Raw genomic sequence first — 55,319 nt, forward strand, 5'->3', positions numbered from 1 at the left:
CCAATCATTAAGCATAATAAAATTGCTATGACATAAGCAGGATAAATTCGACGAATTCTTTTTCGTGCAAAATCAAGTTTTGTAGTGCTATTTAGATAACTTTGTGTAACTAAAAAACCACTAATGGAAAAAAATCCTTTTACTGCAAAATCTGAGTTAAACAACAATAAAAAGCGACTAAATTCTGGAGCTTGTGTTAGGGAAGCAAGGTGAGCGAAAACAACAATGAATGCCAGGACGATTCTTACGCCGTCAAAGTTATTTTTGTCCATTTGAAGCGTAACTCTAATTCTTCTGTAGCGCTGGTTTTGCCCTGATCAAGGCAAGAATGATATGGCTTTATGAAAAGGGATGCTCTTAGTCTTGCCATGCACTCATATATTGCGATGTTTCACTAACCCAATAGCATGCTTAAAGCTATAGCTGTTAAAGCAACTTCATGACCCATGCGCTTATAGTCTCGATTTTCCCGCATGGTTTACCTCAGCCCAATGATCCTTAACCTGAGTTAATAATGGGTGAAAGGTACATCATGCGCTTCACAATAATCAGTTTTGGATTGCAGAAAAAAGCCTGCAACCTGAAGCAGCTGGCTATAGAGTTGAATTTCTGGGCCGTTCTAATGGTCGAGGCTTCGCTTGAAAGTTTCTGGCAATAAAATCAGACCAAGAATGGCTGTCAGTCCTGCAATTAGGACCGGATACCAAAGGCCATAATAAATGTCCCCCGTTGCTGCCACCATTGCAAAAGCTGTGGTTGGCAAAAATCCACCAAACCAGCCATTACCAATGTGATAGGGCAGGGACATCGACGTGTAGCGGATATGGCTGGGGAAAATCTCAACCAACAGTGCCGCGATTGGACCATAAACTGCGGTAACCAAGATCACCAGATAGAAAAGGATCGCTATGACCATGGGTTTATTGATGGTTGCTGGATCAGCTTTAGCAGGATAGCCAGCCTTGGTTAAAGCGGCTTTGAGGCTGTCTTGATACTTGGTGATCGCGGCTTTTTTATCGGCCCCTGTGACCACATTAGGATCTGGGGCCACATAGATTTCGGTCCCAATTTTAACTGAAGCGATCGTGCCAATTGGTGCGTCAACACGCTGATAACTCACCCCACTTTTGGCTAAAAAGAATTTGGCAATGTCGCAGCTTTTGGTATCAAATTTGTTTTTCCCAACCGGGTCAAATTGAACCGAACAATCGGCTTTATTGACTGTTACACTTACAGGGGCCGATTGTTGGGCCTGAGCCAATGCGGGGTTAGCGGCTTGGGTAAGTGCATGAAACACCGGGAAATAGGTGAGAGCTGCCAAGGCGCATCCGGCCAAGATAATCGGCTTACGACCGATTTTATCTGAAAGCCAACCAAAGAATACAAAGCCTGGTGTACCTAAAACCAAAGCAACCGCGATAAGAATATTGGTGGTTGCCCCATCGACCTTGAGCATTTTTTCTAGGAAGAACAAAGCGTAAAATTGACCTGTGTACCAGACAACGGCTTGGCCTGCGACTGCACCGATCAAGACAATGATCACCCATTTTAAGTTTGACCAGGTGCCAAAGGCTTCTGTTAGTGGGGCTTTAGATGTTTTTCCTTGGTCCTTCATTTTTTGGAACACAGGGCTTTCATTCAACTGCATGCGGATCCAGATCGAGACCGCCAATAAGACGATGGAGATCAAGAATGGTATGCGCCAGCCCCAGACTTTAAAGGTTTCTTCGCCTAAGTTGCTGCGAACCCCTATGACAGTGATCAGGGCGGCAAACAGGCCAAGTGTGGCCGTGGTTTGGATCCAGCTGGTATAAAGACCGCGTTTGTTTTGGGGAGCATGCTCTGCGACATAGGTTGCTGCCCCACCATATTCGCCTCCCATGGCTAAACCTTGTAACAGTCGCAACCCAATTAAGATGATTGGTGCTGCGACGCCAATACTTGCATACGATGGTAAGAGACCCACGGCAAACGTCGCAAGCCCCATCAGACCCATCGTTACCAAAAACGTGTTCTTACGTCCAACCAAGTCACCGATGCGGCCAAACACCAAGGCCCCAAATGGACGAACAGCAAACCCCGCTGCAAAGGCACCCAGTGCAAGTATAAAGCCCGTGGTCTCATTCACACCAGAAAAAAATTGGGCAGAAATATAGGTCGCCAGAAGACCGTACAGGTAAAAGTCGTACCACTCAAAGACGGTACCTAGCGAAGATGCACCGATGACTAAGCGATGGCTTTGGCTTTTCGCTAAATCCTCTATTGTGGATATATTAGCCATGATTGCCTCCCAGTTTAAAGTTTAAGTTGGCTTAGAAGACGTATTTGCCAACAAATTCGAGGCGATCGAGATCGCCGTTGGCCCCATTGACCAATTCTCGCTGCCCATGTCGGTATTCGACACCTAGGTCGAAGCCTTTGACGGGAGACCAAAACACATTGCCCGCGATGCTGCTGGCCGATTTATTGAAAGTGGCAAGAGAGACGGCACTTAGCGCGCTATCATAATCAGCCTCTTGATAGCTCGCCATCAAAGTTGAGCGTACGGTCGGCGTAAAATTGATGCGAAGTGCTGCAAAGCCTGCAAAGTTTTTCACTTCCTTGAGGTCGTTGGTGGCTGCGACATAAATTGTATCAGGGGCAAAGTTCAGGCCCAGATAGCGCCCGATACCCGTGCCGTAGCTTCCCATGAAGCGGAAGTCATAGCGATTGGACGGCCCAAAATTAAACCGGCCCGCCACACTGGCACCATAAGCCGAACGCGCGTCACCAATGGTGCCATTATCCACTGACAAGCGTCGCGCGATACCCGCAACTGACATTTCACCTTTAGCGAGTTTGAAATTGAGGCGCCCGACCAAATCAGGAACGGTATCATCATCATTTTCAAGCAGTGCTGGAGCACCAGAATTGGCACTCGCCGTCTCGGGATTTTCGACTGCGAGCTGCAACGTCGTCATCGCGTTTAAGGGCGTCGTATAGCGGATCAAAGGCTGACGGGCGAAGACGCTGCCCTCGGTTGGGCCAATAAAGTCGGTACTTTCAGGCAAAGCGCCGACATTTTGAAAGGTGGACCATTCTTCGCCAATCGTTAGCTTGTCGAATTGGACGTAAGCGCGACGTAGTGCGAAGTCATAGCCGTTGGTTGTGCGCTCTGACCCTTGGGTGCCGGCTGCGGTTTGAAAATCGGCTTCGACAAGGCCTTTGAGTGTATGTCCCGCGATTGGTGTTTCGGTTGCTAGGAAAATGCGGGTTTGTTTGGTTGAAAAATCATTGTCGATATTCTCACGAACCCCGCCAACTGGAATGGTTTGGGGCAGATAAAAATCGCGCCCCAGATCGGCGGCCGCAACATCACCACTGCTATAGCGGCTGAAGGCCATAACGGTTTTAACAAAACCACCAAGCTTGAAGTTAGTTGCCCCGACGGGAAGCCATCAGCGGCAGGAGCGGGCCCGACAGCGGGTGCTGGGGTTGATACCAATTGTACCGGCACGGTGGCCATTTGGGCGCGCAGCTTTTCGTTTTCTGCTTGGGTTTGGGTTAATTGGGTTTGCACCGTTCCAAACAGCTTTTCCAGCGCGGCAACGCGCGCTTCAAGTTCTTGCTCTTTAGCGGTTTGGGCTTGAACCGGCGATCCCAAAATGGCGATGCTTGCAACACTTAGAACCAAGAATTTGCTCAAACTTCCAATGTCGTGCAGTTTCAATCTTTCCATGGCTGTTTCCCCGTTGTCGATGCCACCATTTTGATGTGCATCTGTGTTTGATTGGGGTCATTTTCACCTGTTCGTGAGAAGTCGCATAGATAGACTTTGGTCTAGGGTGTGCAGTGTCGCACAATGGGCTAAGACGTCCTTAAATCACGCCACAGCCAAGCTGGCGCAAAAGTGGGAGGCCATCAGATGACAGCGATTTATCCAATCCCCGAGGAATGGGCAAAAAAAGCCGTGATTTCACAGGCTGGGTATCAAGCAGCTTACGCGCAGTCGATCCAAGATCCAGATCGTTTTTGGACAAAAGAGGCGTCTCGTATCGATTGGATGGTGCCATTTTCCAAAGTACAAACCACGAGTTTTGAGGAGGCTGACTTTGGTATCTCATGGTTTGAAGATGGTGTGTTGAATGTCTCTGCCAATTGTATGGATCGCCACTTGGTCGAGCGTGGGGATCAGGTAGCGATTCTTTGGGAAGGCGATGACCCCAGTCAAACCCGTAAAATCACCTATCAAGAATTGCACGCCGACGTGTGTCGTTTAGCCAATGTGCTTAAAAAACTAGGTGTGAAAAAAGGCCACCGCGTTACGCTTTATCTGCCGATGATCCCTGAAGCCGCGATTGCCATGTTGGCCTGCACGCGCATCGGCGCGATCCATTCGGTGGTATTTGGTGGCTTCTCGCCTGAAGCCTTGGCGGGGCGCATTCAAGATTGCGATTCAAGCCTTGTGATTACCGCCGACGCCGGCCGACGTGGCGGGAAAGTAGTATCGCTCAAAGCCAATGTAGATATAGCTTTGAACTCCTGCCCATCCGTAAAAGACGTGATTGTGGTTGCCCATGCGGGCCAGGATACGGCGATGACGGCAGGGCGAGATCATTGGTATAGTGAGCTTGTTGGCGCCGCTAGCGCGCAGTGCGCGCCTGAGCCGATGAATGCAGAAGACCCGCTCTTTATTCTTTATACCTCCGGCAGTACGGGTAAGCCCAAAGGCGTGCTTCATTCCACCGGCGGTTATTTGGTTTGGGTCGCCATGACCTTTTCCTATATTTTCAATTATAGAAATGGCGACGTGTTTTGGTGCGCGGCCGATATCGGCTGGGTCACGGGTCATTCCTATGTTGTCTACGGCCCCCTTGCTAATGGCGCAACGACTTTAATGTTTGAAGGTGTCCCCAATTATCCAGACCACAGTCGCTTTTGGCAGATTTGTGACCGTTATCAAGTAAATATCTTCTATGCCGCACCAACCGCTTTGCGCGCTTTGATGCGTGAGGGTAATGAGTATGTAACCAAGACATCGCGTAAGTCATTGCGTTTGTTGGGCAGTGTGGGTGAGCCCATTAATCCTGAAGCTTGGGAATGGTATTATCATGTTGTCGGCGAAGGGCGCTGTCCGATTGTCGATACGTGGTGGCAAACCGAAACAGGTGGCGCGATGATCGCGCCTTTACCAGGCGCCATGGCCCTAAAGCCGGGCTCTGCGACTTTGCCAATGTTTGGCGTTGTCACCGAACTCGTGGACGCAGAAGGGCGCGTTTTAGATGGACCAGGTGAGGGTAATTTGTGTTTAACCCGCAGTTGGCCCGGCCAGATGCGCACCATTTGGGGCGATCATGACCGCTTTTTCCAGACCTATTTTTCGACTTATCCAGGCAAATATTTTACAGGCGATGGCTGTCGGCGCGATGAAGATGGCTATCACTGGATAACCGGGCGTGTGGACGATGTGATCAATGTGTCGGGCCACCGAATGGGAACTGCAGAAGTGGAAAGTGCTTTAGTGGCCCACGCCAAAGTCGCCGAAGCGGCTGTGGTCGGATATCCCCATGACATTAAAGGGCAGGGCATTTATGCTTATGTGACGTTGAATTCAGATGCAACCGCCAGTTCAGAAGTGAAAGATGATTTGATAAAATGGGTGCGCAAAGAAATTGGCCCTATCGCCACGCCTGATGTGATCCATTTTGCCCCTAGCCTGCCCAAAACCCGTAGCGGCAAAATCATGCGCCGGATTTTGCGCAAAATTGCTGAAGGTGATGTCTCAAACCTTGGTGACATCACGACCTTGGCGGATCCTTCGGTAATTGAGAGTTTGATCGCCACACGGTGATAATCCGATGTCTGCTACCATTCTGATCGCGGATGATCATCCACTTTATCGTCAAGCGCTTGCCATGGCCGCACGCCAGATGCGACCTGACGCACGTTTGGTTGAATGCGCGAATCTATCTTCTGCGTTGCGCGAAGCCAATGCGGCAGACGATCTAATCTTAATCCTGCTTGACCTCAAAATGCCGGGCGCTGAGGGCTATTCGGGGGTTGCGCTTCTGCATGCTGAGAAACCTGGTGTGCCGATCTTGGTCGTATCTAGCGAAGAAGCCATAGATGCCGCCAAAAATGCCCTGCGCTTCGGTGCGGTAGGATTTATTGCCAAATCTGCTGACTTAAGCGTCATTGAAGGCGCGATTGGTGACGCCTTGGCCGGGCGTCGTCTTGCCCCGCCGATAGACAGCGATCTTGACCCAATCGCGGCTGAAATCACCAGCCTGACGCCAACCCAACTGCGGGTTTTGCTTGGGGTCATGCAAGGGCTTTTGAATAAGCAAATCGCCTTTGACCTTAAAATCAGTGAGGCCACGGTCAAAGCTCATATGACGGCGATTTTAAAGAAACTCGATGTCCAAAACCGCACCCAAGCGGTGTTGGCAGCACGTGCGCTTGGGCTTGCACTTCGCTAAACGCGATGAAAGGGCCAATTTAGGTGTGAAGCCAGCGTTCCAGAACATATGGATCAACAGGCTTGGCGAGCACCGGCACATGCTGCGCGGCTGCGCGCGCCCCAATCGAAGGGTCTAAAGAAGCAGTGATCAAAGCAAAGCGCGCACCGGGCTTTTGTTTGGCTAATTCATCAATTATTTCAAGGCCATACATATTTGCCGTGGGTTCAGGCGAGCTTAATCCATCGGCTAGTGCTAAGTTGAAATCAACCAGTGCAACGTCAAATTCAGACCCGAAACCAAGCGCTTCCTGGGATGTTCGCATAAGGAACGCTTTATGACCAAAGCCACTCAGGAAGCTATGCATGGCTTGTTGAATAACTAGATCATCCTCGATCACTAAAACGCGCAATGGCTTTTGGATGATTGATGTAGGGCCCGCGGCCACACGCTGTACAAGCTTATCTGGTAAACTATCTTGCTGCGACGCAATCGGTAGGGTCACACTAAAACGACTACCATGACCGACACGCGATTGCATGGAGATGGTGTGCCCAAGCAGGCGCGCTATACGCTCCACAATTGCTAAACCAAGACGAATACCGCCTTCACCCGAAGTTGAAAGGCGCTCACACTCACGGAAAATGCTCTGTTACTGATGGCTCGGAATGCCGGAGCCGGTATCAAACACGTCAATCCGCACATGGGTGCCGAGCCGACGCACACCCACGACGATACCGCCGCTGTCAGTATAGCGTATGGCGTTGGACAGGAAGTTTTGCACAATCGACTTGAGCAATGCAGGGTCGGTATGAACCCAGATATTGCGGCTCACTAGCCGCAATTCTATCCCCTTTTCTTCGGCCAGAGGGGTTATGGTTTCTTTGAGTTCTCCAAGAAACGGGGGCAAATGGAAAATCCTAGGGACGGGCACAACCCCACCCGCATCCAACTTGGCGGCTAAGGCATCTTGATTGGTTCGATAAGTGGCTAACACTAAAATAGGCGCAAATTGTGCCATTGCTGCAAAGGCCACCAAACCAATTGCGGCGAGGGGTTGTTGGTCAGATATACGCAAAGCCCAAATGAGCTACACCCATAATGGTGCCAATCACGAACCGGCGCGCCAAAAACAAGGTGTCGCCAAAATCCGCAGTCGCCGCATCAGCACGTTTGCGCAATAAGGCAGGTGCGACCAAATCATTTGAAACCATGGTGGCAAGTGCAATGGTCTCGACCAGCACCATCGAGGTGGCAGCAGACAGGCCCCCTAAAAATACGAATACCGCAATAAAAGTATGGCCTCGCGATAGGGGCAGTCCCAAGACGAATAGATCCGGGCTGGCGGACGACGGGAGGAAAGCGATACCCGCTGCGGCAATCGGCACCACCACCAATAAAGTCGCCAGCATATAAACAACAAACGGCCAGCGTGCTTGTTCGACATCACGGCTAGATGTTGCGCCAATCACCATGATGTAAAATTGCCTGGGCAGAGCGATAATCGCCGCCATCGACATAAAGGTGAAAACAAAAAAATCGGCATTAATCTTGCCGGGATCGAAAATCGTGGCCACGCTTTGAGAAGTGGCCGTTAGGACGCTTGGTGTTTCTTGACCAAACAGCATGATCGCGAGCGATGCGACCACTAAAAGTGCAATCAGCTTCACAACTGATTCAAATCCCACCGCAAATAAAACAGCATCATTGCGCGAGGAGGCTTCATAGCGGCGCGTGCCATAAAGCATGGCCCATAGCGCCAAGAGGCCCGCCGAAACACAGGCGATAACAGGGATGTTCTGGACGCCTGAAACCAAGGCAAAGGTCGTGCTTAGGGACCGTAATTGTAGGGCAATATAAGGAATTGAGCCCAACAACGCCAATATTGTAACCAAGGCTGCCACCACCCGGCTGCTACCAAATCGGCCACCAATGAATTCAGAGATGGAGTTTGCCCCATCGCTTTTCACCGCATCGATCATGCGGATCAAAAAGGCCCGGCCGAATAAAAGCAGAATGGGTCCAAGATAAATCGGCAGATAGGACCACCCGTCCGCAACCGCACTGCCAACGGCCCCATAATAAGTCCAAGTGGTGCAATAGACGCCTATCGCAAACGCATAGGCAGGGCCACGCAGCGCGGACTTCAGCTTCTCGCTACTTTTGCCCTCCGCCCAGGACGCAAAAGCAAATAATAACCCTGCGTAAAGCAAGGCCAAAATAAATGGCAAGGCACCTTGCATGCGTATTCCACCCTTTTCACCCAGCGTGACAATGGAGGGGCCCGATGTCTAGGCTTATTTCTGAGGATCGGACCCAGCTAGAATTTGTTTGAGAACAGCGGTGCGAATTGCCTGACAGGCCAGCACAGACTATGGCAGTCCTGAAAGAGAAGGTGATCGCTATGCGCATGTCGCGCTATTTTCTGCCCGTAACAAAAGAAACCCCTGCCCATGCAGAAATCATCTCCCATCAATTGATGCTGCGCACCGGCATGATCAAGCAGCATTCTGCTGGCATTTATTCGTGGTTGCCGCTTGGCCTTAAGGTCTTGCAAAAAATTGAAGCCATCGTGCGCCAAGAGCAAAACCGTTCCGGCGCGCTGGAAGTTTTGATGCCAACCATGCAGGGGGCAGATCTTTGGCGTGAGAGTGGGCGTTATGATGCTTATGGTGCTGAGATGTTGCGCATCACCGACCGGCACGAGCGCGACCTATTGTTTGGGCCTACTGCCGAAGAAGTGGTCACTGATATTTTCCGCAATCATGTGCGCTCCTACAAGGAGTTACCGCTTAATCTCTATAACATCCAATGGAAGTTCCGTGATGAAGTACGCCCACGGTTTGGCGTGATGCGCGGGCGTGAGTTCTTGATGAAGGATGCTTATAGCTTTGATTTAGACGAAACTGGTGCCCGCGATGCCTATCGCAAAATGTTTCTTGCCTATCTTAAAACCTTTCAGCGCTTGGGCTTGAAAGCTGTACCCATGCGGGCTGATACAGGCCCGATTGGTGGCGATTTAAGCCATGAATTTTTGGTCTTAGCCCCCACGGGCGAAAGCGGTGTTTATTATGACGCGATTTATGATGAAACCGATTGGGCGAGCTTGGATATCAGCTTTGACAATACACCCAAAGCACGTGCAGCGCGCGCAGAGACCGTTGATCGCATCGTTAAAGCCTATGCTGCGACCGATGAAATTCACGATGAAGTAAGGTTTAATGCCGAAGTAACCCCGGATCGGCGCCGTACCGGGCGCGGCATTGAAGTGGGCCATATCTTCTTTTTTGGTACCAAATATTCTGCACCCATGCATGCCAAAGTGGTAGGCCCAGACGGCAAGGATTGCTTGGTACAAATGGGTTCTTACGGGATTGGCGTGTCGCGTTTGGTTGGTGCCATCATTGAAGCCAGCCATGATGAGCATGGCATCATTTGGCCTGATGCAGTTGCCCCTTATGATGTTGGCATTATCAGCTTGCGGGCAGGTGATAGCTTAGTGGATGGGACGTGTGAGCAGGCCTATCAAACCCTGCTTAATGCGGGCCTTGACCCCCTTTACGATGATCGCGATGATCGGCCTGGTGCAAAATTTGCCACCATGGACCTCATCGGTGTGCCTAACCAATTGATCGTGGGGCCTAAGGGGCTTGTAGCTGGCTTGGTTGAGGTCAAAGACCGTAAATCCGGGGCTAAAGTGGAAATGCCGCTAGAAAGTGCTTTGGCTTGCCTATCCACAAAGGCCCCTGCATGAGCCATGGTCGCGCCCGCCCGTTTGGCGTATGGGAACGCACTCTTGCCGCGCGTTATCTGCGTGCGCGCAAGCAGGACGGTGGCGTCGCGCTGATTTCCCTAATTAGCTTTATCGGCATTTTTCTAGCCGTCGCTGTTTTGATCATCGTGATGAGCGTGATGAATGGCTTTCGCGCCGAGCTTTTGGGCCGCATTCTAGGCGTCAATGGTCATGTCTTTGTCGATGTTCGCAATATGCCTATTCCCCAAGCGCAGGCAATCCTTGTTAAAGCCCAAGCGCTGCCCGGTGTTGTCGATGTCATGGCCAAGGTGGAAGGCCAAGTGATGGCGGTGGGCCAGGGTGGTGCAGTTGCCCGCGGCGCGATGGTGACTGGGCTTTCGCGAGCAGATTTTATCAAGCTCAAGTTGGTCTCATCCAATATAGTCGGGGGGAATTTGAGCACTTGGGGCAAGGGTGAGTATGGTGGTGATGAGATTGCCATGGGCTCAAGACTGGCTGAAGCTTTAGGCATATTGCCTGGCGATTATGTTCAACTGATCTCACCCCAAGGTGCCTCCACCCCTTTTGGCACTACCCCGCGCATAAAAGATTATCGGGTGTCGGCGATTTTTGACATCGGTATGAGTGAATATGATGCCACCTTTATTTATATGCCAATAAAACAGGCCCAGTTGTTCTTCTCAAAAGAAGCCAGTTGGGATAGCCTTGAAGTGCGGATGAAAGATCCCGATGATGCTGATCAATTGGCGCAATCGGTTGTAAAGCTTGCCGATAATCGCTTTGTTACCACATGGCGGCAACAATCAGAAAGCCTGGTTTCGGCTTTGCAGGTAGAGCGTAATGTGATGCGCTTGATCTTGATGCTGATCGTGGCCATTGCCGCCATGAACATTATTTCTGGCTTGGTGATGCTCGTCAAAAACAAAGGTCGCGACATTGCGATTTTGCGTACCATGGGAGCCACGCGAGGCTCCATCATGCGCGTCTTTATGATGGCGGGGGCAAGCGTTGGGGTTCTAGCGACCTTGGCGGGCGCTGTTGGGGGCACTTTGTTTTGCCTCAACATAGGGGCGATCCAAAAGGGCGTTGAGTTTATTTTTGGTCCGGTCTTTAACGCCGACATCTATTTTCTAAGCCAAATCCCGGCCAAGGTAGAGTGGCATGAGGTAATAACTACCGCACTATTTGCCGCCATCGCCAGCGTCGTGGCGACGCTGCCACCTTCTTGGCGGGCTTCCAAGCTCGATCCGGTTGAGGCTTTGCGTTATGAATAGTCCAGTTTTGCGTTTAACCGATTTGCGCCGGATTTATGCGACCAAAGCCGGCCCGCTTGAAGTTCTCAAGGGCGTGAACCTCACCATCATGCCCGGCGAAATCGTAGCTTTGATTGGCCCGTCGGGATCTGGCAAGTCATCCTTGCTCCATGCCGCTGGCCTATTGGAGATCTTTCAAGGTGGGCGGGTTGAGCTTGCTGGCATTGATGCGACGGCACTACCCGACGCCGCCCGCACGGCCTTACGCCGTACCGCACTGGGCTTTGTATACCAGTTTCACCACTTGTTGCCGGAGTTTACAGCCCGCGACAATGTGGCGCTGCCCCAATGGATCGCTGGCGTCAGCCAGAACGAGGCTAAAGCCCGCGCACAAGCGCTATTGGAACTTATGGGGCTGAAAGATCGCGCAGAACACCAGCCCGGCGAATTATCAGGGGGCGAGCAGCAGCGAGTGGCGATTGCGCGCGCTTTAGCTAATCAGCCGGCCTTGTTGATCGCCGACGAGCCCACCGGCAATCTTGATCCGACCACTTCGGCCTTTGTGTTTGAAACCTTTCGTAAGGCCACGCGGGAGGAGGGGACTTCTGCTCTCGTCGCTACCCATAATGTGGATTTGGCGCGCCAGATGGACCGCGTGTTCCGTCTCGACAATGGCCGTCTCGTTGAAGGCTAAGTTTCTTTTCAAACTATGCCATCGGCTGCAATTGTCATGCACAGAGGGCTTGTTTTGAGAACAAAACATGAATAGAACATAATAAGAACACACGGAGATTTAAGATGGCCCAACTTCAAGATGCAGCAGCCTTCGCTGCAATTCTGGCTTTTACGCTTATGGCCTGGGGCTGGGGTGCTGTTATCGGCTGAGGATGGTTTAAGTTCTGATGTCGGCTGGGGCTGACATTTTCCTGCAAGTCCTGTCACACTAGCACCATGGTTTTTGGGTCGTAGTGGGGTCTTTGATGGTAGAGTTTAAGGGTGTTGGGCATGGAAACACAGGTTTTATAAATGAGACGCCCAAGCCACGTCCTGCAATGGGGCCAAAGTTCGTGCATCTGCGTGTGCGATCGGCCTATTCTCTTTTAGATGGGGCGATGACCGTTAAAAACCTTGCAGACATTGCGGCCAAATCTGGCTGCGCTGCTGTTGGCATTTCTGACCCTAATCTTTTTGGTGCTTTGGAATATTCAGAAGCCATGGTGGAGAAGTGCATACAGCCAATCATGGGATTGTGTCTGCCCGTTTGCTTTTTAGCAAAAAAGCCAGCAAGCCAGCCCGGTCCAGATGGAAACATTGCTCTAATTGCCCAAAATAGTGCCGGATGGGCCAATTTAATGGCTTTATCGAGCCAATCATTCCTGGATATCCCTGCTGGCTCCTTACCCCATGTGACACTGGCGCAAGTTCTAGCCCACCATGAGGGGGTGATCTGTCTCAGCGGTGGTCGCGAAGGCATTGTCTCGCGCGCATTAATGGCCAATTTAGAGGCTGAAGCGGCATTTTTGGTTGAGCAATTACGCACAGCATTTAAGGACCGATTTTATATTGAGCTACAGCGCCACGCTATGGCGGATGAGGCGATTACAGAGCCTCAATTGATTGATTTAGCCTATCATTTGTCCTTACCCTTGGTGGCCAGTAATGACGTCCGCTTTGAAAGCCCAAATCGACATGGCGCGCAGGACGTATTAATGTGCATTGGCCAAGCCACCCGCGTGGCCGATGAAAAGCGCGATCGCGTGTCGCCGCATCATTGCTTCAAAAGCGAAGCCGAAATGATCGAATTATTTTCCGATTTACCAGAAGCCCTCGACAACAGCGTGGATATCGCGCGCCGTTGTGCGGTACGTCCCTTGGTACGGTCTCCAATCCTGCCCCGGTTTCCCTCCACGGAAGGCCGCGATGAGCCTGAAGAACTTGCCACCCAGGCACGTGCCGGTTTGGAAGCCCGGCTCGCCAAGAGGCCACCGGTTATGGCGCGGGAAATCTATCAACAGCGCTTGGAGCATGAAATCAATGTGATCAATCGGATGGGCTTTGCAGGCTATTTCCTCATCGTGGCTGATTTTATCAAATGGTCAAAGGAAAATCATATTCCGGTGGGGCCGGGGCGGGGCTCCGGGGCGGGATCTCTGGTCGCTTATTCTTTGACCATTACAGATCTTGATCCTTTGGCCTTTGGCTTGTTGTTTGAACGCTTTTTGAACCCAGAGCGCATTTCCATGCCCGACTTTGACATTGATTTTTGTCAAGAAAAGCGTGATCTTGTCATTGATTATGTACAAAAGAAATATGGTGCAGACCGGGTAGCGCAAATCATCACCTTTGGCACCTTACAAGCGCGTGCGGCGCTGCGCGATGTCGGCCGGGTGCTCGACATGTCCTATGGCCAAGTCGATCGACTAGCCAAGCTTGTGCCCAATAATCCAGCGGCTCCGATCAGTTTAGCCCAAGCCATTAAGGAAGAGCCGCGTCTTAGAGAAGAAAGCGGGCGGGACAGCGATGTCCGCATGCTTCTAGAAACAGCTATTGAACTAGAGGGTCTTTATCGCAACGCTTCCACCCACGCCGCAGGTGTGGTAATCGGCGACCGCCCGTTGCACCAATTGGTACCCCTTTACAAGGATCCAAGATCAAGCCTTCCTGCCACCCAGTTCAACATGAAATGGGTAGAGCCTGCGGGCCTTGTCAAATTCGATTTTCTAGGTCTTAAAACTCTAACTGTCATCCAACGCGCACTTGATTTTTTGAAGCTTCGCGGCGTTGAGGTAGATCTCGACACTTTGCCCTTTGATGATCCTAAGACCTATGAATTATTAGCTTCGGGTAAAACCATGGGTGTGTTTCAGCTTGAAAGTCAGGGCATGCGCGATACGTTGCGCAAAATGCGGGCCGATACGCTCGATGACATTATTGCTTTGATTTCTCTCTATCGTCCTGGCCCTATGAAGAATATTGAGACCTATTGTGATGTGAAATTCGGTCGCAAGCAGGCGGATTATCTTCACCCTAGCCTTGAACCCATTTTGAGAGAAACCCAAGGCGTCATCATTTATCAAGAACAGGTGATGCAGATTGCCCAAATTCTTTCGGGCTATTCACTGGGGGAAGCGGATTTATTACGCCGTGCTATGGGGAAGAAAAAGCCCGAAGAAATGGCAATGCAAAAGGATCGTTTTGTTTCAGGTGCCACAGAGCGCGGCGTCGAAGCGGAATTGGCCGACCACATCTTTGAGCTGGTCAGTGAGTTTGCGGGTTATGGATTTAACAAATCCCATGCCGCCGCTTATGCTGTTATCGCGTACCAAACGGCATGGCTCAAGGCGAATTACCCAGTAGAATTTATGGCCGCCTCCATGTCCTTAGACGTGGATGACACCGATAAATTGGCCGCTTTTGTCCAAGAAGCCAAAAGCATGAAGATTAAGATTTTATCACCTGATTTAAACTCATCCGATGCAGATTTTAGTGTGCAAGGTGATGCGATCCGCTATGCGCTTGGCGCAATTAAAGCGGTCGGAGTTGCTGCCATGAGGCAAGTCGTGGCAAATCGAAATGCCCAAGGCGTATTTAAATCCTTGCACGATCTTGCCGAACGCGTCGATCCAAGGCTATTAAGTCGGCGCACGTTTGAGACTTTAGCTAAGGCTGGCGCTTTTGATAGCATTGAGCCTAATCGGGCATTAGTGTTTGCGGCCACAGATCAATTGGTGGCCCATGCCAATGCCGCAGCTAGTGATCGACAAAGTGCACAGACGAGCTTGTTCGGCGATAGCGCCCTACCCCCAAGGGCTCCCCTTCCTAGTGTCAAACCTTGGACTTCGCAAGAACGCTTGGATTATGAATTTCAAGCCCTTGGTCTGTTTTTATCGGGTCATCCACTGGAGGATCTCACAGATGCTCTGCGGCGACGCCAAACCGTATTTTATTCAGAAATCTCCTCCAAAATGCAAGGTGTCGACGCCATATTTAGGATGGTAGGGGTTGTACGTGGGCGTAAAGAGCGCCCAGCCCGGGATGGGGGAAAATTTGCTTGGGTGACTTTAAGCGATCCAACCGGTGAATTTGAGGTAATGATCATGCCCGAAGTGCTAGATGATGCTCGCGCTTTATTGGACCCTGGCACTTCCATCAGCTTTCGCGCCAAGGCTCGGCTGCGCGATGGTGACTTAAAGCTAACCGCAGAACATATTGAATGGCTCGACCAAGCCGATCTTACAGGGTGCAAGGGCGTGAAGGTCTTTTTGGAACGGGGGGCAGCTTTGAGCGACCTTGCTAAAGTCACACAAGCCCTTCGTAATAGCCCATCCTCGAATTGTGGTGAGTTGCGCATCGTCGTTGAATTATCCGATGGCAGCGAAGTCGAGCTGCAAGCTCCGGGCCGTTTTCCCATTGATGTCTCTGCCCGCCGAGCCCTTAAAAGTGCAGCGGGTGTTCAATCCGTCGCTGAGTTTTGAGGGATGTGTGAGTGGTTGTGCTTGACACTCCCCTTTTCTTTTCGCGCGTGGGGGCATTATCTTTAATTCTCAGATATTCTAAACAGGAGAGCCCTACCCAAACACCCGCGCAAAAATCGTATCGACTTGGGCAAAATGGTGGCTGTCATCGAATAGGCTGGTTAGATGGTCGGACCGTAAAAGCGCTGTGACTTTTGGGTCAGCGCGCAAGCGTGTTAGAAAAGCGTCACTCGGACGAGGGCTGGGCATGGACCACACCGCCATCGCATTGGCCTGCACCAAACTATAGGCCTCTTCGCGGCTGGCACCGGCTTGGGTGAGGGCTAAGAGAACGCGTTGGGAATTATGCAAGCCGCCCAATAAATCGAGATTGGCTTTCATCCGATCTGGATAGATCAAGAGCTTTTCGACCACCCCCGCTAACCGATGCAAGGCAAAATCAAGATGGATAGTGGCGTCAGGCCCAATCCCGCGCTCCACACTTGAGTGGGAGATATCGCGTTCATGCCACAAGGCGACATTTTCAAGCGCGGGTACAGCGGCAGAGCGCACCAGACGCGCCAAGCCTGTCAAATTCTCCGTCAAAACTGGATTGCGCTTATGGGGCATTGCTGAGGAGCCTTTTTGACCTTCTGAGAAGAATTCTTCGGCCTCGAGTACTTCGGTACGCTGCATATGGCGGATTTCGGTGGCGAGACGCTCAATTGATGAAGCAACTACCGCCAAAGCACAAAAGAAGGCGGCATGGCGATCACGCGGGATCACCTGGGTGGAAACAGGCTCAATGGTAAGGCCCATTTGAGCTGCAACATGGGCTTCCACGCGCGGGTCGATTTGCGCGAACGTACCAACAGCACCAGAGATAGCACAAGTGGCAATCTCGGCCTTGGCGGCAACCAAACGGTCCTTGGCGCGGGAAAATTCGGCATAAAAGCCCGCCAAAGTGATACCAAAAGTGGTGGGCTCGGCATGGATGCCATGGCTTCTCCCAATGCGCACACTGTACATATGCTCTAAGGCGCGGGTTTTAAGGGCCGCCAACACCCGCTCTACCCCGCAAACCAAGAGATCACTCGCACGCGCTAATTGCACCGATAAGCAAGTATCCAGCACGTCAGAGCTCGTCATGCCCTGATGCACAAAGCGTGCTTCAGGCCCCACGATTTCGGCCAGATGGGTCAAAAAGGCGATCACATCATGCTTGGTCTGCGCTTCAATCTCATCAATGCGCGCGACATCGAACGTGGCGTTCCCGGCCTTTTCCCAAATCTTTGCCGCTGCTTGCTTAGGGATGACGCCCAATTCAGCTAGTGCATCTGCGGCATGGGCCTCAATCTCAAACCAGATTTTAAAGCGGGTTTGAGCATCCCAGATGGCGATCATTTCAGGGCGGGCATAGCGGGGGATCATGGTTGAAGCTTTCGCAAATTGGATTAGGCATCAAGAATAGATTGCCAACACGTTTGCGCTGGCAATCCTAGGGAAGCGGATGTGTGCCAAGAAGGACCAGTCGCGCTTCAGGTCAAGTCGCATTTGCTTCAGCTTCGGTGGCTTGCAAATCCTCAACGATGGTTTTTCGGGCCAGAATGAAGAAGATAATCGCTAAAATGCCCACCGATGAGGTCGTCAAAAGGGACCATCTAATCCCCTCAGCCTGCGCGATTTTACACATCTGGTCAGCTGCCGTCTGCGCACCACCCTTGCAGAAACTGGAATAATCAAAGCCAGAGCCTAAAGTTAAGAAGTGATGTTGGGCAAAATAGTCTGAGAAAAAACCGATGGCGGTGGGCCCAGCACCCAGACCGATCATATTGACAACAAACAACATGATAGCCACCGCCGTCGCGCGCGTGCGTGGCTGCACCAAGCTTTGGACCGCAGCATAGACAGGCCCGTACCACAAGGAATTCAACAAGGTTGGTATCGCAAGCAATAAAATGGCAATAGAAGCTGATTGGGCGAACATGGCCAACCAGAAAAACGGGATACCGAGCATAAAAGCAACCAAAGGCACACTCATATAAGCGCGCTGATCTTTCCTTGCCGCCTTATCGGCCAAAATCCCGCCGATTAAGGTGCCCACAACCCCTGACACTAAGGTCATACCCGCCATAGCACCACCACGTTCAGCCAATCCCATTTCATGCACACGGGTTAAAAAAGAGGGTAAAAAATAGGCATGACCATAGCCTAAAAAGGAAACCGTGGTGGCCGCCAGCACAGCGTACCAATAGGATTTTTTGGAGCGAAGCTCCACCAAAGCGTCTTTGAAACTTGGGGCAGTACTGGAATGGGCTTTGGTAATTAAGCCCAAACTCCGGGGCTCTTTAAGGGTGATCCAAGCAAGGATGCCGATCACAATACCCGGTAAACCAACAGCAAAAAAAGCAGTTCGCCAGCCAAAATGCTGGGCGATCAAAGCCCCAATGATAAAGCCCAACGCCGAACCAATAGGAACCCCTAAAGAGTAAAAGGCCAGCGCCGATGCACGCTTATCTGGGCTTACATAATCAGATATTAAGGAGTGGGCAGGGGGGGTACACCCCGCTTCGCCAACCCCAACTCCGATGCGTGACAACAACAAGTGAGTAAAGTTCTGAGCCGCACCTGATACAGCGGTAAACCCACTCCAGACCACCACAGCTATTGAGATTATTCTAACCCGGTTTCCCCGTTCTGCAATGCGCGCTATAGGTATTCCAAGCAAGGTATAGAAAAAGGCAAATGCCAAGCCGCCCAACAGGCCCAATTGTTTGTCACTAAGGCCCAGAGATTGTTTAATCGGCTCTGCCAATATCGCGACAATCTGGCGATCCACAAAGTTTAGGGTGTAAATTACCAACAACACCCACAATGCGTAGCGGACGTAAGCCGGGCTAAAAGGTCCTTCATGTGTGGGCAGAGGCATTTTATTGTTTGTATCGACCGATTTGGCCCCGTCTGTGGTCTCGCGCATCTGGCTGTTTCCCCTCTGCACAGGTCTAAGGCCTGCCTTTGCTGATCGGCCTAGCATCTAGATGTTGGTGGAAAAAGCAAGGGCAGGTCACTTCAAGCTTAAGTGAGGCTTCAACGGTCCCTTAGGTATAAAAAACCATGATACACAGATTCGTGATAAAAAAATGCCGATTAATAAGACTTGACCAATCCTGTGCGCATGTTTATGCCTCTTAACTAAGTTTGGGGAGACACCATCATGCGCAACGTCGCATACGCACTTGTGATCAGGCCGCGCGGGGGTGGGGGATAATTCCCTCGCTTCCATGCGGCGTTGCACCAATGGGGCTCAACAGGCCCCTTTTTTTATACCTCAAATCCAGCCATAAGACTTTTTTGGAACACTGCCATGTATGACACCCACACCAAGGCCGCCGCCAAAATCGCCAACAAGCCCATCGAAATGACAGGGGCTGAAATTCTGGTGCGCGCTATGCAAGAAGTGGGTGTGGATACGATATTTGGCTATCCTGGTGGGGCGGTTCTGCCGATTTATGATGCTTTGTTTCAGCAAGAAACCATCCAACACATATTGGTGCGCCATGAACAAGGCGCTGGCCATGCGGCAGAAGGTTATGCACGCTCAACAGGCAAATGCGGGGTATTATTGGTGACCTCGGGTCCTGGTGCCACCAATGCGGTAACGGCACTGGTTGATGCCTTGATGGATTCCATCCCCTTGGTATGTATCACTGGGCAAGTCCCATCGCATTTGATTGGGTCAGATGCGTTTCAGGAGTGCGACACCACCGGGATCACGCGTTCGGCGACCAAGCATAATTATCTGGTAAAAGACGTCGATGACCTTGAACGGGTGATCCATGAGGCTTTCCATGTTGCGACAACGGGGCGCCCCGGCCCAGTTTTGATCGATATTCCCAAGGATGTTCAGTTCAAAAAGACGCTTTATCGCGGTAGGCCTCACGATTTATCGCGCAAATATAACCCGCCAACACAACCAGATCCATTAGCCATTGAAAAGGGAGTTGCCCTAATGTCTTTGGCCAGAAAGCCGATCTTTTATACGGGCGGGGGTGTCGTTAATGCAGGGCCAGAAGCCTCAGTTCTATTGCGCCAATTGGTGGCGGCAACTGGCTTTCCTGTCACGTCTACCTTGATGGGGCTTGGGGCGTTTCCGGCAAGTAACGAAAAGTGGCTGGGCATGTTGGGTATGCACGGCGCCTATGAAGCCAACATGGCCATGCATGATTGTGATGTTATGATCTGCTTGGGTGCGCGCTTTGATGACCGGGTGACAGGGCGGTTGGACGCATTCTCCCCCAATTCCAAGAAAATTCATGTTGATATTGACCCTTCGAGCATCAATAAGAACGTGCGTGTTGATATTGGGATAGTCGCCGATGTCGGCAAAGCGATGGCCGCTATGCTGGAGCGTTGGAACGCCATTGTCGGTAAGCCTGCCCAATTGTCCGCTTGGAACGCACAAATCGCGCACTGGCGGGCGCGCAAGGGCTTTGCCTACAGGCAGTCAGGTGAGGTGATTAAGCCCCAATATGCGGTTGAACGCCTCTATGAGATGACCAAGCACCATGAGACCTACATCACCACCGAAGTGGGTCAGCATCAAATGTGGGCCGCCCAATTTTACCGTTTTGAAGAACCTAATCGCTGGATGACTTCAGGTGGGCTTGGCACCATGGGTTATGGATTGCCTGCGGCCATCGGTGTGCAATTGGCGCATAAGGACGCCTTGGTGATTGATATTGCCGGGGAAGCCAGCATCCAAATGTGCATCCAAGAAATGAGCTGCGCTGTACAATATGGCCTGCCGGTTAAAATCTTCATCCTCAATAATGAATGGATGGGCATGGTGCGCCAATGGCAACAATTGCTGCATGGGGAGCGTTATTCGCAAAGCTATTCGCACTCCTTACCCGATTTTGTGAAACTGGCCGAAGCCTTTGGCGCCAAAGGGATACGGTGTAAGGATCCTGCTTTATTGGACGATGCGATCCAAGCGATGGTCGATCACGATGGCCCCGTGATCTTTGATTGCCGCGTCATCAAAGACGAAAATTGTTTCCCGATGATCCCATCGGGTGCCGCCCATAATGAGATGCTGTTGGGCGATGATGGCCAGGATTTGGGCAGCGCAATTGATGAGAAGGGGCGCCAGTTGGTGTAGGGGGGAATTGGTCGTCAAAAGACTGGGAGCCAACATTTGCGTCACTATTGACACCGCAAATTAGCGACGACTTCCTGCCTGAGCTTATAACGATTTTAAGTGGGACTTGTTTATGACCGAGATTATGCTGCAGCTTTTGCCATCATTACTAGTACAGGTAATATTAGGTATTTCTATTTGGAGGCTGCTGAAAAAAGAGGGGAAAGGCAAGGAGGCGCAGGTATTATGGTGCGCAATTCCAGTTGTTGGAATGTTTGTTTGGCTCGTGCCAATCATGCTTTTTCTTGGTCGAACAGCTGAACGCTTGAAAGAAATGGATGACTCAAGATAGCCAGATTGTAGGCGTGCAGCCGTCAAGGCACGCTCCGCTCGATGGCCTCGACTGCCACAATCATACGGCCCCCCCAAAGTCGAAGTGAAAGCCCGCCAATTCAACCGGGTCAAGCGCAGAAGCGAAGCGTCCCTTGACGCGACTGAACTGTGAAAAAACATAATTGAAACAAGGTTTTGCGTGACGCAATGGTCACCAAAACCGTTCCAAGGCGTCTCCCTTAAACAGATCCCCTACCGCCCCACAATTTCATTATGCGCGGCCTGCGCCAGAAACGCGCTGCGGGTTAGTTTGCGGGCGGAGGCAGCGGTATCGATGGCGGCAAGGATGCCGGAATCTAGCGAGATATTGATACGCGTCGGGGTGTTGTTGGCAGGGATGTAGGGCACCAAAATCAAAAAGGCACCGCTTGCTAAATCTTCTTTAGCTAGTTCACGGATAACTTCGATACTGGATGGCTCAATCACACGATCATTATTCTCAAAATAGAGCGACACAGCGTCGGTGGCTTCACGCACAACGCTTTCCAAGTTATCGGCCGCCGAGAAACAGCCCGCTAAATCTGGAAATGAGACGCCAAAAGCGCTGTCTTCGTCCTTATGGACGACTCCGTGAAAATATCGCATCGCGTTTCCTTTCATAGCCACCCTGCCATTTTTGCAATCGAACGTGCCGTGTCGATGGGCAAGTCCTTCTTTGGATGCGGGACAATCACAACCATGCCGTCTTTCGCAAATTTGTTATGTGAGCCTTTTATCGCCACAAGCACAAACCCATCGGACAAAAGTCGCCTGACGACTTTTTTGCTGTCGCGTTCCATCGAAGTGAGCTAATTTAAGATCGTAGAAATGTCAAGAATTGTGTAGAAAAATGTGTATAAACTCCCATTTACACGGGAACTTTTGTGCCTTCTTAATACTCACCAATCTTGCAGTGACACGGTCTAAGTTTTACTTTAGTATTACCGCTCATAATCAAAGGACGCAGTCATGAGCGAAGGCTTAGTCTCTACCAAGGGGCAAGTGGTGATACCAAAGCCCTTGCGGGATGTATTTGGGATCAAACCCGGTTCTAGAATTCGATTTGCAGATGAAAATGGCCAATTGGTTGGCCATGTTGTGCCAGAAGATGCCTTTCCCGCTGTCGATGTCTTGATCGCCCAAGCCCGGGCGCTGACAGCACCGCAGATAGCTGATTTTGGTGATGCGGCGGGCAAAGAAGTCATTGAAGACGGATGGATTGCCCCGGGCAATGCGCTGAAAATGGACGAGCAAGACTTGATCTCAGCATGGAACGCCCATGTGCAAAGGGCAAACTGTGCTTGATCGGGGTGACATCGTTATGGTCGACCTCAAAGGCAGCCAAGGGCGCGAGCAAACCGGATTTCGTCCGGCGCTCGTTTTAACCTCGTGAGCCTATCACGAGGTGAGTTCAACCGCGATTGTGGTGCCTATTACCTCAAACCCAAGCCCGTGGCCTTTTAAATTGCCTTTGCCAGCAGGTGGGCGCATTGCAGGGTATCTTTTGGTCGATCAAACAAAATCTCTCGACCGTACCGCACGCGGGTTTCGGGTGGTTGATCGTATACCAAGGAACATCTTGCACGACGTTGGCGTGCTCTTGGACCGCTTGTTGAAAGAGCCAGCTTCGCCTTAATTGCCTCAAACATAGACCTTGAACATGAACTTCATGACTAATCCTGCTAGCTTCGCCGCGACATGGATCGCCGATTGGAATTCCCATGACGTCGAAAAAATCCTCGCCCATTATGCGCAGGATGTGATCTTTCATTCCCCGAAAGTGGCTATCCGCACCATGGCTGCGAAGACCTTTTTTACCAGCCGCGCCGAAATTCGCCCTTACTTCAGTTTTGCTTTTGAAATTCGCCCTAAGCTGCAGTTTACACTCGTTAAAATCTGCCAAGATGAAAAGGGAATGGCACTGATCTATCACGATGAGACCGGGGCTACAGCGACTGAACTCATGGATTTGAACGAACAAGGACAAGTGATGTTTGCACGCGTCCTCTATGACCGCTAAAGCTCTCTTAATCAGCTAGTCGAGACCCAGCCATGACACAACCCGGTTCTGCTTACTTTATTCAGGAAGGCGAAAGCCCGATCATTCGTACGACTTTAGCGGTGATTGTTACCAACGAACCGGGCGTTCTTGCGCGTGTGGTGGGGCTATTTTCGGCACGCGGCTATAATATTGAAAGCTTGACGGTGGCCGAAACCGATCATGATGCCCATACATCACGCATTACCATTGTTACTTCGGGAACGCCTGGTGATCTTGACCAAATCCGCGCGCAATTGGGCCGATTGATCCCGGTGAAACGTGTGATTGATTTTTACGGCGATAGTGAGGCCGTCTCGCGCGAATTGGCTTTGATTAAAGTGGTTGGCACTGGCGATGTTCGTGTGGAAGCTATGCGCTTAGCAGATGCGTTTAAGTGCCGGATCATGGACGCGGGCTTGGATTGTTTCACCTTTGAATTAACCGGGAGTTCCAAGAAACTTGATGATTTCATCAATTTGATGCGCCCACTTGGTTTGGTTGAGGTGTCGCGCACCGGGGTTGCAACCATCCGGCGCGGGAAAGAGGCGATTTAGCCCATGAAACCAATCTATCGCTATACCACCATTTTATTGGCCGCTGGACTTTTGGGCTTGGTGATTTTTCTAATTGGCCAACAAAAGCCCAAGGAGCAGGCCTTATTCCTCGGCGTGGATGGCGATCCGCGCATGCGTCTATGCGATGGGCCCAAGGATGGCGAATGGGCCGATCCCGCGATCTTGAAAATCATGGCTCTGGACGCGCCATTAAAACGCAGGAACAACGATAATGCAGCTTATCGGATCGCAGTACTGCGACCGGCCAATCAAGATAATCTTGCAATCACCTTCACCAGTCCAAAAGATATATCTGGTCGATATGAAATTGTGCGCTGGGATGGAACAACCATGAATAGGGTGACTGGCACGCTCAATCAAGCGGACTCGGCCAGCTTGATTTTTGCTATTGAGGATGCTCGGATCTGGGGTAAGCTCAAGCCCACGATTGAAACCTTGGCGCGCGCCGGCCAAGCAACCGCAGTGATTGAAGTGCGCACGCCCATCCAGGATCGGTGTATTACTACCCGCTATGATGATGAACGCGTCGCCCCACTTCTAGAAGTGTTTGCCGAAAAACTAAGCTTGGAGCCCGCAAGCTTGCCTTTGACGGGCTTGGTGGCGCCCAAGGCCAGCTTCATCCCCGTTAAACCGGCCGCCCCCGCAACCAAACCAGCCCTTTAGGAATTCATTTCATGTCCTCATTTCGTTTTGTAGTTTGTGCGGTATTGATTTCGTTTCTAGGCCTGATGCCACAAGCCGTTGCTGCGCAAACCAGTCCGCCTGAAGTTGCGCAAGTCAGTTCTGCTAAGCCTGAGTGGCGGCGCAACGATCCTGCATCCAAGGATGAAAGTGAAGATCTTTTGGGGGCTGACCGGGCTTTTGCTGCGACCTTGGCCGTACAAGGGCCCCTAGCAGCCTATCAAGAGGTGATTTCACCTCAAGGTATCTTACACGATGCATCGGGTGCTTCCCCGGAAGGCTCTGCTGGTGTGAAAGCCCGCTTTGCCAGTTTCCCTGCCGATGTCAGCTTTGAGCGTGAGCCAGAAGGTGTTTTGGCGAGTAATGGTACTGGCTCAACTTGGGGGCGGTATGTGATCAAAAAGGGTGATAAGTCTTTAAGTGTAGGCCGCTACATCAGCGTTTGGCGGCGCGAAGAAGGCATTTGGCGTTTGTTGACTGAATTGGCGGCAGGGCGGCCAAGTCAACAAGCCGCAACTGCGGTGGGCCCTTTGCCGCGGCGCCCACCCACGGCTGGTCAAAGTCCAGACCAAAGCGCAACTCCCGCCAGCACCAAGCCTTAAGTGGTTAGTGCATGTAACTAAAGTAGCATGCTGAGGGCTTGGATTGACCTGCAGGAAAAAAAACGCTCTTAACCCCAATCAAATTGCTCGCAGGCTGCATAACCATGCCGCCAAATAACACATCTGGAGAGAAAAATGCGCGTGTTCTATGACGCTGACTGTGACCTTGGGCTGATTAAGAACAAGATTGTTGCAGTGGTTGGCTATGGCAGCCAAGGCCATGCCCACGCGCTGAATATGAAAGATACTGGTGTTAAACAAGTTTGGGTTGCGCTTAAGGCTGGATCGGCTTCATCTGCCAAAGCACAAGCCGCAGGCTTATCAGTCGTGACGGTACAAGAAGCCGCAGCCAAAGCTGATGCTTTGATGATTGTAACCCCTGATGAAATCCAACCAGAACTGTACGCGAACGAAATCGCGCCCTTTATCAAAGCGGGCCAAACCCTCATGTTTGCGCATGGATTTTCGGTGCATTTTGGCTTGATCCAACCGCCCAAGGGCGTTGATGTCGTTATGGTCGCCCCAAAAGGGCCAGGCCACACAGTACGTAGTGAGTATCAAAAAGGTGGTGGTGTGCCATGCTTAGTCGCCGTTCAGCATAATGAAAGCGGTAAAGCGCTTGATTTTGCTTTGGCCTATGCCTCAGCCATCGGCGGTGGTCGCGCTGGTATTATTGAGACCAATTTTCGTGAAGAGTGTGAAACCGATTTGTTCGGCGAACAGGCTGTGCTCTGCGGTGGCTTGGTTGAGCTTATTCGTGCAGGTTTTGAAACCTTGGTAGAGGCAGGTTATGCACCTGAAATGGCCTATTTTGAGTGCTTGCATGAAGTAAAGCTGATTGTGGATCTGATCTATGAAGGCGGCATCGCCAATATGAATTACTCGATCTCCAACACCGCCGAATATGGCGAATATGTTACAGGGCCACGCATCATCACCAGCCAAACCAAGGCAGAAATGAAGCGCGTGTTACAACATATTCAAAATGGCGGCTTTGCCCGCGACTGGATTCTAGAAAATAAGGCTGGGGCACCTTTCTTTAAAACCAAGCGCCGTTTAGGCGATATGCATCAGATCGAAGAAGTTGGCGCACGCCTTCGCGCCATGATGCCCTGGATCGGCAAAAACAAAATGGTCGATAAGGCTAAAAACTAGGCGGTTAGGTGCTTAGGTTGATGACCTTTCAATTCGATCAACCGATGCGCGAACCACGATAGGAATGTTCATAGCTTGTATCGACAACCAGTTATCGGCCTGACTATATGTCTGCCCAACACAACCATCTATTTATCAAGAAATATGAGCAGTTTTTATGGCGTTGACCAATGCGAAAACACGCTCGATGGGGGTAATCCAGAGGGCGGTTTATCAGGTCTGGATGGTTGCTAGCCTCGCTATGACGTCCTCGAGAATTGCGGCTGGCAATTGATCGACTTTGCGACCGCCGCGCTGGATAATGTCTAAAACGCGCGGCTGGTCGCACCGAATGATCCCGGTGGTTTGGATGCCAGAAATAGGGACTGCAAAGCCTGATCGCCGCGCGAAATCACCCCCGTTGGTAATGGGCAATACAACGGGCAGCTTGGTTGCAAGGTTGAAGGCCGTCGGCGAAACGATCAAGACGGGCCTGCTTCCCCTTTGCTCGCGACCTAAAGTGGGGTCTAATGACACCAGATAGATGTCGCCTCGGTTCAAAGTAGCTCTCCACCAATTGCTGGCGCATCCAGCCAATCACGATCTTGCATATCGGAATCATAATCGTAATCTGATTGGGCAAGAAGATCGTCCAAATTGTATCGAAGTGGTGCGGTGGCTTCTACCACCAGCTTAGCGCCATCCAGCGAGACCCCGACGCTTGAACCTGCTTGAAGCTGCAAGACATCCAAAATGGCAGGCGGAACCGCAAGCATCACAGAGCCGCCAACTTTGCGCAGTTTTGTGGTGTGCATGTGTCTAATGTCCTTTATGTTATATTTTTATATAACATAAAGTTGGCGTTTCCGCAATGTGCTCAAGCCAGACGATTGCTCTTTGTCGAAAGCGCTGTTTTGTTCCTTGAAGGTCAATCGGGCACCTTGGCAGAATGTATCGGCGCTAGCTCCCAATTTGATTTACGTGGGGAGGAGTCCTATTTTTCATTAGGGCTGCAGGGAATAACGTTTAAGCGCTTGGGCATGGCGGTGTTGTGGGCTAGGTCGCAACCGATATTGCCAGCCCACCGCTAGCTTGGCTCATCCGGTGATCGTTGGTCCATAACGCATCACAACCATGATATTGCGCACAGGCTAGGTGAAGCGCGTCAGGCATCTTCAATCGATTGCTCGCTACCAATTGGGCACCTTGTCGGAAGATCGCTTCGTTCAATTCAAAAAGTTGAAGCCGTCGAAAGAAACTCTCGTATTCTTGGATCAAGAAGCTGTTGCCAATGCGTATCGGGCCAACCAAGCATTCGGCCATAACTAGATGTGAAGTGGCAAATTCAGCTGTTGGTGACGCTGTAATTTTGCGAACAACCGCATCGTGAAATGCGGATGAGGGTTCAAGCGCATAAACGACAATGCAACTATCGAGGTAGATTAGTCCCATGAAGCCCGTGCATCTTGAATATCAGCTTCAATTTGATTGTGATCGCGCTGTGACTTTGAAGACTTGCGGGATGTCAACCAAGCTGAAAGCGCCGCACCACTTCCGGGCGATCCAAGCTCAGCACCATTTTGCTCTAATGGGACAAGACGGATCACGGGTTTGCCGCGGTTTGCAATCACCACTTCTTCGCCCGCCTGCGCACACTTCACAAGCTCCGACAGGCGATTTTTGGCTTCAAGGATATTCACCTGCATGGCGCTAGCTCCGAACTTGGCTAACTTACTAGCATAATCTGGCTAGAAATGGAAGGGCCGTGGGAAGCCGTGCGATCTATTGCTCCACTGCACCCATCCTGAGCCATACCCTTTACAAAACAAACCGACATCGTTAGGAACGCCACTCTTGCTTGGACCGGCTGTGGGAAACTTTGGTTTCTCAGACGCGGGACGATTAAAGCGCAGGGTTCATGCCGCCGAAAAGGGCATGTCGCCTCTGATGGCGCGGTCGCTCGCGTCTATGCTGCTTCGACCCCGTCAGTTGGCCTTTCCACGCTAAATAAGGTTTGCGCAACCCGATGCGCCGCCAGTCAAAAGGCGGGGCAGCGGATATGTTTGATGTTTGACATGTGGTCCTAGATGACCGCTTCGCGAGGTTAAAAATGTCTCAACAGACCATCCGGATCAGGCTTAAAGCCTTCGATCACCGGGCGCTGGATCAGTCCGCTAAGGAGATTGTCTCTACGGCAAAGCGCACAGGTGCAATGGTGCGGGGTCCTGTACCTCTGCCAACGCGCATCGAACGTTTCACGGTCAACCGCTCGCCACATGTCGATAAGAAGTCGCGTGAGCAGTTTGAAATTCGCACGCACAAGCGCGTGCTCGATATTGTAGACCCAACACCCCAAACGGTGGACGCGCTGATGAAGCTTGACCTCGCGGCCGGCGTTGACGTCCAAATTAGTCTGTAAGGACACGGCTATGCGTACAGGTTTGATCGCAAAGAAACTGGGCATGACACGCGTGTTTGCTGCTGACGGCGCACATGTTCCCGTGACGGTGCTCGCTCTTGAGGGCTGCCAAGTCGTTGCCCAAAAGACTGACGACAAAGACGGTTATACCGCACTGCAAGTAGGTGCAGGTGCCCGCAAGGCTAAGAATGTGACCCAGCCGATGCGCGGTCACTATGCCAAAGCAAACGTTGAGCCAAAAGCCAAGTTGCGCGAATTTCGCGTTAGTTCAGACAATTTGGTTGATGTCGGCATGGAATTGACCGCAGATCACTTTATTGCGGGTCAGAAGGTAGATGTTTCTGGCATCACCATCGGACGTGGCTTTAGTGGTGCGATGAAACGGTGGAATTTTGGTGGCTTACGCGCCTCACATGGTGTGTCGTTGTCGCACCGTTCACATGGGTCAACTGGTCAACGTCAAGATCCCGGTAAGGTGTTTAAGGGCAAGAAGATGGCCGGACACTATGGTGTGGAGCGCGTGACCACTCAGAACCTTGTTATTGTCCGCACCGATGTCGAGCGTGGCTTGATATTGATCCGTGGCGCTGTACCTGGTGCTGAAGGTTCTTGGGTTGAAATTCGCGATGCTGTGAAGTCGGCAGCACCTGCTGGCCTGCCCAAGCCTGCCGCTTTCCGTAAGTCTGGCGATATGAAAATCGTGCAGCCTGAAGTCGAAGTTGCGGCTCCTGTTGAAACTGAAGTGGGAGCCGAATAATGAAACTCGACGTTGTGAAATTAGATGGTAGCAAAGCAGGCTCGGTTGAGCTTGATGATGCTATCTTTGGTGTGGCACCGCGTGCCGACATCTTACACCGCGTCGTGCGCTATCAGTTGGCTAAGCGACGCGCTGGTACCCATAACACTCAAAACCGTGGTGATGTTTCGCGCACCCACTCCAAGTTCGGTAAGCAAAAAGGTTCTGGCGGCGCACGTCACGGTTCCCGCAACGCCCCGATCTTCCGTGGTGGTGGTGTAGCCCACGGCCCACACCCCCGTTCACACGCCCATAGTTTGAACAAAAAGGTTCGCGCTTTGGGTATGAAAATGGCTCTCTCGGCTAAGGCTGCTGAAGGCTCCTTGATCATCCTTGATCAAGCAGCTCTAGATGCACCCAAAACGAAAGTCTTGTTAGAAAATTTTGGCAAGCTTGGTTTGACCAATGCGTTGGTCATTGGTGGCACTCAAGTGGATACCAACTTCCAGCTCGCAGCGCGCAATGTTCCTAATGTGGATGTTCTGCCAGCTGCTGGCCTCAATGTGTACGACGTCCTGCGTCGCCACAAGCTGGTTTTGTCGCGTGAAGCGATTGAAGCCATCTCGGCACGCTTTGCTAGCAAAGGGGAGGCTGCGTAATGGCACTTTCCGAACGCCACTATGATACCATCCTCGCTCCTTGGATAACCGAGAAGGCTACTTTACTTTCCGAACTAAACCAAGTGATTTTCCAGGTTCCATTGACTGCAACCAAGCCTGCCATCAAAGAAGCGGTCGAAGCCCTTTTTAAGGTGAAGGTAAAAGCCGTCAATACCATTCGCGTTCAAGGTAAGACCAAGCGCTTTAAGGGCGTGATGGGCAAGCGGAACGATTTCAAGAAAGCAATCATCACGCTGGTCGATGGCGAGACGATTGACGTGACGACGGGGCTTTAAGGAATGGCACTTAAATCTTTCAAGCCGACCTCTGAGGGTCGTCGCCAATTGGTGATCGTGGATCGCAAATCCTTGTTCAAGGGCAAGCCGATCAAAGCGTTAACCGAAGGTTTGACTAAAACAGGGGGGCGCAACAATACAGGTCGCGTGACGTCCTTCCGGTCCGGCGGCGGGCATAAGCGCACTTATCGCATCATCGATTTTAAGCGCCGCAAGTGGGACATGCCCGCAACGGTTGAGCGTTTGGAATATGATCCAAACCGCACAGCTTTTATCGCACTGATCAAATATGAAGATGGGGAGCTCTCCTACATCGTGGCTCCTCAGCGCCTTGGCGTTGGTGACACGATTGTGGCGGGTGAAAAAGTTGACGTGAAGCCAGGCAACGCGATGTTGTTAAAATCGATCCCAGTGGGTACCATCATCCACAATGTTGAGATGAAGCCTTTGAAGGGTGCGCAAATTGCCCGCTCCGCAGGATGCTATGTCCAATTGGTGGGTCGCGACACCGGTTATGCGCAAATTCGATTGTCTTCTGGTGAGTTGCGCATGGTTCCAGATAGCTGCATCGCGACCATTGGTGCGGTTTCTAATCCCGACAATATGAACGAAAACTCAGGCAAAGCCGGTCGTTCGCGTTGGTTGGGTATTCGTCCATCGGTTCGTGGTGTTGCCATGAACCCGGTCGACCACCCCCATGGTGGCGGTGAAGGCCGCACCTCAGGCGGTCGCCACCCCGTAACCCCTTGGGGTAAGAAAACCCGCGGTCCAAAAACCCGCAGTAACACGACGACTGACCGGTTAATTATCCGCCGTCGTCACGAAAAAAAGGCTTAAGACTATGCCTCGTTCGGTATGGAAAGGTCCGTTTGTGGACGGCAACCTCCTCGCCAAGGCGGAGAAGGCGACAGATTCCCCACGTCGTGAAGCGATTAAGACTTGGTCGCGTCGCTCTACCATCATGCCACAATTCATTGGCCTTACGTTCCAGGTGCATAATGGGCACAAATTTGTACCTGTGAATGTCTCCGAAGAGATGGTTGGCCATAAACTTGGCGAATTTGCTCCAACCCGGACCTATTATGGTCATGGTGCGGACAAGAAGTCGAAGCGGAGGTAGGCGATGTCAAAAGCAAAAACCCCGCGCGCATTGTCTGACAAGGAAGCATTGGCTCAAGCGCGTAATCTTCGCACCAGCGGCCAAAAGCTCAATCTCGTGGCGCAAAGTATCCGTGGCTTGAAAGCAGACAAGGCTTTGGCTGAACTCCAGTTCTCGCCCAAGCGTATCGCCATTGATGTACGCAAATGCCTGCAATCGGCGATAGCTAACGCAGAAAACAACCATGGCCTCGATATCGATGCGCTGGTGGTAGCTCATGCCTATGTTGGCAAAGGTCTGGTTATGAAGCGCATGAACACCCGGGCTCGCGGTCGCGGCGCTCGTATTGAAAAGCCTTTCTCGCACATCACCATTGTTGTGCGTGAGTTGGAAGGAGCGGCCTGATGGGTCAAAAGGTCAATCCAATCAGCATGCGTCTGGGCATCAACCGGACGTGGGACAGCCGCTGGTATGCCAACACTGGCGAATACGCCAAACTGTTGCACGAGGATATCGCTGTGCGCGCCTTCTTGAAAAAGAAGCTGAAACAAGCAGGTGTATCGCGCATCGTGATTGAGCGTCCACACAAGAAGTGTCGCGTCACGGTTTATACGGCGCGTCCAGGCATTGTGATCGGTAAGAAGGGCGAAGACATTCAAAAGCTGCGCAAGGATTTAACTGGGATCGTCAAGGATGGGGAAGTCTTCTTGAACTTGGTGGAAATTCGTAAGCCAGAACTTGACGCAACTTTGGTTGCTGAAAGTGTTGCTCAACAACTTGAGCGCCGCGTGGCTTTCCGCCGTGCTATGAAGCGGGCGATGCAATCATCCATGCGTATGGGCGCTGGTGGCATTCGTATCACTGTTGCAGGTCGTTTGGGTGGTGCGGAAATCGCGCGTACTGAATGGTACCGTGAAGGTCGCGTGCCATTGCACACCCTGCGTGCAGACGTCGATTATGGTGTAGCAGAAGCCACCACAGCTTACGGCATCATCGGCATTAAATGCTGGGTGTTCAAGGGAGAAATCTTTGAACGCGACCCATTGGCACAAGATAAGCGTGCTGCTGAAGTTGGCGATACCCGTCCTCGCCGTGATGGCGATCGTGAAGATCGTCGTCCCCGTAACGACCGTAATGATCGTGACAACCGTGGCCGTGGCCGCGGTCGTGGCGACGCCGCTCAAGCTGAAGCGTAAGGGAGTACCAAACTTATGTTGTCACCTAAACGTACCCGCTTCCGCAAGCAGTTTAAGGGCCGTATCCACGGTCTGGCGACTGGGGGTGCGACTTTATCCTTTGGCATGTATGGCCTGAAAGCCTTAGCCCCGGAGCGTGTAACCGCCCGTCAGATTGAAGCCTGCCGACGTGCCATCACGCGGCAAATGAAGCGTCAAGGGAAAGTTTGGATCCGTATTTATCCTGACGTGCCTGTATCGAAAAAACCCAATGAAGTGCGCATGGGTAAAGGTAAAGGTTCGCCAGAATTTTGGGCCGCAAGGGTAAAGCCTGGTCGGATCATGTTCGAAATCGATGGTGTTGCACAAGAGATCGCCGAAGAGGCATTGCGTCTTGGTGCCGCCAAATTGCCAATTGCGTGCAAGATTATTTCACGTGCCGACTTCGGTCTGGCGTAAGGGAGCGTCCACCATGAAAGCCGCTAATGCGCGGGCTTTGACGCCCGATCAATTGCAAGAAGAGCTACTCAAACTGAAAAAAGAGCAGTTTAACTTGCGTTTCCAACGTGCGACGGGCCAACTCGAAAAGACCCATCGCATTAACCAAGTCCGCAAGGACATCGCGCTCGTCAAGACGATGATGCGCGAGAAAACCACAGCAACGGCTGTATAAGGAGTAAACGATGCCAAAGCGTATGATGCAGGGCGTCGTGGTGAGCGACAAAGGCGACAAGTCCATTGTTGTGAGGGTTGAACGAACCTTTCTTCACCCAGTCCTTAAAAAGACGGTGCGCCGCTCGAAGCGCTACCATGCCCATGATGACGCGAATGCGTACAAAATGGGTGAGGTCGTGCAGATCCAAGAATGCCCGCCTAAGTCCAAACTGAAGCGGTGGGAAGTGATTGGTCGCGTCGGCAGCTAGGGCTGTCCGATACGGGCTAATAGAAGAGGATCGACTATGATTCAGATGCAAACAAATCTGGATGTCGCGGACAATTCCGGGGCTCGTCGCGTCATGTGTATAAAAGTACTTGGCGGGTCGAAGCGTCGCTATGCGTCCGTCGGCGATGTGATCGTTGTTTCGATTAAAGAAGCAATTCCACGTGGCCGCGTGAAGAAGGGTGACGTCCGCAAGGCCGTTGTCGTTCGCGTCGCAAAAGACATCAAGCGTAAAGATGGCTCCACCATTCGGTTTGACCGGAGTGCTGCTGTACTTGTCAACAATGCCAATGAACCCATTGGCACACGGATTTTTGGACCGGTTCCGCGTGAACTTCGCGCTAAGAACCATATGAAAATCATTTCGTTGGCTCCGGAGGTGCTCTAGAATGGCTGCGAAACTTAAAAAAGGTGACAAGGTTGTTGTCCTGACGGGCAAAGATAAGGGCAAGACAGGTGAAATCACCAAAGTTCTACCCAAGGAAAATCGTTTGGTGGTCCAGGGTGTGAATGTAGTCAAAAAGCACCAAAAGCAGACCCAAGCCCAAGAAGCGGGCATTCGTTCGTTTGAAGCCCCTCTTCAGATCAGCAATGTTGCTTATATGGACCCTACAGATGGCAAGCCAACAAGGGTCGGTTTTAAAACCTTGGATGACGGCCGCAAGGTCCGTTTCGCCAAGCGTTCGGGGGAGGTTATTGGCGATGTCTGAGACCCAAACATATGAAGCCCGTCTCAAAACGGACTATAAAGCACGCATCCGCGCCGCCATGCAGGAAAAGTTTGGCTATACCAACCCGATGCAGATCCCGCGCCTTGATAAGATCGTGATCAATATGGGGGTGGGTGAATCGGTTGCTGACAGCAAGAAGATGCAATCTGCCTTAGCTGCTTTGAGTGCGATCGCTGGCCAAAAGCCAGTCACCACAAAGGCTCGTAAATCGATCGCAGGCTTTAAGCTGCGCGAAGGCATGGCGGTTGGTGCAAAGGTAACCCTGCGCGCTGAACGCATGTATGAGTTCTTGGACCGTCTGATCACCATCGCGCTTCCACGCGTCAAGGACTTCCGTGGCTTGAACGGCAAATCTTTTGACGGCCGGGGCAATTATGCCTTGGGCCTGAAGGAGCATTTGGTGTTCCCTGAAATCAACTATGACCTAGTCGATCAGATTTGGGGCATGGACATCATCGTCTGTACGACGGCTCGCACGAATGATGAGGCGAAAGCCCTTCTGACCGAGTTTAACTTCCCGTTCCGGAACTGATATCATGGCCAAGAAAAGTGCTATCAACCGCAATGACCACCGCAAAGCTTTGGTGAAGAAATTTGCAGCCAAGCGCAATCGCCTTAAGGCGATTGCTACGGATGAAAATCTCCCGCTGGAAGAGCGTTTTGCGGCTCGTTTGAAGCTGGCGGAGCTTCCGCGCAACTCGGCTCAAAACCGTGTTCGCAATCGCTGCGAGGTGACAGGTCGTCCCCGCGCATTCTATCGTAAGCTGCGTATGTCGCGGATTGCCCTGCGGGACCTCGCGTCCACAGGCATGATCCCTGGCATGACAAAAGCTAGCTGGTAAGGGAGGGTTGTCATGCAGATGAACGATCCCGTCGGCGACATGCTCACACGTATCCGCAATGCTCAAATGCGGAACCGTGCGACCGTGACCACGCCTAAATCCACGCTTCGTGCTCGTGTCCTCGATGTTCTCGTGGCTGAAGGCTATATTCGTGGCTATAGCGATATTGAATTAAACGGCAAGGTTGAGTTGGAAATCCAACTCAAGTATTTCGACGGTGCGCCTGTGATTGATACGATCAAGCGCATTTCAAAGCCTGGACGTCGTGTGTATTCTTCTGTCAAGGATCTTCCGCTTGTGCGTAATGGTCTGGGCATTGCTATTCTATCCACGCCTAAGGGTGTGATGTCGGATACGGCCGCCCGGGCTCATAATGTCGGCGGTGAAATCCTTGCGCATGTGTATTAAGGGGGGCTGTTGATGTCACGTATCGGCAAACAACCTGTTGCTTTAGCAGGCGCAACCGTCACAATTGATGGAGACCTGATCAAAGCGAAAGGCCCAAAAGGCGAATTATCCTTCAAGCTGCATGAGCAAATCTCGGTCGCTTTGCAGGATGGTGCGATTGTGGTTACCCCTAAAAACGATAGTAAATTAGCTCGTTCATTATGGGGCATGTCGCGTTCTATGATTGCCAACATGGTTCTAGGTGTCACCAGAGGGTTTGAACGTACACTTGAACTGGTTGGGGTGGGCTATCGTGCCGCTATGAGTGGTAAGGATCTTGAATTATCGCTCGGCTATTCTCACCCTATCATTTATAAAGCGCCAGCTGGTGTAGCTTTTGCCGTGCCCAAGCCTACTGAAATCAAAATCACCGGCAAGGACAAGCAAGAGCTAGGTCAAATTTGCTCGGAAATTCGTAAATATCGCCCCCCTGAGCCTTATAAGGGTAAAGGTGTGCGTTATGAAGGCGAAACCGTCCGTCGCAAGGAAGGCAAGAAAAAGTAATGCCATCGTCATTAGCATTAAAGACCAAGCGCACGCTGCGCACGCGCTCCCGTCTAAGGGCTTTGGCCAACGGCCGCTTACGGCTGTCGGTGTATCGCTCTTCAAAAAACATTTCCGCACAAATTATCGACGACACCAAGGGTGTTACATTGGTTTCAGCTTCATCTTTGGAGGCAGTGATGCGCACTGCCGACGGAGTTAAGCTGGATTATGCGGTTGCGGTTGGAACACTACTCGCGCAGCGCGCTCTTGAAAAAGGTGTTAAGCAAGTGGTGTTTGACCGTGGTGGATATTTGTATCATGGGCGTGTCAAAGCGCTCGCCGACGCCGCGCGTGAAGCCGGTCTTGAGTTCTAAGGAGAAGATCTGATGGCTCGAAGGCCAGAACGTGAACAAAAGAATGAAGAACGCGACAGCGAATTTGTCGACCGTCTCGTCGCGATCAATCGCGTCGCGAAGGTGGTCAAGGGTGGTAAAAACTTTGGTTTTGCGGCACTTGTTGTTGTTGGTGACGAAAAAGGTCGTGCAGGCTTTGGCAAGGGTAAAGCACGCGAAGTGCCTGAAGCGATCCGCAAAGCCACCGAAGAAGCCAAGCGTCGCTTGCAGCGTATTCCGCTACGCGAAGGCCGAACCCTTCATCACAATGCCGCAGGGCGTTGGGGTGCAGGTAAGGTGATTGTGCGCTCCGCACCTCCAGGTACCGGCCTGATCGCCGGTGGCCCGATGCGTGCGGTATTTGAAGTCTTGGGGATCAAGGATGTCGTATCCAAGTCCTTGGGCTCTTCAAACCCATATAACATGGTGCGCGCCACGTTTGACGCTTTGGGGGAGCAGATTTCTCCACGCCAAGTCGCCAATAAGCGCAATCTTAAAGTCGCAGACGTTTTGGTTCGTCGCAAAGACGGTGCCAGCGGCGTTGAAGGCTCGGAGGGTTAATCATGGCGATTGTGGTTGTTAAGCAAACGGGTTCGCCCATTCGTCGTCGCTTTGACCAGCGTGAAACTCTGGTTGGGCTTGGTCTGAACAAGATGAACAAGGTTCGTGAACTTGAAGATACCCCTGCCGTACGCGGGATGATCGCCAAGGTCGCGCATTTGGTTCAAGTCGTGGAGGAGCGCACCTAAGCGTGCGTTAGGTACACCATGAAACTCAATGAATTGTCTGACAATGAAGGCGCAACCAAAGCCCGCATGCGGGTTGGTCGTGGCGTAGGCTCTGGTAAAGGCAAAACCTCTGGCCGCGGTGTTAAGGGTCAGAAGTCGCGTCGCGGCGTCTCGATCAATGGCTTTGAAGGCGGACAAATGCCAATTCATATGCGCGTGCCAAAGCGTGGCTTCAATGCCCGTTCCAGCAAGGATCATGCTTGGGTAAATCTTGGCCTCTTGGCTAAGGCGATCAAAGCAGGTCGTCTGGACGCAAAAAAACCTATTGATGAAGCAGCTTTGGTGGCCTCGGGCTTAGTGCGTCGTGTACGAGATGGCGTTCGGATCCTGAATAAAGGAGAGATCGGCGGCAAGGTTGAGTTGATCGTCACAGGCGCTTCTGCGGCTGCGATTGCTGCGATTAAAGCGGCGGGCGGCACGATTACCCTAACTGGCAAGGCCAAAGCAGAAACGCAAGCAGCCTGAGCCCTTGAGGTGTGATGCGCAATCTCCGATATGGGGGGGTGCGCACCTCTTTTTGGCGCGCCAGGCGGTCACCCGCTTAGGCGCGCTTTTACATTTTGGAAGGCATAACGGTCCATGGCTTCAGCTGCCGAACAACTTGCACGTAATTTGAATTTCTCTTCGTTTGCGAAGGCGAAGGATTTGCATGCGCGGATTCTATTTACCGTCTTTGCCTTGGTCTGTTATCGTTTGGGCACATTCATACCCATTCCTGGTATTGATATTGTTGCTTTCGCACGTGCCTTTTCTCAAGCCCAGCAGGGCATTTTGGGCATGGCCAACATGTTTTCTGGCGGTGCGGTTGAGCGTTTGGCGATCTTTGCCCTCAATGTGATGCCCTACATATCTGCTTCCATCATCATCCAGCTTTTATCCTCCTTTCCCGGGCGATTTGAACAGCTGAAAAAGGAAGGGGAGGCGGGTCGCGCCCAGCTTAACCAATATACACGTTATCTCACCGTTGTCCTGGCGATTGCCCAATCCTTGACGATTGCCAATGGCCTAGCGGGTTCGCCCGGCATAGTGCTTGATCCCGGCCCGCTCTTCATTGCTTCGACTGTCATCACCTTAACAGGTGGTACGTTGTTATTGATGTGGATTGGTGAGCAAATTACATCGCGCGGCATTGGCAATGGCGTATCCTTGATCATTTTTGCTGGGATTGTCGCGGAAGTCCCCAAAGCTATTTTCCGCACCTTGACTTTGGCGCGGGAAGGCTCAGTCTCTGGATTTGCCATCTTGGTGCTGGTCTTGGTCTTAGCCTTGGCGATTGTATTGATTGTATTTGTAGAGCGTTCCCAGCGCCGCATCGTTGTGCAATATCCCAAGCGCCAAATTGGCAATAAAATGTCCATGGGTGAGCAGTCGTTCTTGCCACTCAAGATCAATACTTCAGGGGTTATTCCGCCGATTTTTGCCTCTTCGCTCTTATTGTTGCCTGCAACCGCCGCCGGCTTTTTAGCAAGTGGTCAGTTGCCCGATAATGCACCAGATTGGCGAGTGATCTTGCAAGAAGGGGTGCGTGCGACAGCAGCCCTGTTGGGTCATGGTAAACCCTTGTTTATCTCATTGTTTGGTGCCCTCATTGTCTTTTTCTGCTTTTTTTATACTTCTATTGTTTTCAATACAGAAGAGACGGCGGATAATTTACGCAAACATGGCGGTTTTTTGCCTGGTATCCGCCCTGGCGCGAAGACAGCAGAATATCTTGATCTGGTGATGAGCCGCTTGACGCTTATTGGCGCTGTCTATCTGGTCATTGTCTGTTTGGTTCCTGAAATCCTCATTTCAAGCTTTGGGATGCAGTTTTATTTGGGCGGCACCTCTTTATTGATTGTCGTATCCGTGACAATTGATACGGTGGCACAAATTCAATCGCACATGCTGGCGCACCAGTATGAAGGCATGATCAAAAAGTCGAAGCTAAAAGGGCGAGGACGCTAATTGGTATCTGGGCCTAAGGGGTTTAGGGGCAAATCAGGTTCTACGGTCTCAGCACGTCTAGTTCTACATATAGGGATATAGGGTCAGTTCTCTCGTTTTAGCTCTCGACTTTGCGACATAGACCCTAGGGGGGGGGAATACGAATGATAAATTTAATCTTATTCGGCCCTCCAGGTGCTGGTAAGGGCACCCAGGCAAAGCGCCTTGTGGAAGGGCGCGGATTTATTCAACTCTCAACCGGGGACATGTTGCGGGCAGCACGCGCATCGGAATCTCTGCTTGGTCAGCGCGTAGCAGCGGTAATGGATTCAGGCTCATTAGTCTCCGATGAGATCGTCATAGAACTCATTGACGACCAGATCAGTCAGAATTTGAGCGCACACGGATTTATCTTTGACGGCTTTCCACGCACGCTCGCCCAAGCTATAGCGCTCGACGGTCTTTTGAAGTCGCATGGGCATCGTATTGATCGTGTAATCCGCCTCGTAGTAAATGATGATGAGCTTTTGGCCCGCATCACCAAGCGCTTTAACGAGCAAGGGCGCTTGGATGATAATCCTGTGACTTTTGTCACCCGACTTGCAGCCTATCACAGTCAAACCGCGCCCCTGATCCCGTTTTATGCAGACCGCGGCATTTTACGTGAAGTCAATGGCATGGCCGCGATGGATGCTGTTTCTGCGAGTATTGATGCGGCTCTGGCGGGATTGAAGGGCTAAGTATCATTGGGTTAGGAGCGGATAATTAGGGGCAATTCCTTACACAGCTGCAAAGCTAAAACAGCGTCTTTCGTCTAGGACGGCTTTGGTGCAGGCCCTGCCTACCCCTAAGGCCTAACATCATTGTAAAGCGGATTTGTGCCAGAAAGGGCACCAAAAGCGCGTCTAAGTCTCTGCAGGCTTAGGCCATATCGGGCTCAAACCTTCTTCTGGCATTACGAAGGTAGGCGGCGGCTGCCCTCCCCATGCCCCATCCATTTCAGCAAGATCCGTTGACTTCACTGCGCCATAGCATTATCAAATTGACTTCCGTTATAGGACGCATGCTGGCCGACCGGGATGACCGGATGGTTGGCTATGCGTCTTTTTGCGCATTCCAAGCTTGTTCCTAAAAAAACAAGTTCCAAAACAATAGATTGACCTCATGGCGCAGATCCTCCGATAGGGGGTGGGGCTGTGAATGGAGAGACAAAGTGGCCCGGATAGCTGGCGTCAACATACCGACGAACAAGCGCGTAATGATCGCGCTACAATATATTCATGGCATTGGCCCTGCAAAAGCAAAGGAAATTTGCGAAAAAGTTTCCATCACGCCAGAGCGGCGCGTCAATCAGTTGACGGATGCGGAAGTGCTGCAGATCCGCGAAACCATCGATCGCGAATATGTGGTTGAAGGCGATCTACGCCGTGAAGTATCGATGAACGTGAAGCGTTTGATGGACCTTGGCTGCTACCGCGGCTTGCGTCACCGTCGTGGTCTTCCTGTTCGGGGTCAACGCACACACACCAACGCCCGCACCCGCAAAGGCCCTGCAAAGCCGATCGCTGGTAAGAAGCAAATCAAGCGCTAATTTTTCTCCCCCAACGGGCGTGAGCCCGCTGGCTTTCGTCTGGAACCGACACAATGGCAAAAGAAACCACCCGCGTCCGTCGCAAAGAGCGTAAGAATATCGCTCATGCGGTGGCACATGTGAACTCAAGTTTCAATAATACGATGATCACCATCGCAGACCCACAAGGCAATGCAATTTCTTGGTCATCCTCTGGCATGATGGGCTTTAAGGGCTCACGCAAGTCCACCCCTTATGCGGCCCAAGTTGCAGCTGAGGATGCAGGTCGCAAAGCAGCTGAGCATGGTGTTCGTAACCTCGAAGTCAATGTGTCTGGTCCAGGATCTGGCCGTGAGAGTGCGCTGCGCGCGCTTCAGTCAGTTGGGTTCATCATCAGCTCCATCCGCGATGTCACCCCTATTCCACATAACGGCTGCCGCCCACCAAAGCGTCGTCGCGTTTAAGTTCGCACGGGTCATTTCACCCGCTTTGGTTGGAAATTGATTTGGCGAGCGAAGGTTCGCCCCTAAAACATAGAGGATTGCATGGTGCTCGAGAAAAATTGGAAGCTGTTGATCCGCCCAGATAAGACGGTCATCGAACATGGTTTTGACCCAAGCCGCAAAGCCAAGCTGATCGCAGAGCCGCTAGAGCGTGGCTTTGGCATGACATTGGGCAATGCGTTGCGCCGGGTTTTATTGTCCTCGTTGCGCGGCTCTGCCATCACTTCAGTGCAGATTGATGGCGTGGTGCATGAGTTTTCGTCCATCGCCGGTGTACGTGAAGACGTGACAGACATCGTGTTGAACATCAAAGGTGTGGCCTTGGTCATGCATGCAGAAGGTCCAAAGCGCATGACCTTGCGTGCGCAGGGGCCTGGTGAAGTCACAGCAGGAGAAATTCAAGCTGGCAGCGACATTGAGATCTTAAACCCAGAGCAAGTCTTATGTACCTTGGATGATGGCGCTGAAATCCGCATGGAATTTACCGTTGAAAACGGCAAAGGCTATGTCACAGCTGACGCCAATCGCCCAGAAGATGCGCCAATCGGCTTGATCGCGGTCGATGCGCTTTATAGCCCTGTGAAGCGTGTGGCCTATAAGGTTGAAAACACCCGCGAAGGCCAAGTTCTCGACTATGACCGTCTGGTCATGGAAGTGGAAACCAATGGTGCCATGACGCCAGAAGATTCAATTGCCTATGCCGCGCGCATCATCCAAGATCAATTGGATGTCTTCATCAATTTCGAAGAAGCCAAAACCAAAAAGGTCGAAGAAAGCCGCCCAGAATTACCGTTCAACCCTGCTTTGTTAAAGCGCGTGGAAGAGTTGGAATTGTCGGTGCGTTCGGCCAATTGTCTCAAGAACGACAACATCATCTATATCGGCGATCTGATCCAAAAGACCGAAGCCGAAATGTTGCGCACACCAAACTTTGGTCGCAAGTCCTTGAACGAAATCAAGGAGGTCCTCGCTCAAATGGGTCTCCATTTGGGTATGGAAGCGCCTAACTGGCCCCCAGAAAATATTGACGAACTTGCAAAGAAGTTTGAAGACCAAATGTAATCAAGACGCAACGTCGCGAGACGTCGCCAGATGGAGAACTCGTTATGCGCCACGGGCACGGACACAGGAAACTTAACCGGACACATGAACATCGCACCGCCATGTTTGCGAATATGGCAGCAAGCTTGATTAAACATGAGCAGATTATAACAACTCTGCCCAAAGCGAAGGAATTACGACCTGTGCTGGAGCGTTTGGTCACTTTAGCAAAAAAAGGCGATTTGGCTTCGCGCCGCCAGGTAGCTTCGCGCATGCGTGATGAGACCCAAACCAAAAAGCTGTTTGAGGTTATCGGCCCACGCTATGCTGATCGCGCCGGTGGTTATTTGCGCATCATGAAAGCGGGCTTTCGTCATGGTGACAATGCCGCCGTTGCCGTGATTGAGTTCGTAGACCGCGACATTGCCGCCAAGGGTAAGGATTCTGGCCCAGTGGCAGGCGCCGACGAATAGTCGTTAATACGTTTGAATACAATGAAAGCCGCTCCTTTGGGGCGGCTTTTTTGTTTTGACATTTAGTGCGCGCAGCAACAGCGTAATTCAACATCCGCGTACGCATGCGCAACTCATGCTGCGCGGTCCAACTGGCCAAGTCAGAAAGCATCATTGCTGCCACGCTCGCCTTTGATTATCGTCCGGGCTAACCTATAAGCCCCCATGCCCCGCCTCATTCTCTTCAACAAGCCCTATGACGTCCTCTGTCAGTTTTCGGGCGGGGAGGGGCGTCTGACTTTGGCGGACTTTATTGACGTACCCAGCGTTTATCCGGCCGGGCGTCTTGACCGCGATAGCGAGGGGCTTTTGCTTTTAACCGATGATGGCAAGTTGCAAGCGCGCATATCGGACCCCCGGTTCAAACTGCCTAAGACCTATGTCGTCCAAGTGGAGGGTATTCCCTGCCATGAGGCACTTGCCAAACTCGCAGCAGGGATCACCTTAAATGACGGTACAACGCGACCTGCGCAAGTGTCGCGTATAGACGATCCGAACCTGTGGCCGCGTGATCCCCCCATTCGGGTGCGAAGAGCCATTCCGGATTCTTGGTTGGTGCTGACCATAAGTGAGGGCCGTAACAGGCAGGTGCGTCGGATGACGGCCGCTGTGGGTCACCCAACCCTTCGCTTGATAAGGGTCAAGATTGGAAATTGGACCTTGGGGACTTTGTGTCCTGGTCAATGGTGTGAGTTTGCTGTGGATTCCATCTGTTAATGCAGCTGACTGCATTGTCATCATTTCGCCACTTGCACAACCTAGGAACAAGGCTTTCATAGCATGTATGGAAAAGCCAACAACAGATAGGGGCCAGATCGGCATGTGGAAATGGGTTGCCGCTTCGGTTTTAAGTGCCGCTTTTGGGGCTGGATTGGTTTCTGCTTTACCATTCGCAAAGCAAGTGGGGTTTGGAACGCAAAGCCCGTCAATTGCGCCTTTGGCTAAGGCACCAAGCCAGCCTGTGCAGGGCCGCGTGGTTCCAGCCACAAAAGCGGATGCCATCTCCTCTTACGCCCCGATTGTGCGGCGTTCTTCCATGGCTGTGGTCAATGTCTATGCCCGTTCAATTCAAAAAGGGCGGGTGGCGATTGATTTTTTCGGCGGCGCATTCCGGATTCCTGATCGTGCCAGCCAAAGCCAAGGTTCGGGCGTGATAGTGCGCGATGATGGCATTATCGTTACCAATAATCATGTTGTGCAGGGTGCAACCGAATTGGTGGTCGTTTTAGGCGATCGCCGGGAGTTCCCAGCCCAGGTTGTTCTAACCGATCCGCGCACCGATCTTGCGGTCCTGCGCATCGACACCAAGGGTGAGCGTTTAGTTTCGCTGCGATTTGCTGATACCACGACGGCACAAGTCGGCGATCAGGTCATAGCAATCGGCAATCCGTTTGGAGTTGGCCAAACTGTCACCGCGGGTATTATCTCTGCTTTGGCGCGCACCGATGTTGGCATTACCGACTTTAGCTTTTTTATTCAGACCGATGCGTCGATCAATCCAGGTAATTCAGGTGGTGCATTAGTCGATATGAATGGTGATTTAGTGGGTGTTAACACGGCAATTTATTCGGGCTCCGGTAATTCAGCAGGTGTTGGGTTTGCGATCCCTGCTGAAATGGTACGACGCGTGGTGGAAGGGGCAGTAACAGACGGGAAAGTTATACGTGCTTGGACTGGGATTAAGGGTCAGAATGTGGATGCAGAAGTTGCGCGCACATTGGGTTTATCACGTCCCGGTGGCGTATTGGTGACCGAGATTTATCCAAACTCCCCCGCCGCTCTTGCAGGGCTAAGGCGTGGCGATGTGGTTACAAGTTTTGCCGGAGCCCCGGTCAGTGACGATTCAGGCTTGCGTTATCAAGCCGCAACCCGCAAACCCGGCGAAGTGGTGGAGTTTGGCTTTCAGCGTCAAGGTCAGGTAAAATCCAGCAAAGCCGCTTTAACCTCGCCACCAGGCGAGGCGCAGACCCCTCAAGTCCTGTCGGGTCGGCATAGTTTTGATGGCGTGCGCGTTGTCTCGCTCTCGCCAGCTATAGCTGAAGAACAGGGGATTGATCCTTTCACCCGTGGTGCCTTTGTTGTCGGAGTTGACGGCTCCCGTGAGGGAGCCCGCGCTGGGCTTCGACCAGGGGATGTGATTGTTGAGATTAATGACCAGTCGGTTGCAACGGCCGCAGATCTGGCTGAGCGTTTGAACCGCGGGCGCCAAGGCAAGGTGACGATCCTGCGCGGGGACCGTCTTATCTCCGCCATATTGTTCTTGTGAGTGATTTGTTTACTCAATCGAACTTGGAAGGCGATCTCCATCGTCCTTTGGCAGATCTTATGCGGCCAAAAAGTTTGGACGAGGTGGTGGGCCAAGCCCATCTCTTAAATCCGCAAGGCGCGATTGGGCGCATGATTGGCCAAAAGCGCTTGTCCAGTATGATCCTATGGGGGCCGCCGGGGGTTGGCAAAACCAGCATTGCGCGCCTTTTGGCTGATGCGTCCGATCTTGAATTTAATTCCCTGTCGGCAGTGTTTTCAGGCGTGGCCGATTTACGCAAAGCATTTGAAGCTGCCGCTCATTTACGCACCACGGGTCGGGGCACCTTATTGTTTGTTGATGAAATCCATCGCTTTAACCGCGCCCAACAAGATGGTTTTTTGCCCTATGTTGAAGCTGGTATTGTAACCTTGGTGGGAGCCACCACGCAAAACCCCAGTTTTGAATTGAATAACGCCTTATTGTCACGCACGCGAGTTTTTGTCCTCAAGCGGCTGGAGACTGATGGGCTTACTGAGCTGTTGCGCCGGGTTGAAGCTTTTTATGGCCGCGCCGTCCCGGTAACGGATGAGGCATGCACCCTTCTGATGGATTTTGCTGATGGCGATGGCCGCCATTTTCTAACGCTTCTAGAAGAGGTTTTTGCATTACCCATCGACACTTTGATGGATCGCGAAGCCTTGGCCCAATTTCTTCAGCGCCGTGCGCCCGCCTATGATAAGAATAAGGATGAGCATTATAATCTGATCTCGGCTTTGCATAAGTCGGTAAGGGCAAGCGATCCAGATGCTTCGCTTTACTGGCTGGCGCGGATGCTCCAAGGTGGGGAAGATCCCCTTTTTATAGCCCGCCGTCTGGTCCGAATGGCCAGTGAAGACATAGGTTTGGCCGACCCAACGGCTCTACGGGTCGTCATGGCAGCGCGCGATGCCTTTATGTTTCTGGGGCCGCCAGAGGGTGAGTTGGCGTTGGCGCAAGCAACCTTGCATCTAGCCTGTGCGCCTAAATCTAATGCGATTTATATTGCTTTTAAAAAAGCGCAAGCCTTGGCGACGCGCACCGCAGAACTTCCCCCACCTGCCCGTTTCCTCAACGCTCCGACCAAGTTTATGCAAGATCAAGGCTATGGCGTCGGCTATCTCTACGACCCTGATGTTCAAGGCGGAGTATCTGGTCAATCGGGCTTCCCAGATACAATTGGCCCTCAAGACCTATACACCCCAACAGAACACGGGGCCGAGGCGCGCATCCTTGAAAAGCTAGCTTCTTGGCGCGCCCTTCGTCGTGGGTGACAACGGCTTCTGAGGGCGGAACAACAAGCCATCACTCACCCTAAGATCATTTATGTTTGATCTACAGACACAGGAATATAAGACCCGATCACATGGATCAAACCTCATGGTCAGACTGGTCAAGTGTTGTATGATAGAGCGGTCAACTCAGATTTAAGGCGCAATGGTGGCACTGTGAAGCCAGTGAATAGATGCATGTTTGCCCTGTTAATCCTCTTGTCAGCAACAACCAAAACTCAATCGCAAAGCACTGAAAAGATTGTTGGCTTTCAAGCGGGGCACATGCGACCACGCTGGAGGGTGTCATTTGTGGCTATAGGGATGCGACTTACGACCTGCCGACAGCTGAAGGTCAGACGCTTCATATACTCCTGACGCTGACAAACAGATCCTGCTATTTCAATGTGTTCGAGCTAGGGCAGCAATATGGCGTCCATATCGGGTCAGCATTGGTCATGAGTTTGGTCGCAGTCCGGCCAAGGCTGGGCCTATCGGATTCAAAATTACCCGATGCGCAATGCTGCGCGACGCCATGATTATTGTCGATACCACCTGCCTATCGAACAAACGGGCTAATCGAATGACTCTAGCACACATGTCCCTAGCACACATGGCGTGGAAGCCACGATACACTCATGGTTCAAACCATGGATGCAGCGACCCCAACTGCATGTTCATCACAAGCTGGAACCCTCAAAGGAGGGGCGGTTAATCTTTGGAAGGATCAAGCTCGGCCGTGTGGTTACAAAAGGGTCAGTCGTTTCAAATCTCCCCCAAACAATCGCGTTAGGCCGTCGTGAGTAGGCAAGGCCTAGATCAGCGCCTTCCAAGACAAAGGTGATATGGCGCACAGGATATTGTCTGACTGGTCAAGAACCATCATCTTGGACCTCTGTTACCGCGCGCGGTAGTTTGAAGATCACATCTTCGCGGCTGACGATCACTTCTTGCAGACTAACAGCAAAGCGGGCTTGGCAGGCTTCGATCACCGAGGCGACAAGATCTTCAGGTGCGCTGGCACCTGCTGTTAGGCCTAAGGTTTCAACACCGTTGAACCAGCTCCACTCAATGTCGTTGGCATCATCGATCAAATGCGCTGCTTTAGCGCCTGCGCGCCGGCCAACCTCGACCAAGCGAATAGAGTTTGAGGAAGTTTTAGAGCCAATGACCAGTAACAGATCGGCCTGACGGCTAAGCGCTTTGACGGCTTCTTGACGATTCGTAGTGGCGTAACAGATATCTTCCTTATGGGGCGGCGAAATCGTGGGAAATTTGGCCTGTAGAGCCGCCACAATTTCGGCTGTGTCATCGACCGATAGCGTCGTTTGGGTCACAAAGGCCATATTGTGGGGGTTTTTGGGCGCGAATTCGGCCACATCATCAAGATCTTCTACCAAAGTCACAGCACCTTGTGGCAATTGACCCATAGTACCAATCACTTCTGGATGACCAGCATGTCCGATCAGTACAATTTCGCGACCTGCATCAAAATGACGTTGGGCTTCCACATGGACTTTTGAGACCAAGGGGCAAGTCGCATCCAGATAGATCATATCGCGTCTTTGCGCCTCTTGTGGTACCGATTTGGGCACGCCATGGGCCGAAAAAACCACAGGTCGATCGCTTGGACATTCATCTAATTCTTCAACAAATACAGCACCAAGACGCTTTAAACGCTCCACAACATGCACATTATGTACAATTTCATGGCGTACATAGACAGGTGGGCCCCATTTCTCGATTGCCCGCTCTACAATCTGGATCGCGCGGTCAACTCCAGCACAAAAGCCACGCGGTGCTGCCAGCAAAATCGTCAATTTGGGGGACTGAATTTGGACGTGCGACATGATTTCTCCGTAGGTGTTGCCATGATGGTGCCGCATTGCGTTGCTTGAAGCACAAGTGACCATTAAAGACATGGTCTATAATTGCGGCAGTGCCAAGATGGGGTGCTCCGCTTCTTCTGTGGAATGCAAGATGCGCCCCCAAACGATTGCCTTATTGATCACGTCCGTTTTTGTTTTTACCGCTTGCTCTTCCTTGCCTTTTATGGGCTCGCGTGAGCGGGCAGCCAAAGCTAAACCCCCAATGTCGGAGGCCGATGCCCCATCAGCCCCCACACCAAGTCCAAAGGTGGAAGCTAAAGCAGGTGATGCTGAAGTGTTAGAAGCCCCGGCTACCCCCCCACCTAAACCCAGCTTTTTATCTGGTCTAGCGAAGCGACTTGGCAGCGATTCGGGTAAGGCCAATGTAGGCCCATGTCCGGCGGTGCGCGTACTTTATGATGCGCAACGTTTTGTCGAGCTTGACGGTGCTGAACGTTTCGAAAATGTCGGTTACACTGGTGAGATTTTGAATGTGAGATCAGTTTGTCGTTATGTCGGATCGGATCCAATCACCATCTTTATGCAATTGAATATGGCGTTTGGCAAAGGGCCTAAAGCCGTGGGGAGTTCCAAGGTTGTGAATTATTGGGTCAGTGTCACGCGCAAGGACATAGCAGTTATTTCCCGCCAGACCTACAAGCAAAACATAGTTATTCCTTCGGGTAGTGATCGGATTTTTACCCAATCCTTGCCGATTGTGATCAAAATTCCACGCGCCAACAAGGATATCGCAGGGGCCAATTTTGAAGTTTTGGTCGGCTTTGAGTTGACGCCAAATCAATTAGAATTCAACCGCAACGGCAAACGCTTCCGCGTCGATGCGGGTGTGCCACGCTGATCCAACAGCTGATGATACCATTTGCCGATCAACTAAGCCACTTGTTGGGGCATGCTTTTTCCAAACTGGGCTTGGACCCGGCTTTAGGTGGGGTTGTGCGGGCGCAAAAGGCTGAATTTGGCCATTTTCAGTGCAATGGTGCGATGGCTGGGGCTAAGCAGCTTGGCAAGAATCCACGTGACTTAGCCCAAGAAATCGCTAGTCAAGTGTCGCACGATCCCCTTATTGGCTCTTGTGAGGCGGCAGGACCTGGGTTTTTGAACATTAAAGTGTCGGATCAGTCCTTTTGTCTGCAAGGTCAAGCCATTGCAGCCGATCCACGTGCCGGTGCACAATGGGTTGACGTGCCCCGCAAAGTCATCGTGGATTATGCTGGCCCCAATGTTGCTAAATCCATGCATGTAGGCCATTTGCGCGCAACCATAATTGGCGATTCTATCAAGCGGATTTATCGGTTCCGCGGTGATCAGGTTTGGGGGGATGCCCATTTTGGCGACTGGGGCTTTCAAATGGGCCTCTTGATTACGGCTTTAGCTCAAGAACAGCCAAGTCTTCCTTATTTTGATCCTGATTTTAGTGGCCCCTATCCTGAATCAAGTCCGGTTGCGCTTGATGATTTGGAGCGGCTCTATCCAATTGCCGCCGCCTTGGCCAAAACCGATGCCCATGCCCGCGATCTGGCGCGCAAAGCCACGGCGGAGCTGCAAGCCGGCCGTCCAGGATATCGCGCCCTATGGTGCCATTTTGTGGCGGTATCGCGTGAAGCTCTAGTGCGTGAGTTTAAGGCGCTTGGCGTGACTTTTGACCTTTGGCTGGGCGAAAGCGATGCAGACCCCCTGATTGAGGCCATGATTAAGGATCTTGAGGCCAAGGGACTATTGCAAGATGATCAAGGTGCCCGTGTGGTCTTTGTCCATGATAAAATGGTGCCCAAAAAAGATGGCGGGGAAGGGCCCAATGTTGCACCGCTCTTGGTTGTCTCGTCAGAGGGTTCCGCCATGTATGGCACCACGGATTTGGCGACCATTGTTGATCGGGTTGCGCGCTTTGGTGTTGATCTGATCATCTATTGTGTGGATCAGCGTCAAAGTGATCATTTTGAGACTGTGTTCCGCGCCGCCGATAAAGCAGGCTATATGCCACGCTCAGGCTTAGATCACATCGGTTTTGGAACGATGAATGGGCGCGATGGTAAACCGTTTAAGACCCGCGAAGGTGGGGTCTTAAAGCTTCATGATTTGATTTTGATGGTACAAGAAAAAGCACAGGCCAAAATGGATGAAGCAGGCATAGGTCTGGATTGGCCAAACCAAGAGCGCGCGGATATTGCCCATAAGGTTGGGATTGCCGCCCTTAAGTTTGCCGATCTACACAATTTTCGCGGCACTTCTTATATTTTTGATCTTGAACGATTTTTAAGCTTTGAAGGTAAAACCGGGCCCTATCTTCTCTATGCTGCAGTCCGCATGAAATCGATCCTACGCAAAGCCGAAGAGGCGGGCTATCAGGCAGGATCCGTCGGGCTACTGGAGTCAGCAGAGCGGGATTTGATCTTGGTGCTCGATGGCTTTGAATATGCGCTACGTGGCGCTTATGAAAAGCGTGCGCCGCACCACTTGGCTGATCATGCTTATCAATTGGCGGGCGCGTTTTCGGTTTTTTACGCGGCATGTCCCATCTTAGGGGCAACCGAAGCCGGCTTGCGTTCCTCGCGCTTAACCCTTGTGCGGGCAAGTTTGAACCAATTGCTGATTGCGTTAGACCTCTTGGGCATAGAAGCGCCCGAACGCATGTAGTTGGTAGAATTAAGGTTTTATGCGATAGGTTTCATCGATTTGAGAAAGTCGACTGGGCAGGTTCGACATTATTTCGTTGCGTTCCTTAGCACTATAGTGGCCCCAACGCGCAATTTCCGGCAAAGTTCTATAACACCCAAGGCACAATTTGGACTGGGGCTCTATGCAACAGATTTTGATGCAGGGGCTTTGGATGGGTTCCCCCACTTTAAGCCCCAAAGCCAGGGATTAAAGCAACCAATCCTGCTAAGGCACCCAATTCAGCAGTAGTGGCGCATGCGCCCAAGGCATCCCCCGTTTGGCCGCCCAAATACTTGCGCGCAGCTAAGGCAATGGTTCCAGCTCCCAATATCGTGCCAAGGACCGTACCAAAAGCAGGACCGATGAAACTGAATTGAAATGCTAGAAGGACTGCAACGCCACTGATGGTGGCTCCGATGATTGTTGCGGTGGTGGCTTCTGAGGGTGTTGGCTGGCCCGCGGAGGCCGAAATCCCATCCTCACTTGCTGGGCGTAACAAGGTCATGACATGGACCAAAGCGGTGCGCCCCATAGTGCCACTGATAATCAGGCATAGTCCAGCTTGCCAAGATTGGGCGATTTCGGCAATCAAAAAAATCTTCAGGATGAGGGCCAACAACAAGGCTGTGCCGCCAAAGGTGCCAATGCGTGAGTCGCGCATGATTTCCAACCGCTCACTAATGGATTTTCCACCTCCAATGCCGTCGAAAAAATCGGCAAAGCCGTCCTCATGAAATACCCCTGTGGTTAAAACTTGCGCTGCTACAGCAAGGGTCGCAGCAATGTGGACGCTGCCGTCAAACAGCCACATACCAAGCCCGTAAGCCAATGCCCCGATGAAGCCGGTGACAAGGCCTACCACAGGGGCGGCTTGGAAAGCGCGTGTGATGCGTTCACGCGGTAAATCTTCAGGCCAAGTGACAGGCAATCGCGTAAAGAATATCAAGCAAATTCTGGCATCATCAATAATGCGCATGGCGCGACTCGGCTTTGGTCAATGGGGAAATGGCGTTCCTGCACTTCTCTTAAATGAACTGCGCAAGATTTCGAGATCATATTACTTGATCTTGAGTTGAAGTGCTAAAACTGTGGCGCAAAAGCCGCACCATGAGGCTGCGTTTATAGGCTGTCATTGGGCTTACTCAATGGCATATCGCGCGCTAGATCAACTTTATGCCCCATGATTCTATTCTTGAAGCCCAAAACCCTTTCAATGATATTCGAGCTTTAATCACCGATCTGCCCGGCCCGGACGAAGAAGCCAGTGCCCGAACCATAGGCCGTGAAAGCCAATTGATTAAGCCACCAGGTGCCTTGGGACGGCTGGAGCATATCTCGATGTGGCTCTCGGCTTGGACCGGCAAGAGCCCACCACAGGTTATTCGCCCGATTGTTGCGGTTTTTGCCAGTGACCATGGGGTCGCGGCGCGCGGCGTTTCAGCCTATCCTCAATCGGTTACACGTCAGATGATCGAAGCGATTGCTGCAGGGGGTGCGGCGATTTCTGTTTTAGCCCAACAAGCAGGTGCCGGCTTAAAGGTCTATGACTTGGCGGTTGGCCAACCCACGCCTGATATCGTGACAAAGGACGCCATGACCGCCAAGGCATGTGTGGCTACCATGGCTTATGGCATGGAGGTTCTAGCCGAAGGGACTGACCTTTTGGTATTGGGTGAAGTGGGTATCGCCAATACAACGGTCGCAGCAGCCATTGCCTTGGCACTCTTTGGGGGTGAAGCTGGTGCATGGACTGGGCCTGGAAGTGGCGTCAGTGGCGATGTGCGACGCGCCAAAGAGGAAGCGGTAGCCAAAGCTGTTGCTCGATTGGGGGAGGGCCCGCATGATCCCCTCACCGTGCTGGCAAGAATTGGCGGGCGCGAATTTGCTGCCATCGCCGGGGCAATCTTAGCCGCCCGCCTCCAGCGCATCCCAGTTGTATTGGATGGGTTTGCCGTAACGGCTGCCGCGGCGATCTTGCACCAACTCAACCCACAGGCCTTAGACCATTGCATCATTGGCCATGTGTCGGCAGAACCTGGTCATCAAGCCTTACTCGACCGACTTGGGAAATCGCCTTTGTTGAATTTGAGTATGCGGCTGGGCGAAGGTACCGGGGCTGCCTTGGCGGTGTTGATTATCAAGGCTGCCATTGGCTGCCATGCTGGCATGGCGACGTTTGCAGAGGCCGGTGTGGCGGGACCTAATATCTGATGCCCTTCTCACCCCATTATCGACCAGACCCTCAATTTGTTGCCTTAGGGCAGGCGTTCAGTGACCCAGTGACGCCAGCATCGTTTCCAAGCCTTCGCTTGGTGTGGCGCGATCAGGAGGCTGCGGCTTCTGTTGGACTAGAGACATTAACCGATGTCGAATGGATCGATCATTTTGGCCGGTTTCAAGCCTTGCCCGATATGGCTCAACCGCCACTGGCCATGCGCTATCATGGTCATCAGTTTCGCAGTTATAATCCCCAATTAGGCGATGGGCGTGGCTTTTTGTTTGGTCAGCTACGCGATCAATCGGGACGGCTCTTGGATTTGGGAACCAAAGGGTCAGGCCAAACACCCTGGTCGCGTCAAGGCGATGGCCGCCTGACCCTTAAAGGCGGGGTACGTGAGGTCTTGGCGGCACGCATGCTCCAAGCCCAAGGGGTGAATACATCAAAGGCCTTAAGCCTGATTGAAACCGGCGAAGCACTTGTGCGCCAGGATGAACCCTCCCCCACTAGGTCTGCGGTCTTGGTGCGTCTTCAACATAGTCACGTCCGCTTTGGCACTTTTCAGCGCCACGCCTATTTTGAGTCCAAAGAAGGTATTGAAGCTTTGGTGGATCATTGCATCGCGCTTTACTACCCGCATTTGTTATCTTTTGATGGCGAAGCGCGCGTCGCAGGCTTATTGCAAGAGATCGCAGTAGCTACAGCAAAAATGGTGGCAAGCTGGATGGCGTCAGGCTTTGTCCATGGCGTTTTAAACACCGACAATATGAATGTCACAGGTGAGAGTTTTGACTATGGACCGTGGCGATTCTTACCCGTTGCAGATGGCAATTTCACCGCCGCCTATTTTGATCAAACGGGTCTTTATGCCTATGGCCGCCAACCTGAAGCGGGCCTCTGGAACCTCAAGCAATTAGCCTGCGCTTTAAAATTCATTTGCGATGTCGAAGCCTTAACTCAAGCCATTCGCGCCTACCCCCCTGCCTTTGAGGAAGCGCAAAAGCACGCTTTTTTAACCCGCCTTGGTCTTCAAGTGCCAAGCCAAGCTGCAGATGGTGCGGCCATGCTTGATGCCATGTTTGCCTTTATGGCGCGCAGTGGCGTTTCCTGGGATGGGTTTTTTCATGATTGGTTTTGTGGGCTCGCCAGTCAATCGCGGGCATTAGCGGGACCTAGACGGTACCTTTATGCTGGTAAAGATTTTGACGTCTGGCATAGGTTGTTGGGTCGCATTGAACCCGATAGACTTGGCCGTCTGGCCCATCCTTACTTTGAACAGCCAGAACCCGTCAGTTTGGATATCACGGAAGTCGAAGCCCTTTGGGAACCCATTGCTCAACGTGATGATTGGACAGCATTTCATGCAAAAATCTCTGACATTGCGGCCCTCGAGGACGCCTTGAGATAGCCTGTCGCTTAAGAACTAAGGATTTTGATTGTTGGACAAGGAAAAAGAGATCATGCTGGCCTTGCAGTACATGGTGTAACAAGCGGGGGAACACAAGTGGGATGAAAGACGGTGGACCTATGGAGCGTCGGAAGTTTCTAAGCGGTTTAGCGGGCCTTGCTCTCCCGACCTTAGGACAATCCTTATATGTAAGTGCAGCCTTGGCGCAGAGTATCCCACCCCCAAGTGCAGATTCCATTCTTGTCAAAGGCCAAACACCGATTGTCACCATGCAGACGTGGATTGACCTTTATGGTCGTCCAACCGCTGATGTAAAACTCGATGGCAAAGGACCTTTTAAGTTTGTTGTCGATACAGGGTCCAACACGTCGGTCTTAAGTCCGCGCGTGGCCAGCCTTTTGGCATTAACCGAATTGCCGTCGCGCATGGTTCATGGCGTCACCGGCGTAGCCGAAGCCCGTTTTGCCCGCATCGGCCAAATAGAGACGGGCCGATCCATTTCTAACGACTTACCCGTTGCGATCCTGGATGCCCCATCCCTGGATAAGCTCGATGGCATTTTGGGCATGGATATGTTTGCCAATCGGCG

The 55,319-nt window shown here is 51.9% G+C and carries 64 protein-coding genes and 2 pseudogenes (1 of these 66 running past the window's edge); 50 read left to right on the forward strand and 16 right to left on the reverse strand.

The window, feature by feature from the left end; genetic code table 11:
- The 3 genes from PsB1_RS10480 to PsB1_RS10490 all read right to left on the reverse strand — a co-directional run.
- A partial coding sequence (locus PsB1_RS10480; RefSeq protein ID WP_284361230.1) for an acyltransferase family protein occupies positions 1-272 on the reverse strand: 272 nt, incomplete at its 3' end.
- 347 nt (positions 273-619) lie between these two features.
- On the reverse strand, positions 620-2,281 hold the full coding sequence (locus tag PsB1_RS10485) for an MFS transporter (protein ID WP_284361233.1): 1,662 nt from the start codon (positions 2,279-2,281) through the stop codon (positions 620-622).
- Positions 2,282-2,312: 31 nt separating this feature from the next.
- Positions 2,313-3,383: a DcaP family trimeric outer membrane transporter gene (locus tag PsB1_RS10490; RefSeq protein ID WP_284361236.1), complete on the reverse strand. Its 1,071-nt coding sequence runs from the start codon at positions 3,381-3,383 to the stop codon at positions 2,313-2,315.
- Positions 3,384-3,904: 521 nt separating this feature from the next.
- Between PsB1_RS10490 and acs the strand changes: the two genes are divergently transcribed.
- Positions 3,905-5,830 (forward strand): acetate--CoA ligase, encoded by a 1,926-nt coding sequence (gene acs / locus PsB1_RS10495; RefSeq protein ID WP_284361239.1) that lies wholly within the window; start codon positions 3,905-3,907, stop codon positions 5,828-5,830.
- Positions 5,831-5,837: 7 nt separating this feature from the next.
- Positions 5,838-6,458 (forward strand): response regulator, encoded by a 621-nt coding sequence (locus PsB1_RS10500; RefSeq protein WP_284361241.1) that lies wholly within the window; start codon positions 5,838-5,840, stop codon positions 6,456-6,458.
- A gap of 19 nt (positions 6,459-6,477) precedes the next feature.
- Here the strand turns inward: PsB1_RS10500 and PsB1_RS11870 are convergent.
- Together PsB1_RS11870 and PsB1_RS10515 are read right to left on the reverse strand one after the other, a co-directional pair.
- Positions 6,478-7,458: pseudogene (locus PsB1_RS11870) on the reverse strand (ATP-binding response regulator).
- A gap of 43 nt (positions 7,459-7,501) precedes the next feature.
- Positions 7,502-8,680, reverse strand: a complete 1,179-nt coding sequence (locus tag PsB1_RS10515; RefSeq protein WP_284361246.1) for an SLC5/6 family protein — start codon at positions 8,678-8,680, stop codon at positions 7,502-7,504.
- A gap of 161 nt (positions 8,681-8,841) precedes the next feature.
- On the opposite strand from PsB1_RS10515, the gene proS reads away from it, so the two are divergent.
- From proS to dnaE, 4 genes are all read left to right on the forward strand, one after another.
- On the forward strand, positions 8,842-10,191 hold the full coding sequence (proS, locus tag PsB1_RS10520; RefSeq protein WP_284361413.1) for a proline--tRNA ligase: 1,350 nt from the start codon (positions 8,842-8,844) through the stop codon (positions 10,189-10,191).
- A complete protein-coding gene (locus PsB1_RS10525) occupies positions 10,188-11,465 on the forward strand; it encodes a lipoprotein-releasing ABC transporter permease subunit (RefSeq protein ID WP_284361248.1) in 1,278 nt (425 codons plus the stop codon). The genes proS and PsB1_RS10525 overlap by 4 nt, the downstream gene beginning before the upstream one ends.
- Positions 11,458-12,138 carry an ABC transporter ATP-binding protein gene (locus tag PsB1_RS10530; protein WP_284361250.1) on the forward strand — a complete coding sequence of 227 codons (681 nt, stop codon included), beginning with the start codon at positions 11,458-11,460 and terminating at the stop codon, positions 12,136-12,138. Before PsB1_RS10525 ends, PsB1_RS10530 begins: the two co-directional genes overlap by 8 nt.
- A gap of 358 nt (positions 12,139-12,496) precedes the next feature.
- Complete coding sequence (dnaE, locus tag PsB1_RS10535) at positions 12,497-15,919, forward strand: DNA polymerase III subunit alpha (RefSeq protein ID WP_284361415.1); 3,423 nt, start codon at positions 12,497-12,499, stop codon at positions 15,917-15,919.
- A 93-nt stretch (positions 15,920-16,012) separates the two neighbouring features.
- On the opposite strand, the gene purB is transcribed toward dnaE, so the two are convergent.
- Positions 16,013-17,329 carry an adenylosuccinate lyase gene (purB, locus tag PsB1_RS10540; RefSeq protein WP_284361252.1) on the reverse strand — a complete coding sequence of 439 codons (1,317 nt, stop codon included), beginning with the start codon at positions 17,327-17,329 and terminating at the stop codon, positions 16,013-16,015.
- A gap of 112 nt (positions 17,330-17,441) precedes the next feature.
- Positions 17,442-18,875: a spinster family MFS transporter gene (locus PsB1_RS10545; protein ID WP_284361254.1), complete on the reverse strand. Its 1,434-nt coding sequence runs from the start codon at positions 18,873-18,875 to the stop codon at positions 17,442-17,444.
- 387 nt (positions 18,876-19,262) lie between these two features.
- On the opposite strand from PsB1_RS10545, the gene PsB1_RS10550 reads away from it, so the two are divergent.
- Together PsB1_RS10550 and PsB1_RS10555 are read left to right on the forward strand one after the other, a co-directional pair.
- Positions 19,263-21,059, forward strand: a complete 1,797-nt coding sequence (locus PsB1_RS10550) for an acetolactate synthase 3 large subunit (protein WP_284361256.1) — start codon at positions 19,263-19,265, stop codon at positions 21,057-21,059.
- A gap of 112 nt (positions 21,060-21,171) precedes the next feature.
- On the forward strand, positions 21,172-21,390 hold the full coding sequence (locus PsB1_RS10555; protein ID WP_284361259.1) for a hypothetical protein: 219 nt from the start codon (positions 21,172-21,174) through the stop codon (positions 21,388-21,390).
- 233 nt (positions 21,391-21,623) lie between these two features.
- Here PsB1_RS10555 and PsB1_RS10560 read toward each other — a convergent pair whose 3' ends face one another.
- Positions 21,624-22,016 (reverse strand): type II toxin-antitoxin system HicB family antitoxin, encoded by a 393-nt coding sequence (locus tag PsB1_RS10560; RefSeq protein ID WP_284361262.1) that lies wholly within the window; start codon positions 22,014-22,016, stop codon positions 21,624-21,626.
- Between the two features lie 11 nt (positions 22,017-22,027).
- The gene (locus PsB1_RS10565; RefSeq protein ID WP_284361264.1) at positions 22,028-22,210 is read right to left on the reverse strand and encodes a type II toxin-antitoxin system HicA family toxin; all 183 of its coding nucleotides are present in this window, start codon (positions 22,208-22,210) and stop codon (positions 22,028-22,030) included.
- Between the two features lie 169 nt (positions 22,211-22,379).
- On the opposite strand from PsB1_RS10565, the gene PsB1_RS10570 reads away from it, so the two are divergent.
- From PsB1_RS10570 to ilvC, 7 genes and pseudogenes are all read left to right on the forward strand, one after another.
- Positions 22,380-22,715, forward strand: a complete 336-nt coding sequence (locus PsB1_RS10570; protein ID WP_284361266.1) for an AbrB/MazE/SpoVT family DNA-binding domain-containing protein — start codon at positions 22,380-22,382, stop codon at positions 22,713-22,715.
- A pseudogene (locus PsB1_RS10575) lies at positions 22,690-23,046 on the forward strand (type II toxin-antitoxin system PemK/MazF family toxin). Before PsB1_RS10570 ends, PsB1_RS10575 begins: the two are co-directional and overlap by 26 nt.
- A 24-nt stretch (positions 23,047-23,070) precedes the next feature.
- Complete coding sequence (locus PsB1_RS10580) at positions 23,071-23,430, forward strand: nuclear transport factor 2 family protein (protein WP_284361269.1); 360 nt, start codon at positions 23,071-23,073, stop codon at positions 23,428-23,430.
- A 32-nt stretch (positions 23,431-23,462) separates the two neighbouring features.
- On the forward strand, positions 23,463-24,005 hold the full coding sequence (gene ilvN, locus PsB1_RS10585) for an acetolactate synthase small subunit (protein WP_284361272.1): 543 nt from the start codon (positions 23,463-23,465) through the stop codon (positions 24,003-24,005).
- 3 nt (positions 24,006-24,008) lie between these two features.
- Positions 24,009-24,689, forward strand: coding sequence for a hypothetical protein (locus tag PsB1_RS10590; protein ID WP_284361277.1), 681 nt, complete (start codon positions 24,009-24,011; stop codon positions 24,687-24,689).
- A gap of 11 nt (positions 24,690-24,700) precedes the next feature.
- On the forward strand, positions 24,701-25,309 hold the full coding sequence (locus PsB1_RS10595) for a nuclear transport factor 2 family protein (protein ID WP_284361281.1): 609 nt from the start codon (positions 24,701-24,703) through the stop codon (positions 25,307-25,309).
- 135 nt (positions 25,310-25,444) lie between these two features.
- Entirely contained in the window at positions 25,445-26,464 is a 1,020-nt protein-coding gene (gene ilvC / locus PsB1_RS10600; RefSeq protein WP_284361283.1) for a ketol-acid reductoisomerase, read from the forward strand.
- Positions 26,465-26,677: 213 nt separating this feature from the next.
- On the opposite strand, the gene PsB1_RS10605 is transcribed toward ilvC, so the two are convergent.
- The 4 genes from PsB1_RS10605 to PsB1_RS10620 all read right to left on the reverse strand — a co-directional run bounded on the left by PsB1_RS10605 (position 26,678) and on the right by PsB1_RS10620 (position 28,149).
- Positions 26,678-27,004, reverse strand: coding sequence for a type II toxin-antitoxin system PemK/MazF family toxin (locus tag PsB1_RS10605; protein WP_284361285.1), 327 nt, complete (start codon positions 27,002-27,004; stop codon positions 26,678-26,680).
- Positions 27,001-27,258, reverse strand: coding sequence for an AbrB/MazE/SpoVT family DNA-binding domain-containing protein (locus PsB1_RS10610; protein WP_284361289.1), 258 nt, complete (start codon positions 27,256-27,258; stop codon positions 27,001-27,003). The genes PsB1_RS10605 and PsB1_RS10610 overlap by 4 nt, the downstream gene beginning before the upstream one ends.
- Before the next feature lie 241 nt (positions 27,259-27,499).
- The gene (locus PsB1_RS10615; RefSeq protein ID WP_284361294.1) at positions 27,500-27,895 is read right to left on the reverse strand and encodes a type II toxin-antitoxin system VapC family toxin; all 396 of its coding nucleotides are present in this window, start codon (positions 27,893-27,895) and stop codon (positions 27,500-27,502) included.
- A complete protein-coding gene (locus PsB1_RS10620; protein ID WP_284361296.1) occupies positions 27,886-28,149 on the reverse strand; it encodes a type II toxin-antitoxin system Phd/YefM family antitoxin in 264 nt (87 codons plus the stop codon). The genes PsB1_RS10615 and PsB1_RS10620 overlap by 10 nt, the downstream gene beginning before the upstream one ends.
- Positions 28,150-28,553: 404 nt before the next feature.
- On the opposite strand from PsB1_RS10620, the gene rpsJ reads away from it, so the two are divergent.
- From rpsJ to PsB1_RS10770, 30 genes are all read left to right on the forward strand, one after another.
- Positions 28,554-28,862: a 30S ribosomal protein S10 gene (rpsJ, locus tag PsB1_RS10625; protein ID WP_284361299.1), complete on the forward strand. Its 309-nt coding sequence runs from the start codon at positions 28,554-28,556 to the stop codon at positions 28,860-28,862.
- Positions 28,863-28,872: 10 nt separating this feature from the next.
- Positions 28,873-29,619 (forward strand): 50S ribosomal protein L3, encoded by a 747-nt coding sequence (gene rplC / locus PsB1_RS10630; RefSeq protein WP_284361301.1) that lies wholly within the window; start codon positions 28,873-28,875, stop codon positions 29,617-29,619.
- Positions 29,619-30,257, forward strand: coding sequence for a 50S ribosomal protein L4 (gene rplD / locus PsB1_RS10635; RefSeq protein ID WP_284361305.1), 639 nt, complete (start codon positions 29,619-29,621; stop codon positions 30,255-30,257). The genes rplC and rplD overlap by 1 nt, the downstream gene beginning before the upstream one ends.
- A complete protein-coding gene (locus tag PsB1_RS10640; RefSeq protein ID WP_284361308.1) occupies positions 30,257-30,553 on the forward strand; it encodes a 50S ribosomal protein L23 in 297 nt (98 codons plus the stop codon). Before rplD ends, PsB1_RS10640 begins: the two co-directional genes overlap by 1 nt.
- 3 nt (positions 30,554-30,556) lie before the next feature.
- Positions 30,557-31,390 (forward strand): 50S ribosomal protein L2, encoded by an 834-nt coding sequence (gene rplB, locus PsB1_RS10645; protein ID WP_284361310.1) that lies wholly within the window; start codon positions 30,557-30,559, stop codon positions 31,388-31,390.
- A 4-nt stretch (positions 31,391-31,394) separates the two neighbouring features.
- Positions 31,395-31,673 carry a 30S ribosomal protein S19 gene (gene rpsS / locus PsB1_RS10650; protein ID WP_284361314.1) on the forward strand — a complete coding sequence of 93 codons (279 nt, stop codon included), beginning with the start codon at positions 31,395-31,397 and terminating at the stop codon, positions 31,671-31,673.
- A 3-nt stretch (positions 31,674-31,676) separates the two neighbouring features.
- Complete coding sequence (gene rplV, locus PsB1_RS10655) at positions 31,677-32,057, forward strand: 50S ribosomal protein L22 (protein ID WP_284361316.1); 381 nt, start codon at positions 31,677-31,679, stop codon at positions 32,055-32,057.
- Positions 32,057-32,848, forward strand: a complete 792-nt coding sequence (gene rpsC, locus PsB1_RS10660; protein ID WP_284361317.1) for a 30S ribosomal protein S3 — start codon at positions 32,057-32,059, stop codon at positions 32,846-32,848. The genes rplV and rpsC overlap by 1 nt, the downstream gene beginning before the upstream one ends.
- Before the next feature lie 15 nt (positions 32,849-32,863).
- Positions 32,864-33,286 (forward strand): 50S ribosomal protein L16, encoded by a 423-nt coding sequence (rplP, locus tag PsB1_RS10665; protein WP_284361320.1) that lies wholly within the window; start codon positions 32,864-32,866, stop codon positions 33,284-33,286.
- 13 nt (positions 33,287-33,299) lie between these two features.
- Positions 33,300-33,500: a 50S ribosomal protein L29 gene (rpmC, locus tag PsB1_RS10670; protein WP_085340301.1), complete on the forward strand. Its 201-nt coding sequence runs from the start codon at positions 33,300-33,302 to the stop codon at positions 33,498-33,500.
- 10 nt (positions 33,501-33,510) lie between these two features.
- Positions 33,511-33,750: a 30S ribosomal protein S17 gene (rpsQ, locus tag PsB1_RS10675; protein WP_284361327.1), complete on the forward strand. Its 240-nt coding sequence runs from the start codon at positions 33,511-33,513 to the stop codon at positions 33,748-33,750.
- A gap of 36 nt (positions 33,751-33,786) precedes the next feature.
- Positions 33,787-34,155 carry a 50S ribosomal protein L14 gene (gene rplN / locus PsB1_RS10680; protein ID WP_284361330.1) on the forward strand — a complete coding sequence of 123 codons (369 nt, stop codon included), beginning with the start codon at positions 33,787-33,789 and terminating at the stop codon, positions 34,153-34,155.
- A gap of 1 nt (position 34,156) precedes the next feature.
- Positions 34,157-34,477 carry a 50S ribosomal protein L24 gene (gene rplX / locus PsB1_RS10685; protein ID WP_284361333.1) on the forward strand — a complete coding sequence of 107 codons (321 nt, stop codon included), beginning with the start codon at positions 34,157-34,159 and terminating at the stop codon, positions 34,475-34,477.
- Positions 34,470-35,030 carry a 50S ribosomal protein L5 gene (rplE, locus tag PsB1_RS10690; RefSeq protein ID WP_284361335.1) on the forward strand — a complete coding sequence of 187 codons (561 nt, stop codon included), beginning with the start codon at positions 34,470-34,472 and terminating at the stop codon, positions 35,028-35,030. Before rplX ends, rplE begins: the two co-directional genes overlap by 8 nt.
- Before the next feature lie 4 nt (positions 35,031-35,034).
- Positions 35,035-35,340 carry a 30S ribosomal protein S14 gene (gene rpsN, locus PsB1_RS10695; RefSeq protein ID WP_284361337.1) on the forward strand — a complete coding sequence of 102 codons (306 nt, stop codon included), beginning with the start codon at positions 35,035-35,037 and terminating at the stop codon, positions 35,338-35,340.
- A 12-nt stretch (positions 35,341-35,352) separates the two neighbouring features.
- Positions 35,353-35,748: a 30S ribosomal protein S8 gene (rpsH, locus tag PsB1_RS10700; RefSeq protein WP_284361338.1), complete on the forward strand. Its 396-nt coding sequence runs from the start codon at positions 35,353-35,355 to the stop codon at positions 35,746-35,748.
- Positions 35,749-35,760: 12 nt separating this feature from the next.
- Positions 35,761-36,291, forward strand: a complete 531-nt coding sequence (gene rplF / locus PsB1_RS10705) for a 50S ribosomal protein L6 (RefSeq protein WP_284361339.1) — start codon at positions 35,761-35,763, stop codon at positions 36,289-36,291.
- Positions 36,291-36,647, forward strand: coding sequence for a 50S ribosomal protein L18 (rplR, locus tag PsB1_RS10710; protein WP_284361341.1), 357 nt, complete (start codon positions 36,291-36,293; stop codon positions 36,645-36,647). The genes rplF and rplR overlap by 1 nt, the downstream gene beginning before the upstream one ends.
- 12 nt (positions 36,648-36,659) lie before the next feature.
- Positions 36,660-37,226: a 30S ribosomal protein S5 gene (gene rpsE / locus PsB1_RS10715; protein WP_284361345.1), complete on the forward strand. Its 567-nt coding sequence runs from the start codon at positions 36,660-36,662 to the stop codon at positions 37,224-37,226.
- Between the two features lie 2 nt (positions 37,227-37,228).
- Positions 37,229-37,414 carry a 50S ribosomal protein L30 gene (gene rpmD / locus PsB1_RS10720; RefSeq protein ID WP_284361347.1) on the forward strand — a complete coding sequence of 62 codons (186 nt, stop codon included), beginning with the start codon at positions 37,229-37,231 and terminating at the stop codon, positions 37,412-37,414.
- Between the two features lie 18 nt (positions 37,415-37,432).
- Entirely contained in the window at positions 37,433-37,918 is a 486-nt protein-coding gene (gene rplO / locus PsB1_RS10725; RefSeq protein ID WP_284361350.1) for a 50S ribosomal protein L15, read from the forward strand.
- Between the two features lie 114 nt (positions 37,919-38,032).
- A complete protein-coding gene (secY, locus tag PsB1_RS10730; protein ID WP_284361352.1) occupies positions 38,033-39,400 on the forward strand; it encodes a preprotein translocase subunit SecY in 1,368 nt (455 codons plus the stop codon).
- A gap of 146 nt (positions 39,401-39,546) precedes the next feature.
- Positions 39,547-40,119 carry an adenylate kinase gene (locus tag PsB1_RS10735; RefSeq protein ID WP_284361417.1) on the forward strand — a complete coding sequence of 191 codons (573 nt, stop codon included), beginning with the start codon at positions 39,547-39,549 and terminating at the stop codon, positions 40,117-40,119.
- A 473-nt stretch (positions 40,120-40,592) separates the two neighbouring features.
- The gene (rpsM, locus tag PsB1_RS10740; protein WP_284361354.1) at positions 40,593-40,970 is read left to right on the forward strand and encodes a 30S ribosomal protein S13; all 378 of its coding nucleotides are present in this window, start codon (positions 40,593-40,595) and stop codon (positions 40,968-40,970) included.
- A gap of 53 nt (positions 40,971-41,023) precedes the next feature.
- Positions 41,024-41,413, forward strand: coding sequence for a 30S ribosomal protein S11 (gene rpsK / locus PsB1_RS10745; RefSeq protein ID WP_284361356.1), 390 nt, complete (start codon positions 41,024-41,026; stop codon positions 41,411-41,413).
- An 84-nt stretch (positions 41,414-41,497) separates the two neighbouring features.
- Positions 41,498-42,514, forward strand: coding sequence for a DNA-directed RNA polymerase subunit alpha (locus tag PsB1_RS10750; protein WP_284361419.1), 1,017 nt, complete (start codon positions 41,498-41,500; stop codon positions 42,512-42,514).
- 44 nt (positions 42,515-42,558) lie between these two features.
- Positions 42,559-42,966, forward strand: coding sequence for a 50S ribosomal protein L17 (gene rplQ, locus PsB1_RS10755; RefSeq protein ID WP_284361359.1), 408 nt, complete (start codon positions 42,559-42,561; stop codon positions 42,964-42,966).
- 204 nt (positions 42,967-43,170) lie between these two features.
- The gene (locus PsB1_RS10760) at positions 43,171-43,722 is read left to right on the forward strand and encodes a pseudouridine synthase (RefSeq protein WP_284361362.1); all 552 of its coding nucleotides are present in this window, start codon (positions 43,171-43,173) and stop codon (positions 43,720-43,722) included.
- Between the two features lie 67 nt (positions 43,723-43,789).
- A complete protein-coding gene (locus tag PsB1_RS10765; RefSeq protein WP_284361364.1) occupies positions 43,790-45,271 on the forward strand; it encodes a Do family serine endopeptidase in 1,482 nt (493 codons plus the stop codon).
- Entirely contained in the window at positions 45,268-46,563 is a 1,296-nt protein-coding gene (locus PsB1_RS10770; protein ID WP_420887913.1) for a replication-associated recombination protein A, read from the forward strand. Before PsB1_RS10765 ends, PsB1_RS10770 begins: the two co-directional genes overlap by 4 nt.
- An 869-nt stretch (positions 46,564-47,432) precedes the next feature.
- Here the strand turns inward: PsB1_RS10770 and ispH are convergent.
- Positions 47,433-48,410, reverse strand: a complete 978-nt coding sequence (ispH, locus tag PsB1_RS10775; protein WP_284361368.1) for a 4-hydroxy-3-methylbut-2-enyl diphosphate reductase — start codon at positions 48,408-48,410, stop codon at positions 47,433-47,435.
- Positions 48,411-48,540: 130 nt separating this feature from the next.
- Here ispH and PsB1_RS10780 point away from each other — a divergent pair, with 130 nt between their 5' ends.
- Complete coding sequence (locus PsB1_RS10780; RefSeq protein WP_284361371.1) at positions 48,541-49,287, forward strand: hypothetical protein; 747 nt, start codon at positions 48,541-48,543, stop codon at positions 49,285-49,287.
- 11 nt (positions 49,288-49,298) lie between these two features.
- Positions 49,299-51,083: an arginine--tRNA ligase gene (gene argS / locus PsB1_RS10785; protein ID WP_284361373.1), complete on the forward strand. Its 1,785-nt coding sequence runs from the start codon at positions 49,299-49,301 to the stop codon at positions 51,081-51,083.
- Positions 51,084-51,092: 9 nt separating this feature from the next.
- Here the strand turns inward: argS and PsB1_RS10790 are convergent, their stop codons facing one another.
- Positions 51,093-51,290 carry a DUF1289 domain-containing protein gene (locus PsB1_RS10790; RefSeq protein WP_320412736.1) on the reverse strand — a complete coding sequence of 66 codons (198 nt, stop codon included), beginning with the start codon at positions 51,288-51,290 and terminating at the stop codon, positions 51,093-51,095.
- 1 nt (position 51,291) lies between these two features.
- Positions 51,292-52,080 (reverse strand): adenosylcobinamide-GDP ribazoletransferase, encoded by a 789-nt coding sequence (locus PsB1_RS10795; RefSeq protein ID WP_284361375.1) that lies wholly within the window; start codon positions 52,078-52,080, stop codon positions 51,292-51,294.
- A 197-nt stretch (positions 52,081-52,277) separates the two neighbouring features.
- Between PsB1_RS10795 and cobT the strand changes: the two genes are divergently transcribed.
- The 3 genes from cobT to PsB1_RS10810 all read left to right on the forward strand — a co-directional run.
- Complete coding sequence (cobT, locus tag PsB1_RS10800) at positions 52,278-53,315, forward strand: nicotinate-nucleotide--dimethylbenzimidazole phosphoribosyltransferase (protein WP_284361377.1); 1,038 nt, start codon at positions 52,278-52,280, stop codon at positions 53,313-53,315.
- The gene (locus tag PsB1_RS10805) at positions 53,315-54,730 is read left to right on the forward strand and encodes a protein adenylyltransferase SelO (protein ID WP_284361380.1); all 1,416 of its coding nucleotides are present in this window, start codon (positions 53,315-53,317) and stop codon (positions 54,728-54,730) included. Before cobT ends, PsB1_RS10805 begins: the two co-directional genes overlap by 1 nt.
- Positions 54,731-54,831: 101 nt before the next feature.
- A protein-coding gene (locus tag PsB1_RS10810) for a retropepsin-like aspartic protease (RefSeq protein WP_284361382.1) crosses the window boundary here: on the forward strand, positions 54,832-55,319 show its start. Its footprint extends 526 nt past the window's final position; the window shows 488 of its 1,014 coding nt (coding positions 1-488); the start codon lies at positions 54,832-54,834; its stop codon lies beyond the right edge, outside the window.

The organism is Candidatus Phycosocius spiralis (genome assembly GCF_030158815.1).
GTDB classification, from domain to species: Bacteria; Pseudomonadota; Alphaproteobacteria; order Caulobacterales; family Aquidulcibacteraceae; genus Aquidulcibacter; species Aquidulcibacter spiralis.

Coding starts and splice junctions, on each gene's coding strand:
- PsB1_RS10485 (WP_284361233.1), bottom strand. CDS start 2,281: ATGGCTAATATATCCACAATAGAGGATTTAGCGAAAAGCCAAAGCCAT.
- PsB1_RS10490 (WP_284361236.1), bottom strand. CDS start 3,383: ATGGCCTTCAGCCGCTATAGCAGTGGTGATGTTGCGGCCGCCGATCTG.
- acs (WP_284361239.1), top strand. CDS start 3,905: ATGACAGCGATTTATCCAATCCCCGAGGAATGGGCAAAAAAAGCCGTG.
- PsB1_RS10500 (WP_284361241.1), top strand. CDS start 5,838: ATGTCTGCTACCATTCTGATCGCGGATGATCATCCACTTTATCGTCAA.
- PsB1_RS10515 (WP_284361246.1), bottom strand. CDS start 8,680: ATGCAAGGTGCCTTGCCATTTATTTTGGCCTTGCTTTACGCAGGGTTA.
- proS (WP_284361413.1), top strand. CDS start 8,842: ATGCGCATGTCGCGCTATTTTCTGCCCGTAACAAAAGAAACCCCTGCC.
- PsB1_RS10525 (WP_284361248.1), top strand. CDS start 10,188: ATGAGCCATGGTCGCGCCCGCCCGTTTGGCGTATGGGAACGCACTCTT.
- PsB1_RS10530 (WP_284361250.1), top strand. CDS start 11,458: ATGAATAGTCCAGTTTTGCGTTTAACCGATTTGCGCCGGATTTATGCG.
- dnaE (WP_284361415.1), top strand. CDS start 12,497: ATGGGGCCAAAGTTCGTGCATCTGCGTGTGCGATCGGCCTATTCTCTT.
- purB (WP_284361252.1), bottom strand. CDS start 17,329: ATGATCCCCCGCTATGCCCGCCCTGAAATGATCGCCATCTGGGATGCT.
- PsB1_RS10545 (WP_284361254.1), bottom strand. CDS start 18,875: ATGCGCGAGACCACAGACGGGGCCAAATCGGTCGATACAAACAATAAA.
- PsB1_RS10550 (WP_284361256.1), top strand. CDS start 19,263: ATGTATGACACCCACACCAAGGCCGCCGCCAAAATCGCCAACAAGCCC.
- PsB1_RS10555 (WP_284361259.1), top strand. CDS start 21,172: ATGACCGAGATTATGCTGCAGCTTTTGCCATCATTACTAGTACAGGTA.
- PsB1_RS10560 (WP_284361262.1), bottom strand. CDS start 22,016: ATGCGATATTTTCACGGAGTCGTCCATAAGGACGAAGACAGCGCTTTT.
- PsB1_RS10565 (WP_284361264.1), bottom strand. CDS start 22,210: ATGGAACGCGACAGCAAAAAAGTCGTCAGGCGACTTTTGTCCGATGGG.
- PsB1_RS10570 (WP_284361266.1), top strand. CDS start 22,380: ATGAGCGAAGGCTTAGTCTCTACCAAGGGGCAAGTGGTGATACCAAAG.
- PsB1_RS10580 (WP_284361269.1), top strand. CDS start 23,071: ATGAACTTCATGACTAATCCTGCTAGCTTCGCCGCGACATGGATCGCC.
- ilvN (WP_284361272.1), top strand. CDS start 23,463: ATGACACAACCCGGTTCTGCTTACTTTATTCAGGAAGGCGAAAGCCCG.
- PsB1_RS10590 (WP_284361277.1), top strand. CDS start 24,009: ATGAAACCAATCTATCGCTATACCACCATTTTATTGGCCGCTGGACTT.
- PsB1_RS10595 (WP_284361281.1), top strand. CDS start 24,701: ATGTCCTCATTTCGTTTTGTAGTTTGTGCGGTATTGATTTCGTTTCTA.
- ilvC (WP_284361283.1), top strand. CDS start 25,445: ATGCGCGTGTTCTATGACGCTGACTGTGACCTTGGGCTGATTAAGAAC.
- PsB1_RS10610 (WP_284361289.1), bottom strand. CDS start 27,258: ATGCACACCACAAAACTGCGCAAAGTTGGCGGCTCTGTGATGCTTGCG.
- PsB1_RS10615 (WP_284361294.1), bottom strand. CDS start 27,895: ATGGGACTAATCTACCTCGATAGTTGCATTGTCGTTTATGCGCTTGAA.
- PsB1_RS10620 (WP_284361296.1), bottom strand. CDS start 28,149: ATGCAGGTGAATATCCTTGAAGCCAAAAATCGCCTGTCGGAGCTTGTG.
- rpsJ (WP_284361299.1), top strand. CDS start 28,554: ATGTCTCAACAGACCATCCGGATCAGGCTTAAAGCCTTCGATCACCGG.
- rplC (WP_284361301.1), top strand. CDS start 28,873: ATGCGTACAGGTTTGATCGCAAAGAAACTGGGCATGACACGCGTGTTT.
- rplD (WP_284361305.1), top strand. CDS start 29,619: ATGAAACTCGACGTTGTGAAATTAGATGGTAGCAAAGCAGGCTCGGTT.
- PsB1_RS10640 (WP_284361308.1), top strand. CDS start 30,257: ATGGCACTTTCCGAACGCCACTATGATACCATCCTCGCTCCTTGGATA.
- rplB (WP_284361310.1), top strand. CDS start 30,557: ATGGCACTTAAATCTTTCAAGCCGACCTCTGAGGGTCGTCGCCAATTG.
- rpsS (WP_284361314.1), top strand. CDS start 31,395: ATGCCTCGTTCGGTATGGAAAGGTCCGTTTGTGGACGGCAACCTCCTC.
- rplV (WP_284361316.1), top strand. CDS start 31,677: ATGTCAAAAGCAAAAACCCCGCGCGCATTGTCTGACAAGGAAGCATTG.
- rpsC (WP_284361317.1), top strand. CDS start 32,057: ATGGGTCAAAAGGTCAATCCAATCAGCATGCGTCTGGGCATCAACCGG.
- rplP (WP_284361320.1), top strand. CDS start 32,864: ATGTTGTCACCTAAACGTACCCGCTTCCGCAAGCAGTTTAAGGGCCGT.
- rpmC (WP_085340301.1), top strand. CDS start 33,300: ATGAAAGCCGCTAATGCGCGGGCTTTGACGCCCGATCAATTGCAAGAA.
- rpsQ (WP_284361327.1), top strand. CDS start 33,511: ATGCCAAAGCGTATGATGCAGGGCGTCGTGGTGAGCGACAAAGGCGAC.
- rplN (WP_284361330.1), top strand. CDS start 33,787: ATGATTCAGATGCAAACAAATCTGGATGTCGCGGACAATTCCGGGGCT.
- rplX (WP_284361333.1), top strand. CDS start 34,157: ATGGCTGCGAAACTTAAAAAAGGTGACAAGGTTGTTGTCCTGACGGGC.
- rplE (WP_284361335.1), top strand. CDS start 34,470: ATGTCTGAGACCCAAACATATGAAGCCCGTCTCAAAACGGACTATAAA.
- rpsN (WP_284361337.1), top strand. CDS start 35,035: ATGGCCAAGAAAAGTGCTATCAACCGCAATGACCACCGCAAAGCTTTG.
- rpsH (WP_284361338.1), top strand. CDS start 35,353: ATGCAGATGAACGATCCCGTCGGCGACATGCTCACACGTATCCGCAAT.
- rplF (WP_284361339.1), top strand. CDS start 35,761: ATGTCACGTATCGGCAAACAACCTGTTGCTTTAGCAGGCGCAACCGTC.
- rplR (WP_284361341.1), top strand. CDS start 36,291: ATGCCATCGTCATTAGCATTAAAGACCAAGCGCACGCTGCGCACGCGC.
- rpsE (WP_284361345.1), top strand. CDS start 36,660: ATGGCTCGAAGGCCAGAACGTGAACAAAAGAATGAAGAACGCGACAGC.
- rpmD (WP_284361347.1), top strand. CDS start 37,229: ATGGCGATTGTGGTTGTTAAGCAAACGGGTTCGCCCATTCGTCGTCGC.
- rplO (WP_284361350.1), top strand. CDS start 37,433: ATGAAACTCAATGAATTGTCTGACAATGAAGGCGCAACCAAAGCCCGC.
- secY (WP_284361352.1), top strand. CDS start 38,033: ATGGCTTCAGCTGCCGAACAACTTGCACGTAATTTGAATTTCTCTTCG.
- rpsK (WP_284361356.1), top strand. CDS start 41,024: ATGGCAAAAGAAACCACCCGCGTCCGTCGCAAAGAGCGTAAGAATATC.
- rplQ (WP_284361359.1), top strand. CDS start 42,559: ATGCGCCACGGGCACGGACACAGGAAACTTAACCGGACACATGAACAT.
- PsB1_RS10760 (WP_284361362.1), top strand. CDS start 43,171: ATGCCCCGCCTCATTCTCTTCAACAAGCCCTATGACGTCCTCTGTCAG.
- PsB1_RS10765 (WP_284361364.1), top strand. CDS start 43,790: ATGGAAAAGCCAACAACAGATAGGGGCCAGATCGGCATGTGGAAATGG.
- ispH (WP_284361368.1), bottom strand. CDS start 48,410: ATGTCGCACGTCCAAATTCAGTCCCCCAAATTGACGATTTTGCTGGCA.
- PsB1_RS10780 (WP_284361371.1), top strand. CDS start 48,541: ATGCGCCCCCAAACGATTGCCTTATTGATCACGTCCGTTTTTGTTTTT.
- argS (WP_284361373.1), top strand. CDS start 49,299: ATGATACCATTTGCCGATCAACTAAGCCACTTGTTGGGGCATGCTTTT.
- PsB1_RS10795 (WP_284361375.1), bottom strand. CDS start 52,080: ATGCGCATTATTGATGATGCCAGAATTTGCTTGATATTCTTTACGCGA.
- cobT (WP_284361377.1), top strand. CDS start 52,278: ATGCCCCATGATTCTATTCTTGAAGCCCAAAACCCTTTCAATGATATT.
- PsB1_RS10805 (WP_284361380.1), top strand. CDS start 53,315: ATGCCCTTCTCACCCCATTATCGACCAGACCCTCAATTTGTTGCCTTA.